The organism is Mesorhizobium sp. P2_C5_2, from assembly GCF_056404535.1.
The window spans coordinates 224,725-278,751 of the sequence record NZ_JBFUDV010000002.1 but is presented as its reverse complement, the minus strand read 5'-3'; the positions used below and the strand labels follow the sequence as shown (position 1 = coordinate 278,751).

Sequence of the window (54,027 nt, the reverse complement as noted above, 5' to 3'; positions counted from 1 at the left end):
GGTGCTTGCGGGGTTGGAGGTGATCGAGACGCTGAAGGAGTCGGGCTTTTCGCGGTCGCGCCCGGTCGCGGTCGCAGCTTTCACCAACGAGGAAGGCGTGCGCTACACGCCCGACATGATGGGGTCGCTTGTTCATGCCGGTGGCGCGGGCGCGGACGCGATGTTGACCGCCATCGGCACGGACGGCAGCGTGCTCGGCCAGGAGCTCGCCCGCATCGGCTATGCCGGTGACCGCGAACCCGGCTTCCTCAAGCCGCACGCCTATCTCGAACTGCATATCGAACAGGGGCCGGTGCTGGAGCGCGAAGGCGTGCCGGTCGGCGCGGTCGAGAATTTGCAAGGCATCTCCTGGCAGCGCATCGCCATCGACGGCGCCGCCAATCATGCCGGCACCACGCCGATGTCGATGCGCAGCGATGCCGGACATGCCGCCGCCCGAGTCATCACCTTCCTGCACGACCGGGCCACGGCTTCCAACGGGCCGACCGTGGTTACTGTCGGCACGATGCGCTTCGAGCCGAATGCCATCAACGTCATCCCTTCGCGCGCCGTCTTCACCATCGATTTGCGCGATCCCGACGAACAGCGGCTGCAGGCGCATGAGGCAGCCCTTGCCACCCATCTTGAAGACCTTGCCGTTTCGGAGAACGTATCGATCTCGGTCGAACGGCTGGCTCGCTTCGAGCCGGTGCTGTTCGACATCGGTATCGTCGAACGGATCGAGGCCGCCGCGAAGAACCGTGGTCTCCGCGTCAGGCGCATGACATCGGGCGCTGGCCATGATGCGCAGATGATGGCCCGCATCGCGCCGGCGGCGATGATCTTCGTGCCCAGCGCCGGCGGCATCAGCCACAGCCCGCTCGAACATACCAATGATGCCGAGCTTGTCGCCGGCGCCAACATTCTGCTTGATGTCGCCACCCAGCTTGCAAAATAGGTCAGGGGAGAAAATGGCTGAGTTCGATCGCGATGCGCTGAAGCGGGAGATGACCGGCTGGCGGCGCGACCTCCACGCGCATCCGGAATTCGGTTTCGAGGAAAAGCGCACGGCCGCCTTCGTCGCCGCCAAGCTGCGTGAATTCGGCCTGGACGATGTCACCGAAGGCGTCGGCGGCACCGGTGTCGTCGGCACGTTGAAGCGCGGCAGCGGCAATAGGGCGATTGCGCTGCGGGCCGACATGGATGCGCTGCGCATAACGGAACAGTCGACGGCCGCCTATCGCTCGCAGAACCCCGGCTTCATGCATGCCTGCGGCCATGACGGCCACACCACCATGCTGCTTGGCGCGGCAAAGCTGCTGGCCACCGAGGGTGGTTTCGACGGCACCGTGCGCTTCATCTTCCAGCCGGCCGAGGAATGGGGCAGGGGCGCACTGGCTATGCTCGATGACGGCCTGATGCAGCGCTTCCCCTTCGACGAGATCTTTGGCCTGCACAACATGCCGGGCCTGCCCATCGGGCATTTCGAGACCCGTTCCGGCCCGTTCATGTCGGCGGAGGACAATTTCGAGATCGTGCTCAAGGGGATCGGCGGCCACGCCGCTCGCCCGCATTCGGGCAACGAGACGCTGGTTGCCGCCTGCGCGCTGGTCACCAATCTGCAGACCATTGTTTCGCGCCGGCTGAGCCCCGCCGACATTTCGGTGGTTTCGGTGACCGAGTTGATCACCGACGGCACCCGCAACGCACTGCCTGGTCTCGCCCGCGTCCTCGGCGATGCCCGCAGTTTCCGCCCCGAAGTCAGCGCCGAGATCGAGCGCCAGATGCGCATCATCGCGCAAGGTACGGCAGTCGCCTACAATGTCACCGCCGAAGTCACCTACTCTAGGGAGTTCGTGCCGCTGCAAAATGACGCCGATCTGGTCGAGGAGGCCTTTGCCGCGGCAAGGCGCGTGCTGCCCGATGCGGGCGTGGCGGCGGAGCCGATGACCGCCTCGGAGGATTTCGCCCGCTTTCTCGATCATGTACCTGGCTGTTTCGTCTTCCTCGGCAATGGCGAGGCGTCAGTGCCGCTGCACAATTCCAGCTACGACTTCAACGATGACGGGCTGTTGCACGGCACGAATTTCCACGCCGCGATCGTCAGGCAAAGGCTTGGCGGTGCGGCCAGGAAATGACCCCGGCCTGACCGCGCTGCTGGCCCAAGCGGCTGCGCTATCGCCAGCCAGCTCCCGGGTTTAGGGAGATTGCCTGTTGCCGGAGATCGCACGCCAATGGCCAGGGTTTCGCTTCTGGGAATACCGCATGACGAGAACTCGTCCTATCTCAAGGGCGCGGCTGCAGCGCCGGCCCTGATCCGGCGCGAGCTCAAAAGCGACGCCCACAGTTCCTGGAGTGAGACAGGCTTCGATGTGGCGGACAGTTTTCTCGACCATGGCGACATCGATTTCACAAGCGGTGGCGACCCGTGGGAGCGGATCGAGGCCGAGGTCGGTCAAGCGCTGGATGCCGGCCATCCGCTGATCAGCCTCGGCGGTGATCACGCCATCGCCTGGCCGGTTCTGCGCGCGGTGCGCCGCCGCCACCCCAGCCTGACGATCGTCCAGATCGACGCCCATCCCGACATCTACGATGCCTATCAGGGTAACAAGCGCTCGCACACTTCGTCCTTTGCCCGCCTCCTGGAGGAGGGACTGGCCGACCGGCTGATCCAGATCGGTTTGCGCACGCTCAATGACGAACTGCGCGACCAGCTCGCACGCTTCGGCGTCGAGGTGATCGAGGCGCGCCATTTCAGCGAGGATCTGCGGCTCGACCTCAAGACACCGGTCTATCTCTCGGTCGATCTCGACGGCCTCGATCCCGCCTGTGCGCCCGGCGTGTCGCACCGCGAACCCGGTGGTCTTACAACCCGGCAAGTGATCGGCCTGATCCAGGGGATCGACCAACCGATCGTCGCGGCCGATGTCGTCGAATACAATGCAAACCAAGATATCTCCAACCTGACCGCGCTGGTCGCCGCCAAGCTGGTCAAGGAGATCGCCGGCATGATGCTGAAGACGCATGGCGCAGCTTGAATCAATCTGGCAAGGGGGCGTGCTAGACGATTGTTCGGACTCTGATTTCTGACGAAACCGCCATGCCGCATCCACTGAAGATAGCCATCGCCGGCGCGCTCGGCCGCATGGGCCAGCAGATGGCGCTGGCCGTCGAGGCCGATCCCAGGCTGGCGCTCGTCGCCCGCTTTCACAGGCCGGGCAGCGCCGGCGAGGGCCTGGTCGAGCGCGACGAGGCACTTGGCCTGGCCGATGTCGTCATCGACTTCACCACGCCGGCGGCCTCCGTTGATCTTGCACAAGCTTGCGCCGCGCGTGGCGGCCCGGCGCTGGTCATCGGCTCGACCGGCTTCGAGCCGGCCGAGCTTGCCGATATCGCCGAGGCAGCGAAGTCCGTCGCCATCGTGCGCTCGGGCAGCTACTCGCTCGGCCTCAACATGCTGGCCGGGCTGGTCGAACAGGCGGCGCGGGCACTTGGTCCCGACGCCGATATCGAAATCCTGGAAGCGCACCACCGCTTCAAGGTCGATGCGCCATCGGGCACCGCGCTGATGCTGAGCGAGGCGGCCGCTCGGGGGCGCGGCGTCATCTTGGACGACGTGGCGCGACGCACCCGCGACGGCGTAACAGGTCCGCGCCCTGCCGGTGAGATCGGCTTTGCCGTGCTGCGCGGCGGCAGCATCGTCGGCGAGCACAGTGCGAGCTTCCTCAGCGAAGGCGAGACACTCACGCTCTCCCATTCCGCCGGCGACCGTTCGATGTTCGCGCGCGGCGCCATTGCCGCGGCACTTTGGGTCGCGGGGAGGCCGCCCGGCGAATACGACATGCGCGAGGTGCTCGGGCTTGGCGCAAGGTAAGCGGCAGGCCAGGCCAGCTTACCAATCCGTAAGGTCTGCGGTGATTTTCCGGGTTGCTTTGAAAGGTGGATGAAAGCTTGGTGCCCTAACTGTTGACGAGCGCCCCCAATATTGTCGCGCAAAGCGATGGGAGAGAGCGGGGCGCGGGAAACGAATAAAGGGAAGAGGCCATGTCGCTCGCGCGAATTCTGCTTGATTCAGCCGCCACAACCGCACTTGTCGCCACCATGGCCTTGTCCGCGCCGTCCGCTCGCGCCGACGACAAGGTCTCCATCATGGTCGGCGGTTACGAGAAACAGATCTATCTGCCCGCCAAGCTTGCCGAGGCGCTCGGCTATTTCAAGGATGAGGGCCTCGACGTCGAATTGCTCAACGAGCCGGCCGGCGTCGATGCCGAAAACGAGATGCTGGCGGGCGCCGTGCAGGGCGTGGTCGGCTTTTACGATCACTGCATCGACCTCCAGGCCAAGGGCAAGTTCGTCGAATCCGTCGTCCAGTTCAGCCAGGCACCGGGCGAGGTCGAACTTGTTTCGACCAAGCATCCCGAGATCAAGTCGCCCGCCGATTTCAAGGGCATGAGCCTTGGGGTGACTGGCCTCGGCTCCTCGACGAACTTCCTGACCGAGTACCTCGCGGTGAAGAACGGCTTGAAGCTTGGCGAGTTCACCTCGGTGCCGGTCGGCGCCGGCAACACCTTCATCGCCGCCATGCAGCAGGACAAGATCCAGGCAGGCATGACGACAGAGCCGACGATCACCCGGTTGCTGAAGACCGGCGAGGCGTCCGTTCTCATCGACATGCGAACGATGGAAGGCACCAAGGCGGCGCTCGGCGGCACCTATCCGGCAGCCTCGCTCTATATGCAGACTGAATGGGTCGAGGCACACAAGGACACTGCGCAGAAACTCACCAACGCTTTCGTCAAGACGCTGAAGTTCATCAGCACGCACAGCGGCGCCGAAATCGCCGAAAAGATGCCGAAGGACTACTATGTCGGCGACAAGGAGGGCTATGTGAAGGCGCTCGACGCTGGCAAGGCGATGTTCACCCCCGATGGCGTGATGCCCCAGGGTGGACCGGAAACGGTTTTGACCGTGCTGTCGGCCTTCAAGAAGGAACTGCAAGGCAAGCAGATCGACCTTTCCAAGACCTACACCACGGAATTCGTCAAGAACGCCAAGTAGCCGACCCCGCCGGCGTGATGAAGGCATCGCGCCGGCGCTTGCAAGTTCTCGACGTCCGGCAGCCCTTGGCCGCCGGCGGGCATCCGCTCGAACCCGGAGTTCCACCATGAGCCAGGAAAACACCACCCCAGCGATCGAGCTGATCAATGTCAGCCGTCGCTTCCTCTCGCCCACCGGCAAATCGCTGACGGCGCTGCGCGATTTCACCATGACCGTCGAGCGCGGCGAATTCGTCGCCGTGGTTGGCCCGACCGGCTGCGGAAAATCCACCACCCTCAATTTGGTCACGGGGCTGGCAAGCCCAAGCGCCGGCGAGGTTCGCGTCATGGGCGCACCGGTCAAGGGCATCGATCCGCGCATCGGCTTTGTTTTCCAGAGCGATGCCTTGTTTCCCTGGAAAACCGTGATCGACAACGTGATGGCGGGTCCGCTGTTTCGCGGCAAGGCGAAGGCGGATGCCACGGTCGCGGCCCGCGACTGGCTGGCGCGCGTCGGGCTGTCGCGCTTCGAACACCATTATCCGCACCAGCTTTCAGGCGGCATGCGCAAGCGTGTGGCGCTCGCCCAGACCTTCATCAACGGACCGGAAATCCTGCTCATGGATGAGCCGTTTTCCGCCCTCGATGTCCAGACGCGCGTGTTGATGCATGAGGAATTGTTGCGCCTGTGGTCGCAGACCAAGGCCTCGGTGGTGTTCGTTACCCATGATCTGGAAGAGGCGATTGCGCTCGCCGACAAGGTCTATGTCCTGACCGCCGGGCCGGCGACGGTGAAGTCGGTCTACACCATCGATCTGCCGCGCCCGCGCGTCGTCGCCGACATCCGCTACGAACAGAGTTTCATCGACTATTCGCGCACCATCTGGGCCGATCTCAAGGAAGAGGTCGAGACCAGCTATGCGCGCGCGGCAGCCTGAGGAGCAACGCCATGACCGATGCGGCCATCGACATCAGAGCAGGGGCTTTCAAGCCTGGCACTTCCGACGCGGAAATCGAAGCGGCCGCGGCGAAGGCTTCTCAACATCGCCGCCGCGCCGTGATGTTTTGGCGGTTCGGCATCCTCATTGCCTTTCTCGGCCTTTGGGAGGTCGCCGCGCGCCTGGCCTGGATCGATCCGTTCTTCTACGCAATGCCGAGCGCGATCGCGCAGCGGCTTTACGAATGGACGACGGAAGGAACGTCCGAAGGGCCGCTCTGGTACCATCTCTACGTCACCATGGAGGAGTCCGTCATCGGCTTCGTCACGGGTTCCGTCGCCGGCATCATCATCGGCGTCGCGCTCGGCCGCAACCGCATGGCTGCCGATATCTTCTCGATCTACATCAAGGTGATCAATTCCATTCCGCGCGTGGTTCTGGCGCCGATCTTCATCATGATCCTCGGTCTAGGCCTCGCCTCGAAAGTGGCGCTTGCCTTCGTGATGGTTTTCTTCGTCGTCTTCCACAACGCCTTCCAGGGTGTGCGGGAAGCCGACAGGGCAATGATCGCCAACGCCCGCATCCTCGGCGCCTCCAACTGGCAGTTGACGCGTTCGGTGATAGTCCCCTCGGCCATGAGCTGGATCTTCGCCAGCCTGCATGTCAGCTTCGGCTTTGCCATCATCGGCGCGATCGTCGGTGAATTCGTCGGTTCGCGCTACGGCATCGGCCTGCTGATCAACATCGCCAAGGGATCCTTCGATGCCGCCGGCATGTATGCCGCGATCGTCATCGTCATGGTGGTTGCGCTCGGCGCCGAGTACCTGATGACCATGGTCGAGAACCGCCTGGCAAAATGGCGCCCCCAGCCTTTGCATGAGACGCAGTGAGCGGCGTCAGCCGCCAGCCAGCGGCAGCCGCACCTCGACGACCAGACCGCCGGCCGCGCCGTCCCCAAGGGTGACGCGGCCGCCGGCATTTTCGACGACCTCGCGCACGATGGCGAGCCCCAGTCCGCTGCCGCCCTCGATGGAGCCGGCAATGCGGTAGAAGCGCTCGAACACATGCTCGCGCTCGTCCACCGGGATGCCTGGTCCGCCGTCGGCAACCGTCAGCACGGCGTCTCCATCGGATGCCGCCAGCTTTACCGTGACGCAGCCACCAGCCGTCGAATAGCGCAGCGCGTTGTCGACCAGGTTGATGATCATCTCGCGCAACATCGTGCCGTCACCAATGACCGGCACGGGCCCGGTCTCCTCGAGGCCGAGATCAATGTTGCGATCGATCGCCGCCGGCGCCTGTGTCTCCAGCACCCGTCGCGCCGCTTCGGTCAGGTCGATACGGTCGGCGCGCGGCCGCCGGCTGCCCGGCTCGGCACGCGACAGCGTCAAGAGCTGTTCGGCCAACCGGGCCAGCTTTCCGGCGCTCGCCTGCAGCGCCACCAGCGCTTCCTGGCGCGCATCGACGGCGCTTTCGCGCAACGCATAGCTTGCCTGCGTCGAGAGCAGAGCCAGCGGCGTCCGCAGCTGATGCGCGGCATTGGCGATGAAGCGGCGCTGCGCCGCCATTTGTGCGCGCACGCGCTCCATATAGGCATTGAGCGCATCGATCAGCGGGCGGATCTCGCTTTGCGCGCCCGCCACGTCGACCGGGTCGAGGTCGCTGCGGCTCGGCGAACGCACCGCGTCGCGCAGACGGATCAGCGGCGCCAGGCCGCGATGCAGGCCGAGCAGCACGAACACGCCGGCGATGGCAACCAGCGCCAGCTGCTGGGCAAAAGCACTGAACCACAGGCGTTTCACCATTGCATCGTGCCCGCCAAGCGTGACGCCGACAGTGACTGTAATGGGTGAATCCGCGCCGGCGCCGATCACCGCGTGGCTGAAGGTAAGCAGGCGCAGCCGATGGTCGCGAAAATTTGCCTCGGTGCCGGGTGGCCTCGGTGGCTCAGGCAGATCGGGATAGCCGGTCAGCAGCCGGCCCCCGGCAGCCTTGACATGATAATAGACGCTGTCGCGATCGCCGGTATCGAACATCTCGATAGCCGCAGGCGGTATGGTGGCATCGAGCACGCCGTCCTTCATGGCCACCTGCTCGGCAATGGTCCGCGCCGAGCCCAACAGCATCCTGTCGGTAACAAGATCGGCGGTGGCAAGCGCGTTGCCGTGGCTGGTCCACAAATTGATGGTGGCAAGCCCGGCCAGCGGCAGCACCACCCAGGCTAGAAGCTGCAGGCGGAGGCTTCTAATCCTCATAGCGCTAATCTTCATGGCGCCTAATCTTCATGGCGCAAGAGATAGCCGAGGCCGCGCAGGGTGACGATGCGAACCCGCGACCCTTCCAGTTTCTTGCGCACTCGGTGCACATAAATCTCGATGGCGCTTGGGTCGGCATCGGTCTCGAAATCGTAGATCGCCGCCGACAGCGCCGCCTTGCTCACCGTGCGCCCGGCCTTGACCGTCAATTGTTCGAGCACCGCATGCTCGCGCGGCGTCAGCGCCAGCGTCTCGCCGGCAAGAGAAAACAGCCGCGTGTTGGTGTCGAAGCTCAGATCGCCACAGGCAACGACGGGCGCGGTACGGTCATTGGCGCGGCGTAGCTGCACGCGGATGCGCGCCTCGAGCTCCTCGATCTGGAAAGGCTTGGCCAGGTAATCGTCGGCGCCTTCATTGAGACCCTTGACGCGGCCGTCGAGGCTGGCGTTGGCCGTCAACACGATTACCGGCACACGATTGCCGCGCGCCCTGAGCTTGCGCAGCACCTCCATCCCGCCCATGCCCGGCAGCGCCAGGTCGAGGATGATGAGCGCGTGGTCGCCTGCCGCCAGCGCGTGCTCGACATCCTCGCCGTCATGGACGACATCGACGACATAGGTCGCTTGGCGCAAGGTCTTGCTCAGCCAATCGGCCAGTTCGCGATTGTCTTCGACAAGCAGCAGCCGCATTCTTTTATTGCTGTCTTTGGATGCGGGTCACCCGGAATTCCGTCCGTTTCTCCGACCGGCTGGTCGCGCCTGATTGGCGATCGTCCAAGTGATAGTCTCGAACCAATCGCAAGGCAAATAAGCGTGCCGAGTTCCCGTCCGGAGCCAGACTCCGGCAGATGTGGTCAGCCAAATTGGGACCGTACGGCTGGCTTCCCAAAATAACCGAACCGTTCGGTTCGATTTACATGGACGGACTGTATCACAGGCAGTGAACACTGAATCGATGGCAAGTCATCCATATAGCCGGCGCTAGAGTATAACAATCTGAATTTATTATATAAAAATAGACACCGATATCGGGTTTTTATCTTTCAAGATAGAACTGAACGGTTCGGTTCGCAAAACTTCGTGATTGGTAATGGCAGCATAGCAGACCCAAATCCAGCTGGTCCGAGCGACGCGAATTCCTCCCAAGGCACGCCACTTGACGGACAGAACTGAAAATCTGGATTACCTAAAATGACCAAGATCGCTCTTACCGCTGCTGCCATCCTCGTTGCCACCGGCACCGCTTTCGCAGGCAGCGACCACTATGGGTCCGACAACGCCAACCAGCCCGCCGTGACCGCTCCCGCAGGCAACATCGACCACAGCTATACAGCCTCGATCCGCAATCCGGCCAGCTTCGGCGGCTTCACGATCAAGCCGGACTCGAACCAGCCGCAATCCGGCCAGGGCATCTGGGGCCGTTGATTTCCTGAGAGATCGTCGACCACAAAGAGCGGTGGGCTTGGCCCGCCGCTCTTTGTGCGGCCGGCTTGGGTCCGCAAGGGTCTGAATCAGTTCGGCAGCAGCATGTTATATCTTCTTGTTTGCGCATCATATTTCTAAGGCGTGGCTGGCGATTTTCGCCCACACTCGGCCCGTTCTACCTCCCGAAATTCGCGAAAAAGAAGCGCGGCGTCCGGGAATAAAGCCTCGCCGCTGGAGGTTTGTGGCGGGAGCGGGGCCATCCTCCCAAGGCACCGTTTGACCGACAAACAAGGAACAATGAAATGAGCAAGATCACTCTAGCGACCGTTGCCGTCCTGATGGCGACAGGCGCAGCCTTTGCCGGCAGCGACCACCACGACGGCGGCCGCAGCAACCACTACGGCTCGGACGATTGGCAACAGCCGCTCGTTAAAACCACGACGACCACGGCTTCGATCAAGAAGCCGGTCCAACCGGTTCAGCCGGTTCAGGAACCGGTCAGGCCGGGCAGTGACCGGCACCGTTTCGGCAATCACTGAGCGCGTTCTCTAAACCAACGAGCGGCGGTCTTGGCCGCCGCCTTTCCTTTGCGCAGCCGTGACCGGCACTGACCGCGAGGAATCCGTTTCGCCCGGGAATAAAACCGGGCGGTCACGGGTCTTGTTGACAGCGGGACCATCCTCCCAAGACGCCCGCAAAATGAAACGACAGACAAGGAACACTGAAATGACCAGGATTGCATTCGTCGCGGCCGCGATCCTCGTCGCTGCCATGGGCGGCGCCTCTGCCGGCAGCGACCACTATGGCGCCGACAACGCCAACCAGCCGACCGCTGGCGTCGATCGCGGCTTCACCGCCTCGATCCGCAAGCACGGGATGACCAAGCCCGCGCCTAACGTCGACACGACGGCAACCGGTTCGGCAGGGTCAACGGCCTGGCCTGATCCCGGCCAGGGCATCTGGGGCAACTGATCGGTTGCACTGAAAGCGGCGGGCTGAGCCCGCCGCTTTTTTTCGGCAGCGTCACTGTCAACCCAAATCCTTCGGTCTGATGCAATGCGTCAGCCGGGCTGTGCCGAAGGCGAGGTCTGCCCAGTCACCATCGACGACAAAGCGGGCAAGGGCGCCGGTCGGGAATTTTTCTGCAAACCTCCTCAGAGTTCCGGCATCCGATCGCGGACCGGCGAGCCGGCGCGCAAAATCCTCCAGGCCAGGATTATGGCCAAGCACCAGGACACAGCCAGCCGATGCGATTGCCTGTTGCACCTCGGCCAGAATGTCGCCAGCCGTGGCTTCAAAGAGCGCCTCGGCGAACTCCACCGGCACTCTCGCCGGCAGTTCGGCCGCGACCAGCCGCCATGTCTCGCGTGTGCGCAGCGCCGGCGACACCAACGCCAGGTCCGGCAGCCAGTCGCGCCTGGTTAGTTCGCGCCCCATCAGCGGTGCTGCCTTCAGTCCGCGCGAGCCGAGCGGCCGGTCGAAATCGGCAAGCGCTGGATCATCCCAGCTCGACTTGGCGTGGCGCAGCAGGAGCAGCTGTTTCATCGGCTACGGGTCAAGCGATCTGCTTGTCGGCGGCCTCACGCAAGACCTCTTCTCCCCACTGGTTCAGGCTCTTGCCCGCGACTTCCGCAGCCCGTGCGACTTTCGAGTGGATCGACGGATCGACGCGCAGCATGAGGTTTCCGGAATAAGGTTTTTGCGCCGATTTGCCGATTTTTGCGCAGGTTTCGACATAGTCGTCCACCGCTTCATGGAAGGCTGCTTTCAGCCCGGCGACAGTTTCCGAATGGAACGATGCACCGTCGCGAATTCCGGCAATCCGGCCAAAGAAAATCTCGTCGTCATCGTCATAGTCGACACGGGCGGAATAGCCCTTGTAGGTCATCGCATTCATGGTTTCACTCCGATCCTCGACAGGAATTGGCCGATCGAAATCGGCGAGCCGATTTGCATGAAGCAGCCGGAGCAACTGCCTCATCAGTCTCAATTCACGACCACGGGATGTCAGGCTGGAAGTCTGTGCCGTATCGGTCACCATGCTTCGTACCAGTTGCCGTGTCGAAGGCTGCCCAGAGCATGCCGAAGATGAAAACGCCTGCACGCCGTCCGTCCCTATCCCATCTCACCGCTATGTCCTTCTCGGTGATAGCCCAGACGCCCGATCGAATGTGAATTGCATCAATCACCGAACCTGCAGTTCCGTCTTGGATTCGGTAAAGGTAGAAATACGCCGTGGCATTTTGCGGGTCACCCGCCTCGTCATACTCAAACACGCCGGCCAGATCGCCCTTTGTCCGGATTGCGCTATTGAAAACGTCCATGGCTATGTTTTCTACCACGCGCAGCGATGTATTGGCGACCCTGGAGCCGCCTCAAGGCGTGATCCGCGCCAGATGCTCGAGGTCGCGCTCTTCGCGCAGCGGGTCGGGGGCCATCACCACGGAAGTGGCATTGTCGGCGTCGTCGGCGAAATGTGCCAGCACCGTGCGGCCGCCTTCCATGCGCGCCTTGCCGTCGGCGACGAGGCCGAGCGCCAGCGCGTAGAGCCGGTGCTCGGCCTTCAGCACGCGCGCCGCAAGCGTGTCCTCATTGTCGCCGACCATCACCGGCACCGCGGCTTGGGCGATGATCGGGCCGTCATCCATCTCTGGCGTGACGAAATGCACCGTGCAGCCATGGATGCGCATGCCGGCGCGGAGCGCACGTGCATGCGTATCGAGCCCCTTGAAGGCCGGCAGCAGGGCAGGGTGGATGTTGAGCATGCGTCCTTGCCATTTCTCCACCAGCCCTCGGGAAAGGATACGCAGATAGCCGGCCAGCGCCACGATCTCGGCATTGAACGCAATCAGCGCGGCGTCGATCGCCGCATCATGCGCGTCCTTGCTGGCATGGTCGGCGCGCACGATGACTTTGGTTGGGATGCCGCGCGCGGCCGCGATGCCGAGGCCGGCGGCGTTGGCCCGGTCGGAAATGACGCCGACGATTTCGGCGGGATAGGCGGGGTCGCTGGCCGCCGCGATCAGCGCCGTCATGTTGGAGCCGCGTCCCGAGATCAAGACGACCGTGCGTTTCCTGCTCATAGGCCGATCGAGCCCCGATAAATGACGCCGGCGTCGCGGCGCGGCACGATGCGGCCGATCGGCGTCACCGTCTCGCCAGCCTCCTGCAGAACGGCGGCAACCTGCGCCGCCTGGCCGGAGGCGACGACGAGGATCATGCCGATGCCGCAGTTGAAGGTGCGCATCATCTCTTCCGGCGCCACGCCGCCGGTCTTCGCCAGCCAGGAAAAGACCGGCGGGACATCGATCGCCTCAAGGTCGAGTTCGGCGGAAAAGTCCTTCGGCAGGACGCGCGGGATGTTTTCGGGAAAGCCGCCGCCGGTGATGTGGGCCAGCGCCTTGATGCCATGCGTGTTGCGGATCGCCTTGAGGATCGACTTCACGTAGATGCGCGTCGGTTCCAGCAGCGCCTCTGCCAGCGTCGCCTCGTCGTTGAACGGCGCCGGATCGCTCCAGGCAAGGCCGCTGACGCCAACGATGCGGCGAACCAGCGAAAAACCGTTGGAATGCAAGCCCGACGAGGAGAGCCCCAGCAGCACGTCGCCCTCGACGATATCGTCGGTCGGCAAGAGCTGGCCGCGTTCGGCAGCACCCACGGCAAAACCCGCAAGGTCGTAATCGTTGCCGTGGTACATGCCGGGCATTTCGGCCGTCTCGCCGCCGATCAGCGCGCAGCCGGCCTGCCGGCAGCCCGTCGCGATGCCACCGACGATCGAAGCCCCCTGGTCGGGGTCGAGCTTGCCGGTAGCGAAATAGTCGAGGAAGAACAGCGGCTCGGCGCCCTGGACGACGATGTCGTTGACACACATGGCGACGAGGTCGATGCCAATCGTGTCATGCTTGCCGGCATCGATGGCGATCTTCAGCTTGGTGCCGACGCCGTCATTGGCGGCAACCAGCACCGGATCGGTGAAGCCGGCGGCCTTGAGATCGAACAGGCCGCCAAAGCCGCCGATCTCGCCATCGGCGCCCGGCCGGCGCGTCGCGCGCACCAGCGGCTTGATCTTCTCGACCATGAGGTTGCCGGCATCGATGTCGACACCCGCCTCGGCATAGGTGAGCCCGTTCTTGCGCTTGGCCCGGTCGCCCTTGCTCATCGTCGGCGCATCCCTGTTTCCCTTGGCGGCTCTTCGCATGAATGGTTTCGGGGGGCAAGGATCACGACGGGAGCCGCGCCGTTTGGCTCGACAAAAGCGTGGATATTCCTAGGTTGCACCCTCACGGCGCGCCTTGCAGTCCTCCGTCGCATTTTGGCCGGAGATCGTTCAGAATATAGGCGCTACCCGGCGGCGGCAGTCACGACGGTCTTTGGTTTCGACTGCGCGCTGCCGACGTCCGGCTCAAACAGACTGGGCGTCCTGTTTCTGCCCTCGTCGCCATGGATAGCCAAGCCCTTCACCGCTGGTCCTTGCGTCCACACCTCATCTCAATCATCTATCAACAGAACAAGCCACGACGGGACATGCGGTTGACCATTCCCAACATGATCACGATCATGCGGCTGCTGCTGGTGCCGGCCGTGGTGCTGGCGATGCTGAACATGCGCTGGGACTGGGCCTTTGCCGGCTTTCTCGTCGCAGGCATTTCCGATGGCGTCGACGGCTTCATCGCCCGCCGTTTCAACCAGCAGTCAAGGCTCGGCGCCTATCTCGACCCGATGGCAGACAAGGTGCTGCTGGTCTCGGTGTTCGTGGTCATGGGCTTCATCGGCGAGTTGCCGCTGTGGCTGGTGGTCACCATGGTATCGCGCGATGCGCTGATCATCTGCGCCGTGCTTTTGTCCACGGTCATGGCGCATCCGGTCGAGATGAAGCCGCTCTACGTGTCGAAGGCCAACACCGCCGCCCAGATCGTGCTGGCGGCCGTGGTGCTGGGCGAACTTGCCCTTGGCCTCCACCTCGACCCGCTCAGGCCCGCGCTCATATTGCTGTCCGGGGTCTTGACCGTGGCTTCGGCCGCGGCCTATCTCGTGGCTTGGCTGAGGCATATGAGCGGCTATGGCGAAGGCTCCACCCCGGGTAGTTGACAACAGTGCAGCGAGCGCAGCGGCAGCAGACGCGGCTGCGTCGGCGGCGTTTCGCCGCCAGATTTTCTTCTGGCTGGGCACGGCCGTCTTCCTGGCGCTGTTCCTCTACATCTTCTCCAGCATCCTGCTGCCGTTTGTCGCCGGCATGGTGCTTGCCTATTTCCTCGACCCGGTCGCCGACCGGTTGCAGCGCCTCGGCCTGTCCCGGCTGATGGCGACGGTGGTCATCCTCATTGCCTTCATCATCCTGCTGGTGCTGGCCTTCGTCATCCTGGTTCCGGTGCTGGCGACGCAGATGGCTGATTTCGCCGGCAAGCTGCCGGAATATTTGACCCGGCTGCAGTCGCTGATCACCAGCTTCGACCCTAAATGGCTGGAGCAGAAATTCGGCGTCAATGCCAACGGCCTGCGCGACGGGCTGAATTCGCTGCTCACGTCCGGCTTCGGCCTGCTGAGCACCGTTTTCACCTCGATCTGGAGTTCCGGCGTGGCGCTGGTCTCGGTGGTCAGCCTGTTCGTGGTCACCCCGGTCGTTGCCTTCTACATGCTGCTCGACTGGGACCGCATGGTGGCGGTCGTCGACAGCTGGGTACCGCGCGATTATGTCGGGACGGTCAGGGTGATCTCCAGGGACATCAACACCGCGACCGCCGGCTTCGTGCGTGGCCAGGGTACGCTGTGCCTGGTGCTCGGCGGCATGTATGCCACCGGCCTGACGCTGACCGGGTTGAATTTCGCCATCCTCATCGGCCTGTTCGCCGGGCTGATCTCCTTCATTCCCTATGTCGGTTCGCTGACCGGCCTGGTGCTGGCCGTCGGCGTTGCCTTCGTCCAGTTCTGGCCGGACTGGACCATGATCGTCGCCGTCGCCGTGGTGTTCTTCATCGGCCAGTTCATCGAAGGCAACATCCTGCAACCCAGGCTGGTCGGCAAAAGCGTCGGCCTGCATCCGGTCTGGCTGATGTTTGCGCTGTTTGCCTTCGGCGCCCTGTTCGGCTTCGTCGGCCTGCTGATCGCCGTTCCTGCTTCGGCGGCGGTTGCCGTGCTGGTGCGCTTTGCCATTGCCCGCTATCTCGAATCGCCGCTCTACAAGGGACACTCCACTGAGCCCGTCCCGCCGCTCCCCGCTGATCGCGGCGGCGGCCACCGCTCGCCGCGCGGCTGAACGTGGCGGATCAAAAGACCGAACCGCCACGCCAGCTGCCGCTCGACCTTGGCCACGGCACCGGCTATTCGCGCGACGAGCTGGTGGTGTCGGCCACCAATCGCGAGGCGGCGGTCCTTGTCGACCGCTGGCCGGACTGGCCATCGCCGGTGATCGTGCTCGCCGGCCCGGCCGGTTCCGGCAAGACGCATCTGGGTTCGATCTGGCAGGCGCGAGCCAACGCCGTGGCGGTCGATGCCCAGCGCATCGGCAATGTCATCACCGGGCTTGGCGGCAGGCCGGCGCTGATCGACGATGTTGACAAGACAGCCATCGACGAGGCGGGCCTGTTCCACCTCATCAATGAAGTGCGCGGCGCCGGGTCCACCTTGCTGTTGACGGCGCGGCGCTTTCCCGCCGCCTGGGGGGTGACGCTGCCCGATCTCGCCTCGCGGCTGAAAGCGGCGGCGACTGTCGAGATCCATGAGCCGGACGACCTGCTTCTGGCCGGCGTCATCACCAAATTGTTCGCCGACCGCCAGGTCGAGGTCGAGCCGCATGTCGTGCTATATCTGGTGCGCCGCATCGAGCGGTCGCTGGCCACCGCCATGCGTGTGGTCGAACGGCTCGACCGCACCGCGCTCGAGCGCAAGACGCCGATCACTCGCGCGCTCGCCGCCGAGATCGTCAGTGCCATGGACGAGGGGCAGGGCGAGTTCGAGATTTGAAGCGGTGGAAGGAGGAGACTCTGCTGCTGTCCCATTTCGGGAAACATTGTCTGGCATCTATCTTGCACGGCGAGCATGCCGGCTGACCCCGGTCCTGGTCGCGTTCTTGATCGGGTTGTAGGCTCGCCGGGAGTGATGATTGGGGTTCTCGCCCGGCGAGCTTACCTTCAGGCAGAATGCTCGCCAGAGTGTCCGGCAGAAGGGTGCGTCCCTGTCACGCCCACAACGGGGCAAGATACCGAACCAGCAGGTAGACCGCCGTATGCGCCGCCACGTAGCAGGCGGCAACGACGACAAAAAACGCCAGGCTGGCGGGCCACGAGCGGGAAGGGCCCTGCCTCTTGCTCGGCCTATTGTTCCAGATCCACAGGGCAGCACAAATAATGGCCCAGACGACGACGAACGGAATCGCGATACCGATGTAAGCGAAGTAGGCAGGGCCAATCAGCGACAGCCATGCTTCGAGACCAAGCATCCAGAATCTCCCCTCTCACCCAAAGTCTAGACTGTCGACACAGGTGCAGGTGAGGAGATATCCGAGCGGAGCGCTTTGCGTCAAACCTTCAGCACCACCCGGCCGAACGGGCGCTCCTCGATGAGATACCGCAGGCCTTCGGCGGCATCCTCCAGCGCAAAGACCTTCGCCACGACCGGCTTGACCTTGCCCGATACAAGCAGGTCCGAAATGATCGACCAGGCTGCTTGCCAGGCCGACGCGCTTTCGGTGAGCAGCAAAAACCCCTTGATGCTTGCAGCTTTCCAGATCAGGTCTGTGACATTGATCGTGACTTCGCGTCCGGCGGAGTAACCGTGCGTGATCACCGATGCGCCCGGCGCCAGGGCCGGCAGTGCGGCGCTCAGGATCTTGCCGCCGATGCCGTCGATGACGATGTCGGCGCCGTGGCCTTCGCTGAGGCGATTGACGCCGTCGGCCAGGTCTTCGCTGGTGAGATCGATGACTTCGGAAAAGCCGAGCGCCTTCGCCTCTTCGGCCTTGGCGTGGCTGGTGGTCGAGGAAATGGCATGTTTGGCGCCGAGCGCACGCGCCAGCTGCGTCACGGCGTTGCCGACGGAGCCGCCTATGGCCGGCGCCAGCACGACCTTGCCGGCCGCGAAGCCGGCATTCATCAGCGCGATATAGGCGGTGAGATAGGCGACCGGCAGGCTTGCGGCCGTGGTGTCGTCGATCGCATCGGGAACGCGCAGCAGCAATTCCCTGGGGACGGCGACATACTCCGAATAGGTGCCGTTCTCGAGCACGCCGAAGGGGCCGAGGAATGCCACCCGCGTGCCATCGGGAAAATCGGTGTCGCCGCCCTCGATGATGCCTGCGCCTTCATTGCCGAGCACCAGCGGCGCCGTCGAGCGTGGGAACTGCCCGCTCAGAATCGTATGATCGAGCGGCGTCACGCCGGCGGCCCGCATCCGCACCAGCAGCCGCCCTTCGGATGGGACCGGCTTGGGAATATCAACCAGCTTCAGATCCTGATAGCCGCTGAAGCCTTCTGCTCGCATTGTACGCATGACTGTATTCCTTTCGTGTTGGTCTTGGCATCGGCTTGGCCGCAAAGCGCAGCCGGCCCTCGCCAGCCTGGCAGGCCGGCGTTCTATTGATTGAGGTTGAGTAGTGTTGCCGCTCAGGCCTTCGGATCGGCTGTAGCCTTCTCTAGGGCCTCGGCCTGCGGTCCCGTCAGATAGAGATCGCCAAATTCGTCGCCGACCTGTTCCCACATCAGGCGCGAGAACAGCAAAGCGGCGTCGAGCGGGCGGTGATTGATGACGATCGAATCCGCTTCTCCGTCGGCATTCTTATGCACCAGCACCGAGCATTCGATCGGCGTGCCGCGAACCTCGGCCCGGTAGGATTCCATAAAGAAGTCGCTGCCGAAGCCGCCGCGATAGGTGAAGTCCCGGAAGTCGTAGAGCGGTGCGGCATGCTTCAGCAGCGCCAGTATGTTCTGCTTTCCTTCGATCGGCCGCCTCAGCACGGTGGCCTCGAGCGTGGCGTCCTCGGCAAGAATGGCCAGCCATGGCGGAGGACCACTGTGTTTGGGAAGAAGGGGACCTGTGTCGTTGAATTTCATGATCGGCTCCGGCAGGGAAGGGTGAAGTTGATAGCCAATATGACCAGTCATCTTGAGTTGAGTAAAAATAAAAGGCGGCTATGTCAGCAAGGTTCCGAACGCGACGGTCTCGAACGCTGTCAGCGCCGTTGCGTCCTTGTCGACCTTGGCGCGCATCATCGCGCCTTCCCAGGAGTTGAGGAGGAAGGCGGCAATCGTCCTGGCATCCATATCGCGCCGCAGCGCGCCATCGGCTTGCGCTTCCTTGACGCAGGATTCGATCGCGCGGCTCCACGCCGCCAGCAGCACGGCTAGGCGTTCGCGCACCGGGCGGCTCTGGTCCGGCATTTCCGCGCTCATATTGCCGATCATACAGCCGGTCCGGTAGTCCCCTTGGCGGGCGACCTCGTTGAGATATTGAAAGTACCGGCGCAGCCGGTCGACGGCAGGTGTCTTCTCATCGCCGAGCCCGCTCAGGCCGTTGAGCACCTTTTGCCAGTAGCGCTCCAGGGCTTCGACAGCGAGGAGTTCCTTGCTTTCAAAATGGTTGTAGAACGATCCCTTCGGCACCTGCGCCGCTTCGGTGATGTCTTGAACGCTGGTGCCGTTGAACCCCTTCCGATGCAGAGTGTCCACGGCGGCCGCGATGATCTGTTCTCTGGTGCTCGGTCTTGCCATGAGCTGAATATGACCGGTCGTCTTAAATGAGTCAATACTGATTTTCGATTGTCTCAGCCAGGGTCGTTCTTCGCCACGAGACTGGGCGATATAGGCGCCCCTTCGTTCTCAAGGCATGAGAAACCCTCTACCGGTACGGCTAAACGAAGGCTGGATCGCATTGCCTGGCAAAGGGCGGGCGGAAGGTCAAGGGCGCGCCACCAGCCTTGCGGTGCCTAAGTCAGCCTGGTGCTCCGGCCGCCGGTAACCCCGGCCGGAGCATGTCTGCAACGATCAGATCAACCGCAGACCCTGACCTCTTCGACGACCCTGTGGTGATGGCGCCAATGCTTGACCAGTTCGATATGGCAACGGTGATGGCGGTGGTGTCGGCGCCACTGGCCGTCATTGTCCTGGTTGTCGCTATATTCATCGTCGTCGTAGATTCTTTGGCGATCGTGATGACGGCGGATCTGTATGTCGCCATCGTCGGACGAATATTGGTCGCCGTCATCGGACTGGATGATCAGACTGGCGGCTTGTGTCGGCGCGATAAAGGCTGCCGTTCCGGCGAACGCGATCATGGAGGCGATGAGCAGCGTTTTCATATTGGCTCCCTGGGTTGAATAATACTCAACTCGCAGGACGGGTTCGCGTTCCAATACAAATACAGCGTTCAGCCGAAGCATTGCGATACGCCAGCGGCAAGGAAGGCGTGGCGACGTTGGGCAAGACGAATTTTGCAGGTGAAGAAAAATGGTCGGAGTGGAGAGATTCGAACTCCCGACCCTCTGGTCCCAAACCAGATGCGCTACCAGGCTGCGCTACACTCCGAGGCCCTGCGGCGTATAAGGTTCCGGGCCCTGCCGCGCAACCCCTAAAACGTCAAACCGGATTTGGCGGTCTGCGCTCGCGCGCAATCCTGGCAGCGATCGCCTTGGCCTGGATGCGAGCATTGGCAAAGCAGCCGCGGATGCTCGGCCGCATGCCGGTGAACCACAGGCCCGGCAGTTTCGGGTCGTGGTCGGCGCCGTTGAACAGCGGCACGCCCTTTTCGTCGAGCACGCCGAGCTTGCCCAACATGGCCTCGAGCCCGGTGCGGTAGCCGGTCGCAGCGATGACGATATCGGGCTGGATCGTCACGCCATTGTCGAAAATAACCGTGTCGCGGGTGAATTCCTGCACGGTCGGCAGCACGATGATGCGGCCGTCCTTGATGGCGTCGACGGCGCCGTCATCGGTGGCGATAGCGGTGTAATCCGACGCCAGCCGGCTTGCCCCGCCGGAAGGCGTCGGCGGCAGGCCGAAGGCGGCGAGGTCACCGAACACCAGCCGCTGCGTCGCTGCCATCACCGCATCGGCGAGCCTGAACGGCAGCCGCGCCAGCATCGGCGAAAACCGGTGGACGGCGATCTGGCCGATGCGTTTGGGCAGCAGTGCCGGGCCATGTCGCGCCGACAGCCAGATCTGTCCAGTGTCCGCGCCGGCTAGGTGATTGAGCGCGTCGAAACCGGAATTGCCGGCGCCCACGACCAGCACCTTTTTTCCGGCATAGGTGCTGGCGTCGCCGAACTCTGCCGAGTGGATGATCCGTCCTGCAAAGGTCTTCATGCCCTTCCAGACTGGAATGAAGGGCTGACGGTCGCGCCCCGTAGCGATGACGACATGGCGCGCCAGCTGCGGCCCGGCATTGGTCCGCACGACCCAATGGTCGCCGCCTTCAAAGGTGATGTCCTTGACCGCGACGCCGAACTCGACCGGCAGCCGGTGTCTGGCGCTGAATTCGTTCAGATGGCGAATGACGGCACTTCGGTGTGGAAAGGCAAGCGTGCCGGCGGGAAACGAAACACCCGGCAGCGCCGAGAGATCGCGATGCGTGTTGAGGTGCAGCTGTGGGTGGCGCCGGTGCCATGGTTCGGCCAGCCGGGCTTCCTTTTCCAGCACCATGACAGGTATGCCGGCCTTGATGAGCGCGTAGGCAGCGGTCAGACCGGCCCCGCCGGCGCCGATGACGATCACGCCGTCGAAAATCTCTTGTTGGCCGGCCTCAGCGTGCAAAATCCCTGCGTCCATGCCTCTCTGTGTCGCCATGATGACCATGACTTTTGATGCCACGCCAGTGTATCGGGCCTATGCCGCTCGCCAAGCGGCCCGGTTGCAGGCTGCTTCGGCCTTGCCGTCGGCAGTGTTGCACAGTATTGACTGAAATAAGGCGGCGCTGCCGCCAACGCAGCCACGAGGTGCCCATGTCCGCGCGTATTTTCAGCCCAGCCAAAACCGCGATGCAGTCCGGCAAGGCCAAGACCGGCTATTGGGTGCTGGAATTCGATCCCGCGCAGCGCAAGAAGATCGACCCGTTGATGGGCTACACCACATCGGGCGACATGCTGAGCCAGATCCGGCTCAGCTTCGACACCAGGGAAGAGGCGGTGGCCTATGCCGAAAAGCAGGGGCTGGCCTTCCGCGTCGAGGAGCCGAAGGAGACCAAGCGCCGGCAGATTTCCTATGCGGAAAATTTCCGCTATGACCGCAAGATACCCTGGACGCATTGACCGGCGGGCAGCCTCCGTCGAACAGACATCAGCCGGCCAAGATATCAAACGGCCAAGATATCAAACGGCTTGGCCGGCCAGCGGTCCCGTAGCTCAGCTGGATAGAGCACCGGCCTTCTAAGCCGATGGTCACAGGTTCGAATCCTGTCGGGATCGCCAATAATTCAACGGTTTAGCTCAGGCGCCGCTCCAAAAGTTCCAACATCTCACCCTGTTTGCGCGGAGCGCGAAGTGGACGTCAGCACCATCCCTGCGTGCTGCCTGAAAAGCAGGTCGCCGGCATATATCGTTATGGTCTTGTAGAATGAACGCAGCGCTGCTAGGCTTTGGTCTGACATTGGCTAAGACTTTAGTCCGACGATTCTGACTGGAGTTTTGGCTTATGCCAGCTGGAACTTGGCGCTGGTTTTCGCCGCTGGTGTCGCCTCGGTCGAGTGGGCGAGACCCGAGGAAAGTCATCGCAACGGTGCATCCACAGGTCTGCTGGCGCCATTGCCCCTGGCGCCGGATGAACGTGAAAGTATGTGGAATCGATGATTTCGAAAAAACTTGCCGTCAATGCCGAAACCGCCGCCGCCTTTCTCAACTTGATGGGAAATGAGAAGCGGCTTTTGATCATGAACTACCTTGCCGGCGGCGAACTTTCGGTCGGTGTTCTTGCCGAGAAAGTTCTGCTCAGCCAATCGGCCCTGTCGCAGCATCTTGCAAAGCTCCGCGCCTTCGGCCTTGTCGACACCCGTCGCGACGGCCAGATGGTCTACTATTTCTGCTCGTCCGGTGCGGCGCGCGAACTGCTTGCCATGCTGGATGGCTTCCTGGTGACCGAAAGACCGCTCACGGGGCCGGGGCCGCATTACGTCGCCGAAAGACTGCGCCGGGCGCGAGCAGCCTGAGAACAGGAACCGGCCTGGATTGGTTGACCCTTATGGCCGGGCTTCATTGCCGCTAACGCGCGAAGTCGATGGCGGCGCCATCCCGGTGCTGATCGCCAGTATTTTCGACGATTTTGCGCCCCTCCAGCGTTGGGTCGTCCATGCCGGCCAGACCGCACGTCGTTGGGCAACATGGGCGCAGCGCCTCCGTGCCAAACTTGCGCGACTTCTAATATAAGAGCACAGTTCGAAGCGTTGAGGGAGAACGGCTCACAAACAAAAAAATCGGGAGGAAACCATGAACAGCATGAGCCTCACCACGCTTGAACGCGGCAAGACGACCGTTAACGCTGCGGTCCTTGAAGCGCTTTCGGCACAATTGCGCGGCACACTGCTTCAGCCGGGCGACGCCGCCTACGACGAAGCACGCACCGTCTGGAATGCCACGGTCGACCGGCGCCCCGGTCTCATCGCGTGTTGCGTCGGCGCCTCCGACGTCATCAGCGCCGTGAATTTCGCCCGGGAAAACAGGCTTCTCGTCTCCGTGCGCGGCGGCGGCCACAACATTGCTGGCAGTGCCGTCTGCGATGGCGGCCTGATGATCGATCTGTCGGCGATGAAGTCGGTGCGGGTCGATGTCGTGGCGCGACGGGCATGGGTCGGGCCTGGTGCCACGCTCGTCGATGTCGACCGGGAAACGCAGGCTTTTGGCCTGGTGGTGCCGACGGGTATCAACTCTACCACCGGCATATCAGGCTTGACGCTGGGTGGCGGCTTCGGCTGGATCACCCGCAAATTCGGCCTGACCATCGACAATCTTGTTTCAGCCGATGTGGTCACCGCCGATGGCAAGTTGCTGCGCGCCAGCCAGAAGGACAATCCGGACCTGTTCTGGGCGCTGCGTGGCGGCGGCGGTAATTTCGGCGTCGTCACGGCGTTCGAGTTCCAACTCCACCAGATGGGTCCGCAGGTTCTGTCGGGGCTCGTCGTCCATCCCTTCGCCGATGCCGAAAAGGTGCTGCGGGACTATCGCACGGCGCTCGAAACCGCGCCCGACGAACTGACCTGCTGGGTGGTCATGCGGCAGGCACCGCCGCTACCCTTCCTGCCGACCGAATGGCATGGCAAGGAGGTGCTGGTTTTGGCCATGTGCTATTGCGGCGACATCCAGGCGGGCGAAAAGGCGACGCAGAAGCTTCGCGCCATCGGCACGCCGATTGCCGATGTCGTCGGCCCCAACCCGTTCACCGGCTGGCAGCAGGCCTTCGACCCGCTGCTGACGCCCGGCGCCCGCAACTATTGGAAGAGCCATGACCTGACCGGGCTTTCGGACGGCGCGATTGGTGCCACCACTGCGGCGATTACTAGGCTTCCGGGCCCCGAATGTGAGATTTTCTTCGGTCATGTCGGTGGCGTGGCGGGCCGTGTGGCGGCAGATGCAACGGCGTTTCCGCAGCGCAACTCGCATTTCGTCATGAATGTCCACGCCCGCTGGCGCGAACCGGCAATGGACAAGGCCTGCATCGATTGGGCTCGTGGTATCTACGAGGCGACCAAGCCCTATGCCGCCGGCACGGCCTACGTGAACTTCATGCCGGAGGATGAGGTCGACCGGGTCGAAGCGGCCTATGGCGGCAACTATCGCCGGCTTCTGGAAATCAAGCAGCGCTACGACCCGCTGAACCTGTTCCGCATGAACCAGAACCTGCGGCCGAAAGAAAGCCAGCGCGCCGCTTGAGGCGGCAGCGCGTGATCCCGAACCGAAGATCCGTGCGTGCGAATATCGGAATCGTTTTTGCCGCGTTGACCTTCGGTTCGGAACCGCCCCGTGGCCGGCATCGGAAGGACCCGCCGGCTTCGATCCTTGCGTCGGCACGACCGGCGTTCCGCAGCTGGTTTGACAGCGGCACAAGGCCTTCCGAGGCCGATGGTCGCAGGTTCGATCCTGTCTGGATCGCCATTAACCCCCGGACAGATTTTTGTCTTGAACGAGGCCTGTTTCATTGGCACCTTTGCCGATGCGAGCAAGGGGCGGGCTCCAATGCCAGATAAACAGTTCAACATCGACGCTTGGCTTTCTCGTATCGGGTACGATGGCTCGCGTGAACCGACGCTCAAAACGCTCAGGGCGGTGGTGACCGCACACGCGACGGCTATTTCTTATGAGAGTATCGACGTTCTTTTGGATATTCCGCCCTCTCTCGATCCCGCATTGCTGCAGGCCAAAATCATTTCTGGTGGACGAGGCGGTTACTGTTTTGAACAGAACATGCTGTTTCGCGCCGGCTTACTTTCGCTCGGATACGAGGTGACAAGCCTTCAGGCTCGTGTCGTGCGCGGATTGAAGATCGACGCACCTCGACCCATGCTGCACATGGTTTTGCGGGTGGAGTTACCGGAGGGCTCGTTCCTCGCAGACGTGGGATTTGGAAATCTTGCGCCTACAACCGCTCTGAAGCTCTTCACACAGGAAGAACAGGAGACTCCCCACGAGATCATGCGGTTTTTGGAGATGGGGGATGAGTTGGTGCTGCAGTCCAAGCTGGGGACCGGATGGGAGCATATCTACAGGGTCGTCTTCCTTCCTCGGGTCGATGCCGAGTACGAGATTTGCAACTGGTTCACCGCCAGTCATCCGCAGAGCCCATACCTCAGCAACCTGATCGCCGCGCGCCCTGGACCGAACAGGACGCGACTGACCCTGTTTAATTCGCGCTTCAATAGGCGATACCCATCAGGTGAGGTAGAACGTCTCACGATAACAGGCATCGAGGGATTTCGCGATGTGCTCGCGAATGAGTTTGGCCTCCACCTTTCCGAAACTGAATTGCAGACGGCTGTCGCTCATATGGAACAACGAGCGACTCGCGGCGCGCCTCATCCCTTCTTCGCCTAGCGTGGCGCCGATGCGTGCGGCGGAGCGGCGCCCATCTGCGGGACACCTCAATAACATCCTTCCCGCCACGGATTTCCGGAACTGACCATGCTCGATCCAGAAAAAGCCAAAGCCGCGTCGTGTTTGCTGGTTAGCCATTGGGACAACGGCACCCGTCTCGACGCCATACCCCACGAGTTGCGGCCGCAAACGCGGATCGACGGTTACGCCGTCCAGTCGCATGTGATGGATCGCTCAGGGGCTCCGCTTTTCGGCTGGAAGATTGCCGCAACCAGTCTGGCTGGACAAAAGCACATCAACGTCGATGGCCCGATGGCAGGGCGTCTGCTGGCCGAAAAAGCGGTTGAGGTGGGCGGCGTCGTTTCCCTGGCGACGAGCAAGATGCGCGTGGCCGAGATTGAATTCGCCTTCCGTTTCGGCCGCCAGTTGCCGCCTCGTCCGTCATCCTATGAAATCGCTGAGGTGATGGATGCCGTGGCGAGCCTGCACCCGGCGATCGAAATACCGGACTCGCGCTATGACGATTTTTGCGCCGTCGGCGCGCCGCAACTCATCGCCGACAACGCCTGCGCCAATCTGTTTGTCATCGGTCAGGCGCTAGACGACGATTGGCGCGACGTGGACCTTGCGAAGCACCCGGTGGTCGCTTTCGTTTCCGGAAAGTCGCAACACAATGGCACAGGGGCAGCGGTGTTGGGCGACCCGCGTATTGCGCTCACCTGGATCGTCAATGAACTGTCGGGGCTGGGCATAGCTCTGCAGCCGGGACAGGTGGTGATAACCGGCACTTGCGTGACGCCGATAAGCGTCGAGGCCGGTGACGAAGTTACCGGCGATCTGGGCAGGTTTGGCAGGGTCTCGGTCAGGTTTGTCTAATTTAGAATCTACGATCAGCTCAAAACATGCCGTTTGAATTGTTCGCGCTCTCGGGCACCGGCTGCAGCACATCCCAGTGTTCGAGAATCTTGCCGTCGGCATCGAAGCGGAAGATATCAACGCCCGCCGTTTCCTTGCCGCCCCAATCCAGGTACCGGACATGGATGAACGCCAAATCGCCGTCGATGGCGATACGCTTGACCTCGCAGGGGACTTTCTTGACCTGTTTGAGGAAGTTGACGATGAAATCGGTGCCGTCTGGGAACATCGGGTTGTGCTGGATGTACGGGCCTGTCACCAGACCGGGCAGCAAGTCACCTCGACCCTCGTTGAAGACTTTGCCATAGATGGTGTCGATTGCGGCTTTCATCTTGTCGCGTTGCATGAAGTGCGCTCCCTCGTGTGACGTATCGTTGGCCCGCCGAACGAGCCAACTCTTCGCGGCCACTGAACCGTGAATCGGCTCTACGATGAATGCCGATTGATCGCTATTTCATAGCTTTTCGTCTCACAGCGCGGGCGCCCTTGCCATCGGGTCAGCGGAATCGAGAAATCTGGCCGCAGATTGAGCGCCCCGCTCTGATCTGCCTGTCGGTAGCCCTTCAAGGAGCCAGTCGGACAATCTGGCCGCCCGTTTCCATTCAACCTGGATTTGATGTGTTACGGCGGTAGTGAATCGGCGAGACGCCGCGAACCGATTTGAAGGCGCGACTGAATGAAAACTCCGACTGATAGCCGACGCGCGAAGCGATCTCGGCCAGCCGCAGATTGGTTTCCTTGAGCAACTGTGCCGCAACACCCATGCGCCATCGTGTTAAGTAAGTGTGTGGAGGCTCGCCTATTAAGGTGCTGAAATGACGGGCAAAAGCAGCGCGTGACAAGCCGGCTTCGCGTGCGAGCCCTTCTAATGTCCAAGCGTAATTGGGCGATTCATGCATGCGCGTGAGGACGTGCGCAAGTGAGGGCGAACGCATGCCCGAGAACCAGTCGCCTGCTCTGGATGATGATGCCTCACTCCACTCGCGTACAAAGTAGACGAACAGGGACGAAATGAGGTTACGAACCACGATCTGATTGCCGAAATTGGGCGCCTCAACTTCGTCGCCAAGCATGCGCAGCGTGTTTCTCAATGGTGAATGTCCGGGCTCGATACCGGCATGGAGTGATATGGCTGGCGGCATCGCGCGCAGCGCCGGAAGTGCGAGGTGCTGATCCAGATTGTACTGACCACAGATCAGCGTGCTCGCTTTTGCATCGCTATCAACAACGCCGTCCCGACTGGCCAAAAAAATATCCAGCGGCATCGCCTTGCCGTCCGCGGAATGCGCCACCTCATGTGCGCTGCCGCGCGGAAACAAAACTAGCTCACCGGAACGCAATTCCATTGTCTCGGCGTCCGGCCTACGCACAAAGGCGTGTCCCTGCGCAACGAAATGAAACACCACGGCATTGCCTGGTGGAACTGAGAATCCCCATGGGTCCGCGACGCGCGTGCGCACCAACACCACGCCCTCGGCCCGAATTGCTCTTATCCAGTCGTTCAGTGGGTCCACGAGTTACCACTCAAGTGAGACGATCCGTTATGATATTGCCCCATATGCGCATGGTCAACCTTTCCCGGCGATGCTCTTGTTGGTTACCGCGAAGCCTGATGAGCAAGTCAGGCGAGAGGCGGCAACGAGCATTTTCACGCGAGAAACCGACATGCATCACGATCTTCCCGATATTGGGGCAGTGGAGTTCGCCGTGATCGACGGCCTGCGCATTCGATTTGCTCGGTCGGGGTTGAACCAGGGCATTCCGGTATTGCTCACCAGTCCATGGCCTGAAAGCATCTACGCCTTTCGCGACGTGCTTCCCGTGCTTGGGCGCGGCAATCCGTTGATCGCACTTGATCTCCCGGGTTTCGGGATCTCTGACAGTCGCCATGAGGTGATGTCCCCCGAAGGTATGGCTGATTTCATCCTCCGGACGGCCGCGCATTTCGGCATCAGCCGTATGCATGCGATTGGCCCCGATGTTGGCACATCTTCCTTGCTACTCGCGGCGGCGCGGAAGCCCGAACTGTTCGAGAGTCTCGTGATTGGCGGTGGCGCCGCCAACACAGACCTTGCCGCCGGACAGTTGAAGGATTTGATTGCTTCTGAGCCCGGAGCATTTGCCGAGGTAGACGGTGCCCCGATAGGCGCTGGATTTGTCACGCAATCGGCGCGGGTTGAACCCCCTCCGGCAGTCCTTGAGGATTACCGGCAGGCTTCCGCAGGACGGCGTTTCGAGGATGCCACCAATTTCGTCCGTGCCTATCCTCGCGATCTGCCGCGCCTCGAGCGGGTCCTGGGTGAAATCGAAACGCCGATTCTAATCCTGGTCGGCCGAGACGATCCAATCGTGCCGCCGGAGAACGGTCGGTTCCTCGCGGCTCGTCTCCCTCGCAACCGCTATCTTGAGTTGGATGGCGGCCACCTCATCTGGGAAGACATGCCCGAGGTCTATGCCGCAGAGATCGAACGCTGGCTTGCGCGTGATTATCGAGCCGTCTGATCGTGATTGTTCCCACCAATCGATGGGGCTTCCGTAAGTCTTTGCGGTCTGACGATCGCGACCTTTCTTAAAGACCCATGCTCAATGTCGTCACTAAGAGCGTCGACCTGCGTGACGCCGATAGGCGTCGAGGCCAGCGACGAAGTCATCGGCGATCTGGGCAGGTTCGGCTGCGTCTCGGTGCGGTTTGTCTAGCGCCCCTGCTGCCTGGCCACGACGCTGCGCACCGCCAGCACCAGCACCGTGATGATGATCAGGATCACCGACAGCGCGGCGATCGCCGGGTCGATATTGTCGCGCAGGCCCATCCACATCAGCCTCGGCAAGGTGATGGCGTTGACCGAGGTGATGAACAGCGTGACGCCGATTTCTTCCCAGGACAGCACGAAGGACAGCAGCGCAGCGGTGACGATGCCGAACTTGATGTTGGGCATCATGATGCGCGTCGCGCGCTCCCACACGCTGGCTCCTAAGCCGCGCGCGGCCAAATCGATGCGGCGGTCGAGTTGGCTGAGCGAGACCAGGATCAGCACCGTGGCGAAGGGCACGGTCATCACCGAATGCGCCATGGCGACGCCAAGCCAGGTGTCGTAGCCGAAGAACGAGCTCATGCCCGAGATCGAGGTGAGCAGGAAGTAGAGCGTGATTGCCGAGACCACCGGCGGCACCACCATCGGCAGCAGCACGAAGCCGACGAGGGCTGCGGTAAAGCGCGGCTGGAACATCCAGACACCAAGGCTGAAGCAGAGCGCCAGCACGGTGGAGATGACGCTGCTGACGATGCCGATGCGGATCGACAGCAGGATGGCGTCGAGCCAGCGTGGGTCCTCGATCAGCGAGCGGTAGTGGCGCAGCGACAGTTCGCCCGTCGGCATCGCCAGCATGCGGCTCGGCGTCAGCGACACCGGGATGACCGCCAGCAGCGGGAGCAGCAGGAACAGCGCCACCAGCACGGCGAGGATCAGCGAGACGGGACCGGGGCGATAGGTCGGCATCAGATCAGCTGCTTCGGTCTGACATAGCGGAACAGCAGCGCCATCAGCGCGCCGACGAACAGAACCAGCACGACGCTGATCGCCGCACCCAGGCCCCAGTCGGGACTCTGGAAGATGCGGAGATAGATCAGCTCGGCAATCATCACGCTGCGGCCGCCGCCGAGGATCGCCGGGGTGACGAAGAAGCCGAGCGAAAAGACGAAGACGATCATCGCCGAGCCGATGATGCCGGAGCGCGTCATCGGCACGAACACGGTCCAGAAGGTGCGCATGCGGCTGGAGCCGAGCCCGCGCGCCGCCAGCAGCACGCGCTCGTCGAGGCTGCGCATGGCCGAGGCCAGCGGAAACACCGCGAAGGGAATGAGGAAATGCGTCATTCCGACGATGACGCCGAATTCGTTGCGCACCAGCGCCAGCGGCTCGGAGATGAAGCCGATCGATTGCAGCCAGGTGTTGATCAGGCCGCGGTTGGACAACAGCGCCACCCAGCCGAAGGCGCGCGTCAGCACCGAGATCCAGAACGGCACGAGAATGCAGAACTCAGCGATTATCCGCTGCGCCGGGCTGCCGCGCACCCACACCATGGTGATTGCATACGCCGCCGCGACAGACACGACGGTGACAATCAGCGCAATGCGAAGCGTTCGGATGAACACCGACTGCACCAGCGCATCGGTGGCCAGCGCGCCATATTGGCCGAGCCCCGGTGTCGGCAGCGTGACGCTCCATTTGACGACGCCGAGGAACGGCCACGCATAGGCCAGCACAAGAAACAGGAGCAGCGGCGCCATCAACAGCGCCGCGCCCATCCTGTCGGAGAGGGTGCCTCTCATCGAAGCGTCGCACCCGGCCTGATCAGGCCGAGATGATCTTGGTGTATTCGTCGAGCGCTGCCCCGTAATTCTTGGCGTACCAGTCCATGTCGAGCGCGATCTGCTTCTTCATGTTTTCGGGATCGACCGGGTTGATGCGCTTCTTGTCGGCGGGGATCAACGCGTCGGTGGCCGGATTGGCCGGACCCTGTCCCAGCTTGTCGAACATCACCAGCTGCTTTTGCGGATCCTGGGCGCTGGCGATGAACTTCATCGCCGCGTCCTTGCCGCCGGGGTTGCCCTTGAGCACGGCCAGCGCGCCGGGCGAGATCAGGCCCTGGTCCCAGATGAACTTGATCTTGCCGCCGGAGTCCTGCTCGATCAGCGAGGCGCGCGTCGACCAGACGATGGCCATCGAGGCTTCACCATTGAGCAGCACGCTCTGGCTCTCGGCGCCGCCGCCCCAATAGGCCACGACGTTTTCCTTGAAGGCGGCGATCTTGTCATGCGCGCGCTTCAAATCGAGCGGATAGAGCGAAGCTGGCGCGATGCCGTCGGCAAGCAGGGCGGCTTCCCAGCTCGACACGCCCCATTTGTAGAGCGAGCGCTTGCCCGGAAACTTCTTCACGTCGAAGAAATCGGCCATTCCGGTCGGCGCGTCCTTGCCGTATTTCTCGGAGTCATAGGCGATGACATAGGAGAAGAAATAGGTCGACGCCGCGTATTCCCAGCCGAAGCCTTCGCGCATCTTCTTCTTGTCGACGATGGCGTAGTCGATCGGCTCGAGCGCGCCCTGGGCGCCGAGCGTGATGGCCGAGAACGGGTCGACGTCGACGAGATCCCAGGTCGGCGCGCCGCTCTTGAACTGCGCGGCAATCGCGCCTTCGGTCGGGCCCGAGCCGTCCATCTTGACGGCAATGCCGGTGTCCTTGGTGAAGGCCTGGCCGTAGGCGGCGTCATAAGCGGTGAGGGCATCGCCACCCCAGTTGACCAGCACCAGCTCCTTGGCCTGCGCAAAGGCCCCGGTCGAGCGCAGCAGCATCGGCGTGCCGGCCAGCAGAAGGGCGGCAAGTTGCGTGAATTGCCGGCGCGAAATCTCGCCGCGCGCTGCCCTGGCGGACAGGCCGTCCATGGCTTGTTTTTTGGTTTCGTGTGTCATGTCAGTTCCCCTTTTTTGTTGTTGATAATTCCGGTAGTTGGCGCGAATTCCAGATTCATTGCTGGAAGCCCGCTTTGGTCGTCATCCTCCGTCAGGAAGGAGGAAACCTTTTTCCGCCGGCCAGGTCAGCCAGACGGAATTGCCTTTGCTCAGCGCCGCGGCCGCAACCTCGTTCGGCACCGATACGGTAACCTTGGCGCCTTGGCGCGTTGTCAGGTCTAGCTTGGTCGCCGCACCCAGATAGGTCGAGCCGACGGCCGTGGCGGCAATGCCGTTCTCGCCGGCGGCTGCTTCGCGCGCGATCGACATATGCTCGGGCCGGATCGCCAATATGGCGTTGCCGTTCACTGCCTCGGCATTGCCGCGCAGCGTGATCGCGCGGTCTTCGCAGAGGGCGGTGGAGCCATTGTCGGCGCGCTTCACACCCTTTAGCGGCAGCATGTTGATCTCGCCCAAAAACTCGGCGACGAAACGGTTGGCGGGGCGGTCATAGACTTCGTCCGGCGCGCCCACCTGCAGCAATTTGCCATGGTTGAAGATGGCGACGCGCGACGACAGCGCCAGCGCCTCGCTCTGGTCGTGGGTGACGAAGACGAAAGTGGTGCCGGTTTCCTGGTGCAGCCGCTTCATCTCGGCCTGCATCTGGCCGCGCAGGCTCTTGTCCAGCGCCGAGAACGGCTCGTCGAGGAGTAGCACGCCCGGCTCGAATACCAAAGCGCGGGCCAGCGCGACACGCTGCTGCTGGCCACCGGAAAGCTGCGCCGGCAGCTTGGTCTCGTGGCCCTTCAGGCCGACGCGCTCGATCATCTCGGCAACGCGGCGCTTGATCTCGGCTGCGGACTTTTTGCGCACCTTGAGCGGGAAGGCGATGTTGGCTTCGACCGACATATGCGGAAACAGCGCATAGCCCTGGAACACCATGCCGGCGGCGCGCTGCTCGGCCGGGCGCTCGGTGATGTCGACGCCGTCGCTGAAAAGCTTGCCCTCGGTCGGCTGCACGAAGCCGGCCAGGATCATAAGGAAGGTGGTTTTGCCGGAACCAGAGGGGCCGAGCAGCGTCAAAAACTCGCCGCGGCCGATATTGAGCGTCAGATCGTCCAGTGCACGGAACGAGCCGAAGCTCTTGCCGATCCCGATTGCCTTGATCTCTGCGGCCCGGCCGGGTTGCTGCATCCTGCCTCTTCCTTGGTCGTGGTCTGAGCGTAGGGCAGGGCGCTGGTTCACCGCAACCGAATAGTTTTCGCCTGATCGGCAAATTTGATTCACGGATGGCGCCTAATCTCCCCTCAAGGGGGAGATTAGCTAACTTCCGACAGTTTCGCTCTTAACCACCCCGCAAACGCCTCCAGCACTGGATGGCTCGCCTTGGCATGCTCGGACACCAGGAAATACGAACGCGGCGAGGGGATCGCGATGTCGAAGGGGCGCACCAGACGGCCTTCGCTCAGTGCCCGGCGGCTGGTCAGTTCGTCGCCCAGAGCAATGCCCTGGCCGGCAATCGCCGCCGAGAAGACGAGGTTCATGTCCGAGAAGAAGATGCCGCCTTCGGTGTCGGGGTTTTCCACCTTGGACAGCGCCAGCCAGCGCGCCCAGTCCTCGGTATCGCCGAGGTGCAGAAGGTTGGCGCGCAGCACGTCGGCCGGTTTGGAAAAGCCGCCGACCTTGTTGAGCAAGGTCGGACTGCAGAGCGGCGTGAACGAGATTTCGCACAGCAAATCGACCGCCCGGTTCGGCCAGTTGCCGACGCCGAAGGCGATGAAGGCGTCGGCGTCCGGATTGCTGACATCGTCCAGCCGCCTCGGCCTCAGGATCGACAGCGCCACATCCGGATACATCTGCCGGAACTCGCCGATATGCGTGCATAAAAACAGCGAGGCGAAGCCCGGCGTGCAGGAAACGGCGAACGAGCCGCCAACGCCGGTGCCGGCCTGCCGCGTTACCGCGTCGCCAAGCACGGTCAGCGCCTTCCTCACATCGGCCGCATAGCGCTGGCCGCGCGGTGTGAGCGCCACGCCCTTGCCGATGCGCTCAAGCAGGTCGAAGCCGAGATCGCGTTCGAGCAGCCGCAATTGATGGCTGACCGCACTGCGGGTGAGGTGCAGTTCGTCGGCGGCGCGCCAGACGCTGCCGTGGCGGGCAAAGCTATCAAGGGCGCGCAGCGCCTGTGTGGAGGGTATTCGCAAGAAGCCTCAGGTGAACCGAATTTGCACGAACCGGGAAAACATATCACTTTTTGGAAAGCCGCTTCACTGCTTTCTTGGGCGGCATGGAGAAACCGGTGACGACCTCGGCCCAAGCCACCGCGCTTGCCTGTCTCGATGGCATCCAGCCGTCGCTGTCGGCTTGGACGCGCACCATTTTCGATTTCGGCGAGACCGCCTGGCGCGAATACCAGTCGGCCGCCTGGTATGTCGCGCGGCTGAAGCATGAGGGCTTTTCGGTCGAGGAAGGTTCGGCCGGCATGCCGACCGCCTTCTGCGCCCACTGGACGAACGGTCCGGGTCCGACCATCGGCATGTACGCCGAATACGACGCCGTGCCCGGCAACTGCCAGGATGCGGCAACGGTGAAGCGTCCGCGCCCGGGTCTTGGCAGCGAGGCCGGCGGCCATACCGATCCGCATTCCGGACTTGGCGTCGCCAGCCTCGGCGGGCTTCTGGCCACCAAGGCGGCGATGCAGCGCCACGGTATCGAGGGCACGTTGCGCTTCACGGGCGAGCCGGCCGAGAAGGTGCGGGGCTCGAAGCCGATCCATGCGGCCAAAGGCTATTATGACGGCCTTGCCGGCATGATTTCCTTCCATCCCTTCTACATGCTGCCGCTGTGCAACACGGCGCGTTGGGACACGCATTGCGGCGCGGCCTATGCGATGATCTATCGCTTTGTCTGCGACGAACCCGAAAACTGGGTGCGCGCCGGCGATGGCGCGCCGATCCCGCAGGCGCATTCGGCGGTGCGCGCGCCTGGCGCCAACGACGCGCTGATGACCATGTACATGGCCTCCAAGGCACTGCGCGATTCCATGCTGCCGCACCAGGGCGGCTGGTCGATCAGCGAGGCGATCCTCACGGCAGGGCAGGCGACCGCCGACAATCTGCCGGCGGGCCTGGCCGAGATTCAGTACATGATCCGCGTGCCGACCATTGCCATGGCCGAGCAGGTCACCGCCGTGCTCGACCGCAATGCGGCCGCCGCCGCCGCCATCAGCGGTTGCCGCTACGAGCGCCACTGGGTGTCGAAGTCACGGCCGGGTCTCGCCAACCACGCAATGGCAGGGATCGCCTATGAGGCGCTGTCCACGGTCGGCCCGCCGCACTGGGATGAGGCGGCGAAGACGATCGCCCGCGAGGTCCAGGTCAAGGCCGGCGGCACGGCGACCGAAAACCCGTTCATCGACGAGATGGAGCGGCTAATCGCGCCGCAAGAGGCCGAGGCGATCCTGCGCTGCGATTTGCCGCCGTCGCAGATCAACTCGACCTCCGACGACTATACCGACATGAGCTGGCATGCGCCGACGGCTCGCTTCTATGTCGCCCGGCCGGCGCTGCGTTCCGCGAACGGCCATGCCTACCCATCCTGGGCGATGAATGCGCTGGGTGGCATTTCCGCCACCATCGATCCGATGGTCATTTGTGCTGCGAAGACGGTTGCACTTGCGGCGCTTCGCCTGCTCGAGGACAAGGCCGCGCGCGATGCGGCGATGGACGAATTCGTCACCCGCACCGGCGGCGGCGTCGGGGGGTCGAACTGGATCGCGCCGCTTTGCGACTATGACCCACCGATCAATTTTCGCTGGCCGGAATATGTCACCACCGCGCGCGGGCGCGACTGGTGGATTCCGGCCGCCGGTACCGCATGACCATCACCGATGTCACCACGAGGAGAACCCCATGACCGTCCATGACCGCATCGTCGCCGAGCCGTTTTCACTGCAGCGCCGCAATCCAGCCGGCGGCACCAAGCCGCTGACATCATGGGGTTTTGCCAACGAGACCGACGTGCTGACTGACGTTCTGCTCGGCTCGCCAAACTTCCTGCGCCACCTTTCGACCAGCTCGCTGTCGCGCAAGCACCTGCGCGAGGCGCCCTGCAACGTCCAGATTGCGCAGGCGCAGCACAAGGACCTTGTCGCCGCCTACGAGCATTTCGGCGTCAACATCCACTGGCACGAGCCGACGCCGGAACTGCCGATGCAGGTCTATTCCCGCGATTCCAGCGTCATGACGCCCTACGGCGCCTTCATCACCGCCATGGCCAACTGGTGGCGGCGCGGCGAGAACTATGCCGCCATCCGCACCTATGAAAAACTCGGCATCCCGATCTACGACATGGTCACTGCGGGCACTTTCGAAGGCGGCGACTTCAACGTCATCGAGGAGGGCGTGGTGCTGATCGGCTGCGGCGGCGCCCGCACGCAGGAAGAGGGCGCCCGCCAGGTGCAGGCCTGGTTCGACAAGGAGGGCTGGGAGACGCGCATCGCCTTCATCGACGAATATTATGTCCATATCGATCTTATGGTGGTGCCGATCGCCGAAAAGCTCACCGCCGTCTGCCTTGCCTGCACCGAGCCCGGCATTGTCGACTGGCTGAAGGGCAAGGGCCACGAGATCATCGACGTACCCTTCCAGGACACGATGGCGCTCGGCTGCAACTTCATGTCGCTCGGCAAGGACAGGGTCATCGCGCCGACGTCGAGCCAGGCGCTGATCGGCCAGCTCAAGGCGCGCGGTTTTGAGGTTGCGGCCGTCGACATGAGCGAGATCTCCAAGACCGGCGGCGGCATCCACTGCATGGCGCAAGCGCTCAAGCGCGAGCCGGCGTAAGGGCACGCGTTGCTGCCGGGGCCTGTGATGTCCTGCTGTCGCATTTGACAAGACAGGCCCGGCAGGGGAACTATATGTCGTCATCAGAGGGGGATTCTGTGAAGAAATCTTATGAAAAGCCGAGCCTGGCCAAGGCAGGCAAGCTCGGATCGGTGGTCGCTTCAATCTCGTCGAAGCCCGCTCCCTGAGCGTCTGCGGCCGTTGCAGGCCGAAATTAGGCTGTCCTGGCTAGCGACAACCGGATCGAATTGCATGATTTGATGTCAGCCCGCCGGCTTTTGAGCGGCGGGTTTTTTAGCGTTGGACCAGAGCGCTGTAGCGTGAGCCACTCGCCGTGTATCAACTGGCTAGTCCGGTCTGTCCGAACCTGAATTGAATTTGCGCCTGGCGTTTTCCAGATGCGCGCGCATCGCTTGCCCGGCGGCTTCCGGGTCATGGCGCTCGATCGCCTCGAACACCGCCTGGTGGCCGGCGAAACTCTTGCGGTTTTCGATCTCCGTATTGGCCACGTGGATGCGCTGATTGATCAGCCATTCGACCAGCGCCTCGTGCGCGGCGAGGAAGATCGGATTGCCGGGGATGACGGTCAGCACGCGGTGAAACGCGACGTCGGTGACGGCGAAGGCTCGCGCCCGGGCAATTGCGCGTTCGTTCTCGGCCAGTGCGGCGGCCAGCGCGTCGATCTGTTCGCGGGTCGCCACCTCAGCGGCATGGCGCGCGATCGAGACCTCGAGAAACAGCCGCAATTGCTCGAAATGGCCGATGCCGTCGGGCTGATCCATCAAAAGATGCGCTGTTCCGGTCAGTTGTTCCAGCATGTTCTTCGGCGTCGGCCGCGTCACCTTTGGCCGCTCGCCGCTGTTGATGCGCACCAGCCCCATCTTCTCCAGCGCAAACAGCGCCTCGCGCACCGACGGGCGGCCGACATCGAACATCGACATCAGGTCGCGCTCGGACGGCAGTGAGGCGCCGACCGGATAGACCTCGTCGCGGATCATCACCTCCAGGCGGAGGCGAACTTCATCCGACAATTTTTTTCGAACCGGCATATTGTGCATGGTCTACCTTTTAAGCTATTAGACCAGTCGCTGCAAGCGAGGATCTTGCGCAACCGAAGGGATGGAGGTCGCCGTTTTGCCGATGGGCGCGGCGGTCGCGCGACAGACGAAGATCTGGCGCGAAATCGGCCTGGAGCAGAGGCATGGCCTCGATTTCGGCCGGCGAAAGCAACGGGAGGAAAATTCCATGAGAAGACTGTTGATGAGCTTTCTGTCGGCGCTGGCGCTGACGTTTGCTGCCGGCGCCGCGAAGGCCGCGGATGGCGGCACGTTCCGCTCGGCCATGCGCACCGGCTGCATCGAGATGGGCACGCTGCACACCACGTGCGGCCACAGGCTCGACGAGACGGTTCTGCAGGGTCTCGTCCACATCAAATGGACGGGCGACGGCGTGCAGCCGATGCTGGCCGAGGCCTGGAAGACGCCCGACGGCGGCAAGACTTACATCTTCAACCTGCGCCACGGCGTCAAATGGCATGACGGCACGCCCTTCACCGCCAAGGACGTGGTGTTCAGCCTCAACCTCTACGCCAACCCCAAGGTCGGCTCGCCCTGGTCGCAGAAGCTTGGCGCGGTCGCCGGATACAAGGCTTTCCAGGATGGCTCGGCCTCCTCGCTTGCCGGGGTCAAGGCGATTGACGACATGACCGTCCAGATCGAGCTCGACAGCGCCAAGCCGCTCTGGGTCGAGCTGCAGCTTATCGCCATCAGCATCTTTCCCGAACACATTCTCGGCAAGGTCGCACCTGCCGACATCAAGGGCAACGCCTTCTGGGTCAACCGCGTCGGCACCGGCCCGTTCATCTGGAAGAAATACGAGAGCGACCAGTATGTCGAGGTCGACCGCAACCCCGATTATTTCCTCGGCGCGCCGAAGCTCGACCGCATCATCTACCAGATCTACAAGGACGTGCCGCCGATCATCGCAGCACTGGAGACGCAGGAGGTCGACGCCATGTCCTATGAGGGCGGCGGCGTGCCGATCTCCGAACTGCCGCGCCTGCAGAAGCTCGACTATCTGACGGTGCTGCCGAAATTCTCCGCCGGCCTGCCGACCTACCTGCAATTCAACCTGGAGAACAAGCGCTTCGCCGATGTGCGCGTGCGCCAGGCGATGCTCTATGCCATCGACCGCAAGGCCATCATCGAGACGGTCAAGCAGGGCGCCGGCGAACTGTTGAACACGCTGTTCCCGCAGGACTGGGCGCGCGCCAAGGACCTCGAGCCCTACGACTACAATCCAGACAAGGCCAAGCAGTTGCTGACCGACGCTGGTTGGGACGCCAGCCAGCCGGTCGATTTCATCTACTATTATTCCGACCAGATGAACGTCGACACCGTCACCGCCATCCAGAGCTATCTGGCCGCCGTCGGCGTCAACATCCAGCCGCGCCTGCTCGATCCGGCGGCGATCAACCAGGTCTATGCCGATGGCAGCTTCCAGATGGGTTTCTTCGCCAACGGCATGGGGCTCGATCCCTCGCTCGGCTCGCCGCTCGTCGTCTGCGGCGCCAAGCCGCTCGGCTTCGGCTATTGCAATCCCAAGGTCGACGAACTCTTCAACAAGGGGCTGGAATCGAACGACCGCGCGGTGCGCGCCGTGAGCTACCAGGAGGCCTCGCGCATCCTCAACCAGGAGCTGCCAAAAGCCTGGCTGTGGAACGAGGTGCGACCGCTCGCCTTCAACAACCGCATCGTCGGCCTGGCCCAGCACTTCAAGGAACAGCCGCTCGTGATCTTCAATCACCCGGTCTACAACGAAGTCGAGAAGTGGGAAGTGGCGAAATAGCCACTGCCGATACCCTCGCCGGTCGTGGGGCTCCGCTGGAGCCTCACGATCCGATGTCTCAGAGCCGCCTTCAGCTATAGGAGAGGCCGGTGCTCAGCTATCTCCTGCGAAAACTGCTGTTCAGCATTCCGGTGCTGTTCGGCGTTACCGTGATCGTCTTTTCCATCGCCCATGCCATGCCGGGCGACGCCGTGCTGGCGATGATCACGGCGGAGGCGCCGTCGAGCGAAGAGCTGATCGCCATGCGGCGCGGCGAGCTCGGCCTCGACCAGCCGGTCTACATCCAGTATCTCAACTGGATCGGCCAGATCCTGCACGGCAATCTCGGCCGCTCCTTCGTCAATGGCCGCAGTGTCGGCGACATCATTGCCGAGCGGCTGCCGATGACGCTGGAGCTGATGGGCGTGGCGCTGCTTGCTGCCTTCATCATCGGCACCACGCTCGGCGTGATCTCGGCACTGCGGCAATACAAGTTCACCGACTATTCGCTGACACTCTCCGGTTTTGTCGGCGTCTCGATCCCGGATTTCTTCATGGGCCTGCTGCTGGTCTATGTCTTTGCGCTGGAGCTGCGCTGGCTGCCGTCGTCGGGCATCTCGACCGCCGGCGACAGTTTTTCGCTGCTCGACAATCTCAAGCATCTGATCCTGCCGGCGGCGGCGCTCGCGTTGTTCCGCGCCGCCATCTTCATGCGCTATGCCCGCGCCGGCATGCTCGAAGTGCTGAACCAGAGCTATATGCGCACCGCCAAGGCCAAGGGCCTGCGCCCGAGCACGATCACGCTGCGCCATGGCCTGCGTAATGCGCTGATCCCGTTGGTCACCGTCTTCGGCCTCGCACTGCCGACCCTGTTCGGCGGCTCGGTGGTGATCGAGACCATCTTCCAATGGCCGGGCATCGGCCTGATGTTCATCGATTCCGTGGTGAATCGGGATAGCCCCGTCATTATGGGCTACGTGCTGATCACCGCCATCATCGTCATGCTGGCCAATCTTGCGACCGACCTTGCCTACAGCGTGCTCGACCCCAGGGTGAGCTATGACTGACGCCACCGCCGCCGACATGACGATTGCCGCCGGCGCCTCGCGCGGCCTGTGGGGTGAGGCGGCGCGCCGCTTCTTGCAGCACCGGCTGGCGACGCTCGGCCTGATCATGCTCGCCATCATCGTGCTCGCCTGCGTGCTGGCGCCGCTGATTGCGCAGTACGGCCCGAATGACATCGACCTCAGGGGCCGCAACCAGCCGCCTGGCGGCGTGCATTGGCTCGGCACCGACGGCACCGGCCGCGATATCTTTGCCCGCATCCTCTATGGCGGTCGCATCTCGCTGACCGTCGGCTTCGTGGCGGTGGCGATCTCGGCGGCGATCGGCATCTTCATCGGCTGCGTTGCCGGCTATTTCGGCGGCAAGGTCGACCTCCTGTTGATGGGCCTGATCGACATGGTGCTGACCTTTCCGCGCCTGGTCATCATCATCGCTTTCGTCGCCGTGGTCGGCCCCAGCATCTTCAACACCATGGTGGTGATCGGGCTGCTCAGCTGGCCGTCCATCGCGCGGCTGACGCGTGGCGAAATCCTTGCCTTACGCAACCAGGAATTCATCCTTGCCGCGCGTTCGCTCGGCACCTCGCCATCGGTCATCATCCTTGAACACATCCTGCCCAATGTGCTGAGCCCTATCCTGGTGGCGATCACGCTCGACGTGGCGACCGTCATTCTGCTCGAGGCGTCTCTGTCCTTCCTCGGCCTCGGCGCGCAGGCGCCGGCGGCAAGCTGGGGCAACATGCTGCGCGACGCGCGCACGCTGTCGATCCTGGAGAGCCAGCCCTGGATGTGGATTCCGCCCGGCGCCATGATCGCCATGGCCGTGCTCAGCATCAACTTCGTCGGCGACGGCTTGCGTGATGCGCTCGACCCGCAGCACATTATGGGCGGCAAATGATGCGGCCGGACACGCTCGCTCATGGTCAACCTGCCGAACTGCCGGGGCAGACCCCGGTGCTTTCCGTGCAAGGGCTGAGCGTTCAGTTCGGTCCGCAAGGCAGCGCCGTCTATGCCGTCAACGATGTCTCCTTCGATCTCGCCGAAGGCGAGTCGCTGGCCATTGTCGGTGAGAGCGGTTCAGGAAAATCGGTCACCGTGCAGACGCTGATGGGACTGATCCGCAAGCCGCCGGGCCGGGTGACGTCGGGCCGTGCACTGTTTCGTGGCCGCGATCTCCTCGCCATGCCCGACAGTGAACTGCGCCAGATCCGCGGCCGCGACATCGCCATGATCTTCCAGGACCCGATGTCGTCGCTGAACCCGGTACTGACCATCGGCCTGCAACTGACCGAGGCGCTGCGAGAGCACCAGGGCTTGAGCGAAGCCGAGGCCGAACGCCAGGCGCTCGACATGCTGGAATTGGTCGGCATCGCCAACGGGCCGCAGCGCATGCGCGCCTTTCCGCACCAATTCTCGGGCGGCCAGTTGCAGCGCATCGGCATCGCCATGGCGCTGGTCTGCAAGCCGTCGATCCTGATCGCCGACGAGCCGACGACGGCGCTCGACGTTACTATCCAGGCGCAGATCGTCGAATTGGTCGGCCGCCTGCAGAAGCAGCTTGGCATGGCGATCATCTGGATCAGCCATGACCTCAGCCTGGTTGCCGGCTTCGTTGATCGTGTCGCGGTGATGTATGCCGGCTCGATCGTCGAAAGCGCGCCGGTCGATGCGCTGTTTTCGGCAACGACGCATCCCTACACGATCGGCCTGTTGAACTCGATCCCGTCGCTGACGGCCGACAACACCAGGCTGGTGCCGATCAAGGGCGCGCCGCCCAATGTGACGCTGCCGCCGACCTTCTGCGCCTTCGCGCCGCGCTGCGATTATGCCGAGGCGCGCTGCCGTGAGGCGAAGCCGCTGCTGGAAGCGGTTGGCGGCGGCCACACCACCGCTTGCTGGCGCTGGCGGGAGGTCGACCATCTGCCACGCTCGCCGGCCGCGGCATCGGCAACGAAGCCGCCTGGTGCGACCGGGCAGGAGGCGCTGCTCACCGTCACCGATCTCAAAGTGCATTTCCCGATCCGGCGCGGCGTGCTGCGGCGGCAGGTCGGTGCGGTGCATGCCGTCGACGGCGTCAGCTTCGAGGTGTTGCGCGGTGAGACGCTGGCGCTGGTCGGCGAAAGCGGCTGCGGCAAGTCGACGACCGGCCGTGCCGTGCTCGGTCTCGAGCGCCCGAGCGCCGGCCGCATCGTCTTCGAGGGCAAGGACTATGCGGGTGCGACGGACGAAGAGCTGAAGCAGCGCCGCCGCGACATGCAGATGGTGTTCCAGAACCCGTTCGGCTCGCTCAATCCGCGCATGACCGTCGGCCGCATTATCGGCGAAGGCCTGCGCGCGCAGAAGATCGGCACCCGCGCCACGCGCGATATCAGGGTCAGCGAGTTGCTGGCGCTGGTCGGTTTGAGGGAAGCGCTGCGCAACCGCTACCCGTTCGAGCTTTCCGGTGGCCAGCGCCAGCGCGTGGGCATTGCCCGCGCGATTGCCACCAATCCGAAATTCATCATTGCCGACGAGCCGATCTCGGCGCTCGACGTCTCCATCCAGGCGCAGATCGTCAACCTGCTTGATGACCTCAAGGCACGGCTTGGGCTGACCTATCTGTTTGTCGGCCACGATCTGTCGATGATCCGCTATCTCAGCGACCGCGTCGCGGTGATGTATCTCGGCCGCATCGTCGAGATCGGCACCACGGCCGCCGTCTTCGGCAGCCCGCTGCATCCCTATACGCGCGCGCTGCTGTCGGCCATTCCCGTGCCCGACCCGAAGGCCGGCGGTACGCGCCGACGCATCGTGCTTGGCGGCAGCGTGCCCGACCCGTCGAAGCCGCCGTCCGGCTGCCATTTCCATCCGCGCTGCCCGAAGGCAACCGACATTTGCAGCAAGGTGGATCCGCAACCGGGCGATTTCGGGTCGATCGCTTCGGGCCGGCACCTCGTTGCCTGTCACCACGCCGGTGAGGCCTAGCCAATGGTTTTAGAACCAAGCCGGCTTCCACAAAAGATCATGCCGAAACAATGCCATAGCGCCGGAACCGGAATCAGTGGTTCAGGCGCCGATTTCCCCGAGACACTCCTGACAGCACCGAGGACTTAAGCAATGACCAGAGAATTGGCGGGCATGTACGCCGCCTTGATGACCGGCCTCAACGATGCCGGCGAGTTCGACCCCGAGCGTCAGCGCAACATCAACGATTACGTGCTGCGCCAGGGCCTGACCGGCCTCTATGTCGGCGGCAGCAGCGGCGAATCCGGCCTGCTGACGGTGGACGAATTGCTGGCCCAGCAGGAGGTGGTCGTCACCGGCGCCGCAAGAGCAGGCGTCAATCTGATCGCCCATGTCGGTATGCCGAACTTGCGCGATTCCATCCGCCTCGCGCGGCACGCGAAAAAGCTTGGCTATCACGCACTGTCGGCGCTGCCGCCGCATTCCTATCCGTTCTCCGACGAGGAGGTTTTCGGATACTATCAGGCGCTGGCGGCGGCGACCGACCTGCCGCTAATCGTCTACGAAATTCCGTTGCGCACCGGCCGTCCCTTGCCGCTTCCTTTGCTCATCAGGCTGCTCGATCTCGGCAATGTCGTCGGCATCAAATACACCTCCACCGACCTGTTCAAATACTCGCTGCTGCGCAAGCGGCGGCCGCAAAAACTGTTCTTCTACGGCTTCGATGAGATCTACGCCGCCGCCGGCATGCTCGGCACCGAAGGCGGCATCGGCACAACCTACAATCTGCTCGGCCGGCTCTATGTCGCGATCGACCAGGCGGTCCGTGCCGGCGACCTGGCTCGGGCGAAAGAATTGCAGATGGTGTCGCAGGACTTTGTCGAAGCGCTGCTGGAAACCGGCGTGCTGCCGGGCATGAAAGCGGCCTTCCGGGTTATCGGTGTCGATTGCGGCCCGACCCGCGCGCCGATGGCGCCTGGTGTTACCGACGCTGAAGATCGCATGCGCGCCGTTCTCGCTCGCCCGGCGATCAAGGCGTGGCTGGCGTGACAGGCAGCCTCACTCGGTCCTCTGCCGGAACTTCGAATGACAGCTCGAGCAATCCTGCAAGATGAGATGCAGGATATGCTCCGCCGGCAGTTTGGCCGGATCGGCTTCCGCCGGGACCAGGCGCTTGCCGAGCAGGCTGCCGCCGCCCATTGCCAGACCGGCACCCATGCGCATGTCGTCGGTAATGCCTGCAGGCGCGCGCTCGGCCTTGGCGGCCAGCGCGCCGGCCAACGTCCCGATGTGATTAGCCAGCGCCTCGAATTCCGCCCGCGCCGGATCGATCTCCAGCCGCGCCTGCGAAGGCGGCCCCAGCGAGGCGCTCGGAAATTCGGCAATCAGGGCAGGGCCGGTGCGTGCGCGAAGGGTGTTCGCCGCCGCCTTGAATGTCGCGGCGTCATAGGCTTGTCTGCCGTCGAACATGCCGGCGATGGTTTTAGCCGCCGCCGCCATCTCCTTCATCGATGCCTGCCGCGCAGCCACGATCGGTCCGTCGCCGGCAGAGGCGGCCACCGCGAAGGCACAGACCAGCAACAGCAGCGCCGCTCCCGCCATCCATCTCACAGCGCTACGTCCATGCCGGCCAATCCGTCGATGAGCGGGCAGCGGGATGTCGCAGGCAGGTCGGATTCTTCGGTCGCGACGCCGGTGCTCATGGGCCGATGTCCATCATTGAAGCTGCTTACTTTGCAACGCATAGACCTTCCAGCCACTGGAAGGTCAACAGTTTGAACTAGCCGATCAACGGGCAATCGGCTTGGGCTTGCAGCAAGCTGACGCTGGGTAGTGTCTCGGTTTGAAATCGGGCGGCCTTTACGCGCCACTCGCTCTCGCCCTTCCGATGCGGTATGATTTGGTTTTGGAAAACCAAATTTGATGGGCATTGGAATGTTGGCCTCCGACCTAACGAAAGTCATCGAACAGGATCATCGGGCTGTGGGTGCTTTTGTTAAGGGCGATCCTGAGCCCCTGAAAAGCCTCTATTCGCGACGCGATGACGTGATAATCGCGAACCCGTTCGGTCCACCGGCCAAGGGATGGACAAAAGCTGCTGAGACCATGGATCGAGCTGCCACCAACTACCGGGATGGCGAGGTCATCGGGTTTGAGCGAATTGCCGAGTACGCGACGGCAGACTTGGGCTATATCATGGAGATCGAGCGGGTCCAATCCAAGGTTGGCGGCGCCGATAAACTGGTGCCGATTGCGCTTCGGACCACCACTATCTTCCGGCGGGAGGATGGCGTGTGGAGGATCGTTCTACGTCACGCCGATCCTATCACGTCGGCGCGGCCAGCGGCGTCCGTAGTTGGGCAGTAGAAGGTTTTGCTGGTTTAGGGAATTACCAATGCCCACCGGACCTAAAGGACAAAAGCGCCCCGACTGAGACACTACCTGACGCAGCGTTTCCTTGACTTGGATCGCAAAAACGGGCAGCAAGGCGGGGGTGAGGGAGAGCATTTCTACCGTGGCGAAGACCATGGAGGGCTCTTTTTTCGTATCGGGCACCGTATAATCGGTGGCTGATGGAGGGATTGGTTAACCAACTTTGTCCATCTTTTGATTCAATCGGCAACAGACGCGAAAGGTGCAGGGGGCACCAGCGAACTGTGGATGTCACGGATGCGAGGGTCGCAAGCCTGCATGCCGATTGAGAGTGGTTGTATGGCGTTTTTGCGTTTGAAAGACCGGGGCGACAATCCTGAACGGGATTTGACTTCGAAGAGATCCGGCCAGCGCTGGGTGGTGGTGCCGGCTGTCGGCGTGGCCCTTGCGTTGTGGTCGGTGGCGACCATGGCCGGCCTTTATTCGCTGGGAACGTCGCTCACCGCCGCTTCCAACACCTTGCCGCAAAGCCTGCTTCTGCCGCACACCATCACGCTTGCCGATTCCCGCCGCAACCTTGCCAATTCATGGGCACCGCGGCTTTCGGCGCAAAAATTACAGGCCTCGCTGCTCAGCCAATGCGACGCCGGCTGCAGGCGCGCCGCCGCGAGCTTCGCGCATGACGGCAAGACGGCGAGGCTGAAGCCGGCCGCGCATCCCATCGCGCCGAACGCGGTCGCCGCAAGCACTAACGCCCAGCCCAACACCAGCATTGCACTTGTCACGCCGCGCGATGCGCGCTTCGACGGCGTGGTGGCCAAGGCAAAGCTGTCGCCGCAAAAGCTGGCTGCCGCCTTCGCCAAGGCCTCGAATGCGCCCTTCATGCTTGCCAGCCTTCCGGCCGCTGCCCGTTTCGCTGAAGTCCGCATGCCCGACCAGCATGGCCCAGCCTCGGAGCGCTTTGGGCCGGAAGTGGCTGAGATTGAACGCTCGTCCCGCCTGGCGCTGGCGCTGGCCAACACAGTGCCGGATCAGGGCGCTGACATGCTGGCGCCGCCGCCGGCCGTCGCGGCAATTGTCGGAGCGCAAAATCCTGAGCAGGCCGAGGTTCAGGTCGCCTCGCTGCCGCCGCAGGATGATCTGCCCGACAACATTGCACTGCCGGGTCGGCGTCCGCGCGCCGAAACCGCTCAGCCTGCCGAGGCGCCCAGCAAGCCCAGGGCGCAAGCGGCCAAGCCTCAGGCGGACAGGGCGGCCGAGACCGTCGCACCCCAGTCTCCGGGCATTGTGTCGCCGCGCTCGCCGCGCAGCACTTCGGATGTCGCCGCACTGCCGGGCGTGCCAGGCAGCCAGACCATCCGCACCAAGCCGGGCAGACGGACCAAGGCGCAAGCCGGCGAGATGATGGCCTACGCCAAGCCGGATGTCCCTGCCGGCGGTGTCGGCCGGGCCTTCAAGGATCTGTTCGCCACGCCCGGAATGGGCGGCGGTGTTGCCGTCTACGATATCTCGGCCAAGACCGTCTACATGCCGGATGGTTCGCGGCTCGAGGCCCATTCGGGGCTGGGCTCGATGGTCGATCAGCCGCGTTTCGTCCACAAGAAGAACGTCGGCCCGACGCCGCCGGACACCTATGATCTGAGGCTGCGCGAATCCCGCTTCCATGGCGTCGAGGCGATCCGTCTCACTCCCGTCAGCGGCAGCAACAAATACGGTCGCGACGGCCTGCTCGCGCATACCTACATGCTGCGCGGCGGCCGTGCGGAATCCAACGGCTGCGTCGTCTTCAAGGACTATGCCCGCTTCCTCTCCGCCTACAAGAAGGGCAAGATCAAGCGCCTCGTCGTCGTGCCGCGACTCTCGAAGCCGCTGACGCAGGTCGCCCAGGATGGGCGGGGAGCGTAGGCAGTAGGCAGTAGGCAGTAGGCAGTAGGCAGTAGGCAGTAGGCAGTAGGCAGTAGGCAGTAGGGGCTAGAGGCCTCCTTTGCCCGTTTCTCCCTTTCTGCCCTATTGCCTATTCCCTACTGCCTATTCCCTTCTCACCCCCGGTCAGACTATGACTGTTCGCGGCGGATCGGCTGGAATTCCACGAGGACATCATGACAATACGCGCTGTCGTTTGGGGCGAGAACATCCATGAGCGGACCAATGAGGTGGTCGCCGCCCTCTATCCCGAGGGCATGCACACGACCATCGCCAAGGCGTTGAACACCGACAAGGCGATCTCCGCCTCGACCGCCACGCTTGAGCAGCCCGAGCATGGCCTGCCGGCCGATCGTCTGGCCGAGACCGACGTGCTGGTCTGGTGGGGCCATAAGGATCATGGCGCCGTTGCCGACGAAGTCGTCGAGCGCGTCGCCCGCCGGGTCTTTGAAGGCATGGGGCTGATCGTTCTGCATTCCGGCCATTTCTCGAAAATCTTCAAGCGGCTGATGGGCACGCCGTGCACGCTGAAATGGCGCGAGGCCGGCGAGCGCGAGCGGCTTTGGGTGACCAGCCCCAGCCATCCGATCGCCGAAGGTGTCGGCGAATTTTTCGAGCTCGAGAACGAAGAAATGTATGGCGAGCAGTTTGCAGTGCCGGAGCCGCTGGAGACAGTCTTCATCTCCTGGTTCCAGGGCGGCGAGGTGTTTCGTTCGGGGCTGACCTATCGGCGCGGCGCCGGCAACGTCTTCTACTTCCGCCCGGGCCATGAGACCTATCCGACCTATCACGACGCCACCGTGCACAAGGTGCTGCGCAACGCGGTGAAATGGGCGCACAACCCGCAAGGTACGAAGTCGGCGATCCTCGATGCGCCGAATGTGCCGGTCGACAAGGCGCTGGAGCCGATCGTCGAGCGCGGCGGCAAGCTGCACGCCTCGGGCGAGGCGGGTTTCCGCTAAAACAAAATCCAAGAAAAAGGCGTGGAGGCTTCCCCACGGAGTCGCCTAGACCGCATTCGTCCCATATGATTGAATCGAACCAATTTCGCTTGGAGTGTAGAAAATGCGGCTTTTAATATTGGGTACCGGCTGGATGGCGCAGGAGCATGCCCGCCGCTTTGGTGCCATCGACGGCGTCGAGATCGTCGGCGCTGTCGATGTCGATGAAAAGCGGGTCGGTGAATTCGCCGACGGCTTCAAGATCCCGAAGCGCTTCACCTCGCTGGAGGCAGCGCTCGACTGGGGCGGTTTCGATGCGGTCGCCAACGTCACGCCGGACCGCATCCACCATCCGACGACCATGGCGCTGATTGCGGCCGGCAAGCCGGTGCTGTGCGAAAAGCCGCTGGCCGAAAATTTCGGCAAGGCCAGCGAGATGGCAGATGCGGCGCAAGCCGCTGGCATCGTCAACATGGTCAACCTCACCTATCGCAATGTCGCTCCCTTGCAGAAGGCGCGGCAGATGGTGCTGGCCGGCGAAATCGGCACCGTGCGCCATGTCGAGGCCTCCTATCTGCAGAGCTGGCTGGTGTCGAAATTCTGGGGCGACTGGCGCACCGATCCGAAATGGCTGTGGCGGCTGTCGCGCGGCCACGGCTCCAACGGCGTGCTCGGCGATGTCGGCATCCACATCCTCGATTTCGCCAGCTATGGCGCGGCACTCGACATCGACCACGTGTTCTGCCGGCTGCGCGCCTTCGACAAGGCGCCGGGCAACCGCATCGGTGAGTATGACCTCGACGCCAATGACAGTTTTGCCATGACGATGGATTTTTCCAACGGTGCCTTCGGCGTCGTCCATGCCAGCCGCTGGGCGACCGGCCATATGAACGAATTGCGCCTGCGCATCTATGGCGACAAGGGCGGCATGGAGGTCGTGCACAATCTCGAAGGCTCGGAGCTGAAGGCGTGCCTGGGCGAGAACATCGAAACTGCCAAATGGCAGACGATCGACGCTGGCACGGTACCGACCAACTACCAGCGCTTCGTCGATGCGGTCGCAAGCGGCGTGCAGGCCGAACCGTCTTTCCACCACGCCGCCGAACTGCAAAAGGTACTGGATCTGGCGGTCGTGTCGGACGAGAAGCGTACCGAGTTGAGGGCCAGCGCCGACACGCAGTAACGTTCTTCGAGGGGAGGAGCCCGCCATGGTCACGCGCCGCGCGCAATGTCTTTGCGGCCAGCTGTCAGCCGTCTGTACGGGTGAGCCGGTGCGCATCTCGGTCTGCCATTGCCTGGACTGCAAGCGCCGCACCGGCAGTGCCTTCAGCTACAATGTCCGGTTTGCCGAAGGCGATGTATCGACCGAAGGACGGTCGAAGCAGTTCACCCGCACCGGCGACCAGGGTGGCCGCGTCATCTACAGCTTCTGCCCGGATTGCGGCACCAGCGTCCACTACCGGATAGACACGCAGCTCGGTGTGATTGCCATTCCCGTCGGCGCCTTCGCCGACCCGTCCTTCCCGCCGCCCTTCCAATCCTTCTACCACGACAGCCGGCGCTGCGACTGGGTCGAGATCAACGCAGAGCCGCTGACGAAATTCGGCTGAAGACGCGCTTGTTCGATGAAACGGAACCGTCTGCGCGCTCGGTCGCGCGGGAGGAGGTCGTTGTCACGCCAAATCGGCTAGATGATCTTGCGAACATCCTGTTCGAAGCTGAGGACGTGATGCAGCGCGATGCGCTCGGCCGTTTCGCCATCTCCCCGGCAAACCGCCTCGAGCATAAGAGTTTGCTCCTGCAGGACCTTGTCGAGCCCCGACATGAGTTCCGGAAACCGCCGCGTCGCCACATGCAAGATCCGGAGTGACAGGTTGTGGTAGTGGTCGAGCGTGTCGAACAAATAGGGGTTCTTGGCGGCGCGGTAGATGAAGCGGTGGATGCGCCGGTCGAGCGCAAGCAGGGGCTCGAGTTCCGGAGGGTTCGCAAAGGCGGCCAGTTCGCTGATCAGGGCGCGCGCTTCTCGACGCTCAGGCTCTCGCAGACGTTCGGCGGCCAATCGCGTCGCCCAGGATTCTATTCTCGCCCTGGCCTCATAGATCGCAGATAGATCGCTGATGTCGATCGTACTGACAGAGGTCCCGCGGCGGCCGTTGACGTCGACGAAGCCATCGCGCTGCAGTCGCAGCAGCGCCTCGCGCACCGGCGTGCGGCCGACGTCCAGCCGCCGCATGAGATCGGTTTCACGAAGCAGGGTGCCGGGCGCCAGCTTAACCGTGATGATGTCCTCCCGCAGCTGCAGATAGGTGCGCTCGGCCAATGTCGAGCCAGCCTCGACATTGTCGGCATCGTCTTCCGGCATCCGCGCGTCCATCCAACTCACCTCACAGGGATCGAATCCTATCGCCAAGGAATCACTTGACAACGGATTCATATAATATACTATTCGATATATCACAAATATATTGATCCGGTCACAGGGAGGTATCGGGGATGGAAAAGGGTGTTTTGTCGCGCTCGCGTTTCAAGGTTGGCATTGCCGCTTTGGTAGGGGTTGGATTGCTGGCCACGGTGGCGCATGCGGACGGGCTTGAGACGCTGAAGCCGGGCGTCCTACAGGTCACGATCGAGCCCTACATGCCCTACACGGCGATGAAGGACGAGAAACTCGTCGGGCTGGACAGCGATATCCTAGCCGCGGTCGCCGACAAATTGGGCCTCAAGATGGAAGTGAGCGTCACCGATTTTCCCGGTATGCTGGCATCGGTCCAGTCGCGGCGTGCCGACATCACGATCGGCGGCATTGCCTGGTCGGATACGCGCCAGAAGGTCGGCCTCTTCACCGACCCGCCCTACTATTCGCCACCGGCGATGGCCGTGCAGGGCACGACAGACTATCCGGACGTCAAGAGCCTGGAAGGCAAGGATCTCGGAACCGTCACCGGCTATGTCTGGGCGAAATCCATCGCGCAGGTGCCCGATGCCACCCCGCACACCTATCCCTCGGCCGACAGTGTCTTTCAGGACCTGTCATCAGGCAGGCTGGATGTCGGCTTTCTCGACCCACTGCTGATCATCTATCAGCAGAAGGAACGGCCGGACATGAAGTTCCGTGTCGCATATCTGGCGCCGCCAACGGCCGACGAGATCAAAGCCCATCCCGACTATCAGTATTTTCAGCCCTACATGACCGGCTTTTACCTGCCGAAAGAGGCGCCGAAGCTCGCGACGGCCGTCTCGGACCAGATCGACGCAATGTACAAGGACGGCTCGCTTGCCGCGCTCGTCACCAAATGGGGCGGCGATCCGAAGCAGTTCCTGGTTCCTTCGCCGGAGATGGCGGCTCAGCGCCGGGGCGTGGACCGCGCCGCGGATTGGTCGCCGCCCTCAATCGCGCCTTGAGCGTCGGGGCAGGCACATGTCCCTTTTCCACGCTCTCACCGGGTTTTTCCAGGTTCCCTGGAGCGACTACGCAAGCAATCTCGGCTGGGGTCTGCTCAGGACCCTGGCCTACACGATCGTCAGCTTTGTCGGTGCCGCTGTCCTCGGTCTCGTGCTGGCGTTGATGCGCCTCAATCGCTTGCGTCTGGTGCGTCTGCCGGCCGCCATCTACACGGAGATATTCAAGAACGTCCCGCTGCTCGCGATTATCTTCGTTACCTATTTCGGCCTGCCGTCGGTCGGGATCAAGCTCAGCGTCTTCGTCGCTGGCGTGCTGAGCCTCATGTTGTTCTATGCCGCCTATCTGTCCGAGATATTCCGCGCAGCCATCGCCGGCATCCATTCCGGTCAGAACGAGGCAGCCCAGGCGCTGGGCCTTGGCCGCGGCACCACCTTTAGCCACGTCATTCTACCTCAGGCGTTGAGGCTGGCATTGCCCGGCACCAACACCATGTTCGTCGACCTTCTGAAATCGACGTCGCTTCTGGTGACGATCTCTGCCGTTGAACTGATGACCCAGGCGCAGCTGATCGCCTCCGAAACGTTTCGGGCACTCGAAGTCTATCTGGTGATTGCGTCTATCTATTTCGCCGTCTGCTATCCGATTTCGCAATGCCTGCTCTGGCTGGAGCGGACCATTCAGGCTGGCGTACCGCTGTCGCTGGGGCGCCGGCGGCGGCTGAAGCTGGCGAAGACGCTGCTCGCGGGCGGAGCCTAGACCGATGGCACACAAGACACTCAATAGGGAGCTTGGCACGACGGCTTCCGGCCCGGCAGTCACCATCCGTGGCCTACGGAAATCCTTCGACGGCAGGCAGGTGCTCGGTGGCATCGATCTTGACGTGCCGGCTGGCCGCATCGTCAGCATCATCGGCCAAAGCGGCGGCGGCAAGACGACGCTGATGCGCTGCGTCAACCTGCTCGAGCAGCCCGACGATGGCGTCATCGAGGTCAATGGCGAGACGATCTGCAACAAGGGTGCGGTGACGTGCAGGAACCTCGCCAAGCTGCGCCAGCGCGTCGGCATGGTGTTTCAGCGCTTCAACCTGTTCCCGCATCTGACAGCGGTGGAAAATGTCGTTCTCGCCCAAATGCATGCCGCCGCAATCGGGGAGCGCGAAGCGGTCGAGCGCGCGGTGCGCCTGCTCACGCGCGTCGGTCTCGCGCATCGGGCAACAGCCTATCCGGAACGCATGTCTGGCGGCGAGCAGCAGCGTGTCGCGATCGCGCGCGCCCTGGCTCTCGGACCGACTGTGCTTCTGTTCGACGAGCCGACCTCCGCGCTCGATCCGGAATCGACCGGTGAGGTGCTGCGTGTGATGCGAGAACTGGCAAAGGACGGCATGACGATGATCCTCGTCACCCACGAACTGCCTTTCGCCCGCGAAGTCTCGGACTGGGTCGTCTTCATTGATGGCGGCCGGATCATCGAACAGGGAACGGCGGCGGACGTGCTCGACAACCCGCGTGAAGGGCGAACGGCTGCCTATGTCGCGCGCTACGCCGCGCCTGCCTGAACTCCAGCCAGCAAGTAGTCCTAACAGAACCCCATTGGCGCAGTGCGATCCGGCACGGCACTGCCAACGCCGTTTCGCAAAGTCCCGGGCGCCAGCCACCGTCTTTGCCTCAACACATGTGGACCAGATGAGCAGGATTTCGACCGACATCGCCGTGATCG

58 protein-coding genes and 2 tRNA genes (2 of these 60 cut by a window edge) are annotated in these 54,027 nt (G+C 63.0%); 36 read left to right on the top strand and 24 right to left on the bottom strand.

What is annotated here, in order from left to right:
- The 7 genes from AC1D1B_RS08230 to AC1D1B_RS08200 all read left to right on the top strand — a co-directional run.
- A protein-coding gene (locus AC1D1B_RS08230; protein WP_477331036.1) for an allantoate amidohydrolase crosses the window boundary here: on the top strand, nt 1-937 show its 3' portion. The gene continues 290 nt to the left of window position 1, outside the view; the window shows 937 of its 1,227 coding nt (coding positions 291-1,227); the start codon falls outside the window, past its left edge; it ends in the stop codon at nt 935-937.
- A gap of 13 nt (nt 938-950) precedes the next feature.
- A complete protein-coding gene (locus AC1D1B_RS08225; protein WP_477331034.1) occupies nt 951-2,117 on the top strand; it encodes a M20 aminoacylase family protein in 1,167 nt (388 codons plus the stop codon).
- 96 nt (nt 2,118-2,213) lie between these two features.
- Entirely contained in the window at nt 2,214-3,017 is an 804-nt protein-coding gene (locus AC1D1B_RS08220) for an agmatinase family protein (protein ID WP_477331032.1), read from the top strand.
- Between the two features lie 62 nt (nt 3,018-3,079).
- Nucleotides 3,080-3,853, top strand: coding sequence for a 4-hydroxy-tetrahydrodipicolinate reductase (gene dapB / locus AC1D1B_RS08215; protein WP_477331030.1), 774 nt, complete (start codon nt 3,080-3,082; stop codon nt 3,851-3,853).
- Between the two features lie 227 nt (nt 3,854-4,080).
- Nucleotides 4,081-5,037: an ABC transporter substrate-binding protein gene (locus AC1D1B_RS08210; protein ID WP_477332101.1), complete on the top strand. Its 957-nt coding sequence runs from the start codon at nt 4,081-4,083 to the stop codon at nt 5,035-5,037.
- Nucleotides 5,038-5,143: 106 nt separating this feature from the next.
- The gene (locus AC1D1B_RS08205; RefSeq protein ID WP_477331028.1) at nt 5,144-5,953 is read left to right on the top strand and encodes an ABC transporter ATP-binding protein; all 810 of its coding nucleotides are present in this window, start codon (nt 5,144-5,146) and stop codon (nt 5,951-5,953) included.
- A gap of 11 nt (nt 5,954-5,964) precedes the next feature.
- Complete coding sequence (locus AC1D1B_RS08200; RefSeq protein ID WP_477264471.1) at nt 5,965-6,843, top strand: ABC transporter permease; 879 nt, start codon at nt 5,965-5,967, stop codon at nt 6,841-6,843.
- A 6-nt stretch (nt 6,844-6,849) separates the two neighbouring features.
- Here AC1D1B_RS08200 and AC1D1B_RS08195 read toward each other — a convergent pair whose 3' ends face one another.
- Both AC1D1B_RS08195 and AC1D1B_RS08190 read right to left on the bottom strand, forming a co-directional pair.
- Entirely contained in the window at nt 6,850-8,208 is a 1,359-nt protein-coding gene (locus AC1D1B_RS08195; RefSeq protein ID WP_477331026.1) for a sensor histidine kinase, read from the bottom strand.
- A gap of 20 nt (nt 8,209-8,228) precedes the next feature.
- Nucleotides 8,229-8,897 (bottom strand): response regulator, encoded by a 669-nt coding sequence (locus tag AC1D1B_RS08190; protein WP_477331024.1) that lies wholly within the window; start codon nt 8,895-8,897, stop codon nt 8,229-8,231.
- A 501-nt stretch (nt 8,898-9,398) separates the two neighbouring features.
- Between AC1D1B_RS08190 and AC1D1B_RS08185 the strand changes: the two genes are divergently transcribed.
- The 3 genes from AC1D1B_RS08185 (at nt 9,399) to AC1D1B_RS08175 (ending at nt 10,604) form a co-directional block, all read left to right on the top strand.
- Nucleotides 9,399-9,632 (top strand): DUF680 domain-containing protein, encoded by a 234-nt coding sequence (locus AC1D1B_RS08185; protein WP_477331022.1) that lies wholly within the window; start codon nt 9,399-9,401, stop codon nt 9,630-9,632.
- A gap of 302 nt (nt 9,633-9,934) precedes the next feature.
- The gene (locus tag AC1D1B_RS08180; protein ID WP_477331020.1) at nt 9,935-10,171 is read left to right on the top strand and encodes a DUF680 domain-containing protein; all 237 of its coding nucleotides are present in this window, start codon (nt 9,935-9,937) and stop codon (nt 10,169-10,171) included.
- Nucleotides 10,172-10,358: 187 nt separating this feature from the next.
- Nucleotides 10,359-10,604 carry a DUF680 domain-containing protein gene (locus AC1D1B_RS08175; protein ID WP_477331018.1) on the top strand — a complete coding sequence of 82 codons (246 nt, stop codon included), beginning with the start codon at nt 10,359-10,361 and terminating at the stop codon, nt 10,602-10,604.
- 57 nt (nt 10,605-10,661) lie between these two features.
- Here the strand turns inward: AC1D1B_RS08175 and AC1D1B_RS08170 are convergent, their stop codons facing one another.
- From AC1D1B_RS08170 to purM, 5 genes are all read right to left on the bottom strand, one after another.
- On the bottom strand, nt 10,662-11,177 hold the full coding sequence (locus tag AC1D1B_RS08170) for a SixA phosphatase family protein (RefSeq protein WP_477331016.1): 516 nt from the start codon (nt 11,175-11,177) through the stop codon (nt 10,662-10,664).
- Nucleotides 11,178-11,187: 10 nt separating this feature from the next.
- Nucleotides 11,188-11,529, bottom strand: a complete 342-nt coding sequence (locus AC1D1B_RS08165; protein ID WP_477332099.1) for a type II toxin-antitoxin system HicB family antitoxin — start codon at nt 11,527-11,529, stop codon at nt 11,188-11,190.
- 94 nt (nt 11,530-11,623) lie between these two features.
- Nucleotides 11,624-11,956: a hypothetical protein gene (locus AC1D1B_RS08160; protein WP_477331015.1), complete on the bottom strand. Its 333-nt coding sequence runs from the start codon at nt 11,954-11,956 to the stop codon at nt 11,624-11,626.
- A 51-nt stretch (nt 11,957-12,007) separates the two neighbouring features.
- Nucleotides 12,008-12,715 carry a phosphoribosylglycinamide formyltransferase gene (gene purN, locus AC1D1B_RS08155; protein WP_477331013.1) on the bottom strand — a complete coding sequence of 236 codons (708 nt, stop codon included), beginning with the start codon at nt 12,713-12,715 and terminating at the stop codon, nt 12,008-12,010.
- The gene (gene purM, locus AC1D1B_RS08150) at nt 12,712-13,791 is read right to left on the bottom strand and encodes a phosphoribosylformylglycinamidine cyclo-ligase (RefSeq protein WP_477331011.1); all 1,080 of its coding nucleotides are present in this window, start codon (nt 13,789-13,791) and stop codon (nt 12,712-12,714) included. Before purM ends, purN begins: the two co-directional genes overlap by 4 nt.
- Nucleotides 13,792-14,162: 371 nt before the next feature.
- On the opposite strand from purM, the gene AC1D1B_RS08145 reads away from it, so the two are divergent.
- The 3 genes from AC1D1B_RS08145 to hdaA are packed head-to-tail and all read left to right on the top strand — an operon-like array spanning nt 14,163 to nt 16,592.
- Nucleotides 14,163-14,720 (top strand): CDP-alcohol phosphatidyltransferase family protein, encoded by a 558-nt coding sequence (locus tag AC1D1B_RS08145; protein WP_477331009.1) that lies wholly within the window; start codon nt 14,163-14,165, stop codon nt 14,718-14,720.
- The gene (locus AC1D1B_RS08140) at nt 14,692-15,885 is read left to right on the top strand and encodes an AI-2E family transporter (RefSeq protein ID WP_477331007.1); all 1,194 of its coding nucleotides are present in this window, start codon (nt 14,692-14,694) and stop codon (nt 15,883-15,885) included. Before AC1D1B_RS08145 ends, AC1D1B_RS08140 begins: the two co-directional genes overlap by 29 nt.
- Before the next feature lie 2 nt (nt 15,886-15,887).
- Nucleotides 15,888-16,592 (top strand): DnaA regulatory inactivator HdaA, encoded by a 705-nt coding sequence (hdaA, locus tag AC1D1B_RS08135; protein WP_477331005.1) that lies wholly within the window; start codon nt 15,888-15,890, stop codon nt 16,590-16,592.
- 214 nt (nt 16,593-16,806) lie between these two features.
- Here hdaA and AC1D1B_RS08130 read toward each other — a convergent pair whose 3' ends face one another.
- The 7 genes from AC1D1B_RS08130 to AC1D1B_RS08100 form a co-directional block, all read right to left on the bottom strand.
- Nucleotides 16,807-17,067, bottom strand: a complete 261-nt coding sequence (locus AC1D1B_RS08130) for a hypothetical protein (protein WP_477331003.1) — start codon at nt 17,065-17,067, stop codon at nt 16,807-16,809.
- Between the two features lie 80 nt (nt 17,068-17,147).
- Nucleotides 17,148-18,116, bottom strand: a complete 969-nt coding sequence (locus AC1D1B_RS08125; RefSeq protein ID WP_477331001.1) for a quinone oxidoreductase family protein — start codon at nt 18,114-18,116, stop codon at nt 17,148-17,150.
- A 113-nt stretch (nt 18,117-18,229) separates the two neighbouring features.
- A complete protein-coding gene (locus tag AC1D1B_RS08120; protein ID WP_477330999.1) occupies nt 18,230-18,676 on the bottom strand; it encodes a hypothetical protein in 447 nt (148 codons plus the stop codon).
- 78 nt (nt 18,677-18,754) lie between these two features.
- Nucleotides 18,755-19,333 (bottom strand): TetR/AcrR family transcriptional regulator, encoded by a 579-nt coding sequence (locus tag AC1D1B_RS08115; RefSeq protein WP_477330997.1) that lies wholly within the window; start codon nt 19,331-19,333, stop codon nt 18,755-18,757.
- A 278-nt stretch (nt 19,334-19,611) separates the two neighbouring features.
- A complete protein-coding gene (locus AC1D1B_RS08110) occupies nt 19,612-20,001 on the bottom strand; it encodes a hypothetical protein (protein WP_477330995.1) in 390 nt (129 codons plus the stop codon).
- Nucleotides 20,002-20,069: 68 nt separating this feature from the next.
- A tRNA-Pro gene (locus AC1D1B_RS08105) sits at nt 20,070-20,146 on the bottom strand.
- Between the two features lie 51 nt (nt 20,147-20,197).
- Nucleotides 20,198-21,385: a flavin-containing monooxygenase gene (locus tag AC1D1B_RS08100; RefSeq protein WP_477332097.1), complete on the bottom strand. Its 1,188-nt coding sequence runs from the start codon at nt 21,383-21,385 to the stop codon at nt 20,198-20,200.
- A 173-nt stretch (nt 21,386-21,558) separates the two neighbouring features.
- Here AC1D1B_RS08100 and AC1D1B_RS08095 point away from each other — a divergent pair, with 173 nt between their 5' ends.
- From AC1D1B_RS08095 to AC1D1B_RS08070, 6 genes are all read left to right on the top strand, one after another.
- Nucleotides 21,559-21,864, top strand: a complete 306-nt coding sequence (locus AC1D1B_RS08095; RefSeq protein ID WP_477330993.1) for an ETC complex I subunit — start codon at nt 21,559-21,561, stop codon at nt 21,862-21,864.
- Between the two features lie 82 nt (nt 21,865-21,946).
- Nucleotides 21,947-22,023, top strand: a tRNA-Arg gene (locus tag AC1D1B_RS08090).
- Nucleotides 22,024-22,397: 374 nt separating this feature from the next.
- Nucleotides 22,398-22,757, top strand: a complete 360-nt coding sequence (locus tag AC1D1B_RS08085) for an ArsR/SmtB family transcription factor (RefSeq protein ID WP_477330991.1) — start codon at nt 22,398-22,400, stop codon at nt 22,755-22,757.
- A 277-nt stretch (nt 22,758-23,034) separates the two neighbouring features.
- Nucleotides 23,035-24,474 carry an FAD-binding oxidoreductase gene (locus tag AC1D1B_RS08080; RefSeq protein WP_477330989.1) on the top strand — a complete coding sequence of 480 codons (1,440 nt, stop codon included), beginning with the start codon at nt 23,035-23,037 and terminating at the stop codon, nt 24,472-24,474.
- A 189-nt stretch (nt 24,475-24,663) separates the two neighbouring features.
- The gene (locus AC1D1B_RS08075; protein WP_477330987.1) at nt 24,664-25,632 is read left to right on the top strand and encodes an arylamine N-acetyltransferase family protein; all 969 of its coding nucleotides are present in this window, start codon (nt 24,664-24,666) and stop codon (nt 25,630-25,632) included.
- A gap of 87 nt (nt 25,633-25,719) precedes the next feature.
- Entirely contained in the window at nt 25,720-26,508 is a 789-nt protein-coding gene (locus AC1D1B_RS08070) for a 2-keto-4-pentenoate hydratase (protein WP_477330985.1), read from the top strand.
- A 19-nt stretch (nt 26,509-26,527) separates the two neighbouring features.
- Here the strand turns inward: AC1D1B_RS08070 and AC1D1B_RS08065 are convergent, their stop codons facing one another.
- Nucleotides 26,528-26,893, bottom strand: coding sequence for a nuclear transport factor 2 family protein (locus tag AC1D1B_RS08065; RefSeq protein ID WP_477330983.1), 366 nt, complete (start codon nt 26,891-26,893; stop codon nt 26,528-26,530).
- 256 nt (nt 26,894-27,149) lie between these two features.
- Nucleotides 27,150-28,061 (bottom strand): AraC family transcriptional regulator, encoded by a 912-nt coding sequence (locus tag AC1D1B_RS08060; protein WP_477330981.1) that lies wholly within the window; start codon nt 28,059-28,061, stop codon nt 27,150-27,152.
- A gap of 151 nt (nt 28,062-28,212) precedes the next feature.
- Between AC1D1B_RS08060 and AC1D1B_RS08055 the strand changes: the two genes are divergently transcribed.
- Entirely contained in the window at nt 28,213-29,049 is an 837-nt protein-coding gene (locus AC1D1B_RS08055) for an alpha/beta fold hydrolase (protein ID WP_477330979.1), read from the top strand.
- Nucleotides 29,050-29,240: 191 nt separating this feature from the next.
- On the opposite strand, the gene AC1D1B_RS08050 is transcribed toward AC1D1B_RS08055, so the two are convergent.
- The 5 genes from AC1D1B_RS08050 to AC1D1B_RS08030 all read right to left on the bottom strand — a co-directional run bounded on the left by AC1D1B_RS08050 (nt 29,241) and on the right by AC1D1B_RS08030 (nt 34,198).
- Nucleotides 29,241-30,044 (bottom strand): ABC transporter permease, encoded by an 804-nt coding sequence (locus AC1D1B_RS08050; RefSeq protein WP_477330977.1) that lies wholly within the window; start codon nt 30,042-30,044, stop codon nt 29,241-29,243.
- Nucleotides 30,044-30,877: an ABC transporter permease gene (locus AC1D1B_RS08045; RefSeq protein WP_477330975.1), complete on the bottom strand. Its 834-nt coding sequence runs from the start codon at nt 30,875-30,877 to the stop codon at nt 30,044-30,046. The genes AC1D1B_RS08050 and AC1D1B_RS08045 overlap by 1 nt, the downstream gene beginning before the upstream one ends.
- Before the next feature lie 22 nt (nt 30,878-30,899).
- A complete protein-coding gene (locus AC1D1B_RS08040; RefSeq protein WP_477330973.1) occupies nt 30,900-32,015 on the bottom strand; it encodes an ABC transporter substrate-binding protein in 1,116 nt (371 codons plus the stop codon).
- Nucleotides 32,016-32,096: 81 nt separating this feature from the next.
- A complete protein-coding gene (locus tag AC1D1B_RS08035) occupies nt 32,097-33,188 on the bottom strand; it encodes an ABC transporter ATP-binding protein (RefSeq protein WP_477330971.1) in 1,092 nt (363 codons plus the stop codon).
- 125 nt (nt 33,189-33,313) lie between these two features.
- Nucleotides 33,314-34,198, bottom strand: coding sequence for a LysR substrate-binding domain-containing protein (locus AC1D1B_RS08030; protein WP_477330969.1), 885 nt, complete (start codon nt 34,196-34,198; stop codon nt 33,314-33,316).
- Nucleotides 34,199-34,281: 83 nt separating this feature from the next.
- Here AC1D1B_RS08030 and AC1D1B_RS08025 point away from each other — a divergent pair, with 83 nt between their 5' ends.
- Both AC1D1B_RS08025 and AC1D1B_RS08020 read left to right on the top strand, forming a co-directional pair.
- Nucleotides 34,282-35,874: a zinc-binding metallopeptidase family protein gene (locus tag AC1D1B_RS08025; protein ID WP_477330967.1), complete on the top strand. Its 1,593-nt coding sequence runs from the start codon at nt 34,282-34,284 to the stop codon at nt 35,872-35,874.
- Between the two features lie 31 nt (nt 35,875-35,905).
- The gene (locus AC1D1B_RS08020) at nt 35,906-36,838 is read left to right on the top strand and encodes a dimethylarginine dimethylaminohydrolase family protein (RefSeq protein ID WP_477330965.1); all 933 of its coding nucleotides are present in this window, start codon (nt 35,906-35,908) and stop codon (nt 36,836-36,838) included.
- 347 nt (nt 36,839-37,185) lie between these two features.
- Here the strand turns inward: AC1D1B_RS08020 and nanR are convergent, their stop codons facing one another.
- Nucleotides 37,186-37,887, bottom strand: coding sequence for a transcriptional regulator NanR (nanR, locus tag AC1D1B_RS08015; protein WP_477330963.1), 702 nt, complete (start codon nt 37,885-37,887; stop codon nt 37,186-37,188).
- 196 nt (nt 37,888-38,083) lie between these two features.
- Here nanR and AC1D1B_RS08010 point away from each other — a divergent pair, with 196 nt between their 5' ends.
- From AC1D1B_RS08010 to AC1D1B_RS07990, 5 genes are all read left to right on the top strand, one after another.
- Nucleotides 38,084-39,685 carry an ABC transporter substrate-binding protein gene (locus AC1D1B_RS08010; RefSeq protein ID WP_477330961.1) on the top strand — a complete coding sequence of 534 codons (1,602 nt, stop codon included), beginning with the start codon at nt 38,084-38,086 and terminating at the stop codon, nt 39,683-39,685.
- Between the two features lie 89 nt (nt 39,686-39,774).
- A complete protein-coding gene (locus AC1D1B_RS08005) occupies nt 39,775-40,731 on the top strand; it encodes an ABC transporter permease (protein ID WP_477330959.1) in 957 nt (318 codons plus the stop codon).
- Nucleotides 40,724-41,626, top strand: a complete 903-nt coding sequence (gene opp4C, locus AC1D1B_RS08000; protein WP_477330957.1) for an oligopeptide ABC transporter permease — start codon at nt 40,724-40,726, stop codon at nt 41,624-41,626. The genes AC1D1B_RS08005 and opp4C overlap by 8 nt, the downstream gene beginning before the upstream one ends.
- Nucleotides 41,623-43,692, top strand: a complete 2,070-nt coding sequence (locus AC1D1B_RS07995; RefSeq protein ID WP_477330955.1) for an ABC transporter ATP-binding protein — start codon at nt 41,623-41,625, stop codon at nt 43,690-43,692. Before opp4C ends, AC1D1B_RS07995 begins: the two co-directional genes overlap by 4 nt.
- 132 nt (nt 43,693-43,824) lie before the next feature.
- Nucleotides 43,825-44,721, top strand: coding sequence for a dihydrodipicolinate synthase family protein (locus tag AC1D1B_RS07990; protein ID WP_477330953.1), 897 nt, complete (start codon nt 43,825-43,827; stop codon nt 44,719-44,721).
- A 9-nt stretch (nt 44,722-44,730) separates the two neighbouring features.
- On the opposite strand, the gene AC1D1B_RS07985 is transcribed toward AC1D1B_RS07990, so the two are convergent.
- Nucleotides 44,731-45,273 carry a cytochrome c gene (locus AC1D1B_RS07985; RefSeq protein WP_477330951.1) on the bottom strand — a complete coding sequence of 181 codons (543 nt, stop codon included), beginning with the start codon at nt 45,271-45,273 and terminating at the stop codon, nt 44,731-44,733.
- 321 nt (nt 45,274-45,594) lie between these two features.
- On the opposite strand from AC1D1B_RS07985, the gene AC1D1B_RS07980 reads away from it, so the two are divergent.
- From AC1D1B_RS07980 to AC1D1B_RS07960, 5 genes are all read left to right on the top strand, one after another.
- Entirely contained in the window at nt 45,595-46,038 is a 444-nt protein-coding gene (locus AC1D1B_RS07980; protein ID WP_477330949.1) for a YybH family protein, read from the top strand.
- 345 nt (nt 46,039-46,383) lie between these two features.
- Nucleotides 46,384-47,949, top strand: a complete 1,566-nt coding sequence (locus AC1D1B_RS07975; protein WP_477330947.1) for a DUF2778 domain-containing protein — start codon at nt 46,384-46,386, stop codon at nt 47,947-47,949.
- A gap of 194 nt (nt 47,950-48,143) precedes the next feature.
- Nucleotides 48,144-48,929 carry a ThuA domain-containing protein gene (locus AC1D1B_RS07970; protein ID WP_477330945.1) on the top strand — a complete coding sequence of 262 codons (786 nt, stop codon included), beginning with the start codon at nt 48,144-48,146 and terminating at the stop codon, nt 48,927-48,929.
- A 103-nt stretch (nt 48,930-49,032) separates the two neighbouring features.
- Nucleotides 49,033-50,091: a Gfo/Idh/MocA family protein gene (locus AC1D1B_RS07965; protein WP_477330943.1), complete on the top strand. Its 1,059-nt coding sequence runs from the start codon at nt 49,033-49,035 to the stop codon at nt 50,089-50,091.
- 25 nt (nt 50,092-50,116) lie between these two features.
- On the top strand, nt 50,117-50,518 hold the full coding sequence (locus AC1D1B_RS07960) for a GFA family protein (protein WP_477330941.1): 402 nt from the start codon (nt 50,117-50,119) through the stop codon (nt 50,516-50,518).
- 77 nt (nt 50,519-50,595) lie between these two features.
- On the opposite strand, the gene AC1D1B_RS07955 is transcribed toward AC1D1B_RS07960, so the two are convergent.
- The gene (locus AC1D1B_RS07955; protein WP_477330939.1) at nt 50,596-51,282 is read right to left on the bottom strand and encodes a GntR family transcriptional regulator; all 687 of its coding nucleotides are present in this window, start codon (nt 51,280-51,282) and stop codon (nt 50,596-50,598) included.
- A gap of 119 nt (nt 51,283-51,401) precedes the next feature.
- Here AC1D1B_RS07955 and AC1D1B_RS07950 point away from each other — a divergent pair, with 119 nt between their 5' ends.
- The 4 genes from AC1D1B_RS07950 to AC1D1B_RS07935 all read left to right on the top strand — a co-directional run.
- A complete protein-coding gene (locus AC1D1B_RS07950) occupies nt 51,402-52,310 on the top strand; it encodes a substrate-binding periplasmic protein (protein WP_477330937.1) in 909 nt (302 codons plus the stop codon).
- Nucleotides 52,311-52,326: 16 nt separating this feature from the next.
- Complete coding sequence (locus AC1D1B_RS07945; RefSeq protein WP_477330935.1) at nt 52,327-53,067, top strand: amino acid ABC transporter permease; 741 nt, start codon at nt 52,327-52,329, stop codon at nt 53,065-53,067.
- Nucleotides 53,068-53,071: 4 nt separating this feature from the next.
- On the top strand, nt 53,072-53,866 hold the full coding sequence (locus tag AC1D1B_RS07940; protein ID WP_477330933.1) for an amino acid ABC transporter ATP-binding protein: 795 nt from the start codon (nt 53,072-53,074) through the stop codon (nt 53,864-53,866).
- 127 nt (nt 53,867-53,993) lie between these two features.
- A protein-coding gene (locus AC1D1B_RS07935; RefSeq protein WP_477330931.1) for an NAD(P)/FAD-dependent oxidoreductase crosses the window boundary here: on the top strand, nt 53,994-54,027 show its 5' portion. It continues 1,163 nt past the right edge of the window; 34 of the gene's 1,197 nt are visible here — the first part of the coding sequence; it begins with the start codon at nt 53,994-53,996; its stop codon lies beyond the right edge, outside the window.

What these genes read in the sequence shown, in the direction of transcription:
- AC1D1B_RS08225 (WP_477331034.1), top strand. Translation starts at nt 951, where the DNA reads ATGGCTGAGTTCGATCGCGATGCGCTGAAGCGGGAGATGACCGGCTGG.
- AC1D1B_RS08220 (WP_477331032.1), top strand. Translation starts at nt 2,214, where the DNA reads ATGGCCAGGGTTTCGCTTCTGGGAATACCGCATGACGAGAACTCGTCC.
- dapB (WP_477331030.1), top strand. Translation starts at nt 3,080, where the DNA reads ATGCCGCATCCACTGAAGATAGCCATCGCCGGCGCGCTCGGCCGCATG.
- AC1D1B_RS08210 (WP_477332101.1), top strand. Translation starts at nt 4,081, where the DNA reads ATGGCCTTGTCCGCGCCGTCCGCTCGCGCCGACGACAAGGTCTCCATC.
- AC1D1B_RS08205 (WP_477331028.1), top strand. Translation starts at nt 5,144, where the DNA reads ATGAGCCAGGAAAACACCACCCCAGCGATCGAGCTGATCAATGTCAGC.
- AC1D1B_RS08200 (WP_477264471.1), top strand. Translation starts at nt 5,965, where the DNA reads ATGACCGATGCGGCCATCGACATCAGAGCAGGGGCTTTCAAGCCTGGC.
- AC1D1B_RS08195 (WP_477331026.1), bottom strand. Translation starts at nt 8,208, where the DNA reads ATGAGGATTAGAAGCCTCCGCCTGCAGCTTCTAGCCTGGGTGGTGCTG.
- AC1D1B_RS08190 (WP_477331024.1), bottom strand. Translation starts at nt 8,897, where the DNA reads ATGCGGCTGCTGCTTGTCGAAGACAATCGCGAACTGGCCGATTGGCTG.
- AC1D1B_RS08185 (WP_477331022.1), top strand. Translation starts at nt 9,399, where the DNA reads ATGACCAAGATCGCTCTTACCGCTGCTGCCATCCTCGTTGCCACCGGC.
- AC1D1B_RS08180 (WP_477331020.1), top strand. Translation starts at nt 9,935, where the DNA reads ATGAGCAAGATCACTCTAGCGACCGTTGCCGTCCTGATGGCGACAGGC.
- AC1D1B_RS08175 (WP_477331018.1), top strand. Translation starts at nt 10,359, where the DNA reads ATGACCAGGATTGCATTCGTCGCGGCCGCGATCCTCGTCGCTGCCATG.
- AC1D1B_RS08170 (WP_477331016.1), bottom strand. Translation starts at nt 11,177, where the DNA reads ATGAAACAGCTGCTCCTGCTGCGCCACGCCAAGTCGAGCTGGGATGAT.
- AC1D1B_RS08165 (WP_477332099.1), bottom strand. Translation starts at nt 11,529, where the DNA reads ATGAATGCGATGACCTACAAGGGCTATTCCGCCCGTGTCGACTATGAC.
- AC1D1B_RS08160 (WP_477331015.1), bottom strand. Translation starts at nt 11,956, where the DNA reads ATGGACGTTTTCAATAGCGCAATCCGGACAAAGGGCGATCTGGCCGGC.
- purN (WP_477331013.1), bottom strand. Translation starts at nt 12,715, where the DNA reads ATGAGCAGGAAACGCACGGTCGTCTTGATCTCGGGACGCGGCTCCAAC.
- purM (WP_477331011.1), bottom strand. Translation starts at nt 13,791, where the DNA reads ATGAGCAAGGGCGACCGGGCCAAGCGCAAGAACGGGCTCACCTATGCC.
- AC1D1B_RS08140 (WP_477331007.1), top strand. Translation starts at nt 14,692, where the DNA reads ATGGCGAAGGCTCCACCCCGGGTAGTTGACAACAGTGCAGCGAGCGCA.
- AC1D1B_RS08130 (WP_477331003.1), bottom strand. Translation starts at nt 17,067, where the DNA reads ATGCTTGGTCTCGAAGCATGGCTGTCGCTGATTGGCCCTGCCTACTTC.
- AC1D1B_RS08125 (WP_477331001.1), bottom strand. Translation starts at nt 18,116, where the DNA reads ATGCGTACAATGCGAGCAGAAGGCTTCAGCGGCTATCAGGATCTGAAG.
- AC1D1B_RS08120 (WP_477330999.1), bottom strand. Translation starts at nt 18,676, where the DNA reads ATGAAATTCAACGACACAGGTCCCCTTCTTCCCAAACACAGTGGTCCT.
- AC1D1B_RS08115 (WP_477330997.1), bottom strand. Translation starts at nt 19,333, where the DNA reads ATGGCAAGACCGAGCACCAGAGAACAGATCATCGCGGCCGCCGTGGAC.
- AC1D1B_RS08110 (WP_477330995.1), bottom strand. Translation starts at nt 20,001, where the DNA reads ATGCTTCGGCTGAACGCTGTATTTGTATTGGAACGCGAACCCGTCCTG.
- AC1D1B_RS08100 (WP_477332097.1), bottom strand. Translation starts at nt 21,385, where the DNA reads ATGGACGCAGGGATTTTGCACGCTGAGGCCGGCCAACAAGAGATTTTC.
- AC1D1B_RS08095 (WP_477330993.1), top strand. Translation starts at nt 21,559, where the DNA reads ATGTCCGCGCGTATTTTCAGCCCAGCCAAAACCGCGATGCAGTCCGGC.
- AC1D1B_RS08085 (WP_477330991.1), top strand. Translation starts at nt 22,398, where the DNA reads ATGATTTCGAAAAAACTTGCCGTCAATGCCGAAACCGCCGCCGCCTTT.
- AC1D1B_RS08080 (WP_477330989.1), top strand. Translation starts at nt 23,035, where the DNA reads ATGAACAGCATGAGCCTCACCACGCTTGAACGCGGCAAGACGACCGTT.
- AC1D1B_RS08075 (WP_477330987.1), top strand. Translation starts at nt 24,664, where the DNA reads ATGGTCGCAGGTTCGATCCTGTCTGGATCGCCATTAACCCCCGGACAG.
- AC1D1B_RS08070 (WP_477330985.1), top strand. Translation starts at nt 25,720, where the DNA reads ATGCTCGATCCAGAAAAAGCCAAAGCCGCGTCGTGTTTGCTGGTTAGC.
- AC1D1B_RS08065 (WP_477330983.1), bottom strand. Translation starts at nt 26,893, where the DNA reads ATGCAACGCGACAAGATGAAAGCCGCAATCGACACCATCTATGGCAAA.
- AC1D1B_RS08055 (WP_477330979.1), top strand. Translation starts at nt 28,213, where the DNA reads ATGCATCACGATCTTCCCGATATTGGGGCAGTGGAGTTCGCCGTGATC.
- AC1D1B_RS08050 (WP_477330977.1), bottom strand. Translation starts at nt 30,044, where the DNA reads ATGCCGACCTATCGCCCCGGTCCCGTCTCGCTGATCCTCGCCGTGCTG.
- AC1D1B_RS08045 (WP_477330975.1), bottom strand. Translation starts at nt 30,877, where the DNA reads ATGAGAGGCACCCTCTCCGACAGGATGGGCGCGGCGCTGTTGATGGCG.
- AC1D1B_RS08040 (WP_477330973.1), bottom strand. Translation starts at nt 32,015, where the DNA reads ATGACACACGAAACCAAAAAACAAGCCATGGACGGCCTGTCCGCCAGG.
- AC1D1B_RS08035 (WP_477330971.1), bottom strand. Translation starts at nt 33,188, where the DNA reads ATGCAGCAACCCGGCCGGGCCGCAGAGATCAAGGCAATCGGGATCGGC.
- AC1D1B_RS08025 (WP_477330967.1), top strand. Translation starts at nt 34,282, where the DNA reads ATGGAGAAACCGGTGACGACCTCGGCCCAAGCCACCGCGCTTGCCTGT.
- AC1D1B_RS08020 (WP_477330965.1), top strand. Translation starts at nt 35,906, where the DNA reads ATGACCGTCCATGACCGCATCGTCGCCGAGCCGTTTTCACTGCAGCGC.
- nanR (WP_477330963.1), bottom strand. Translation starts at nt 37,887, where the DNA reads ATGCCGGTTCGAAAAAAATTGTCGGATGAAGTTCGCCTCCGCCTGGAG.
- AC1D1B_RS08010 (WP_477330961.1), top strand. Translation starts at nt 38,084, where the DNA reads ATGAGAAGACTGTTGATGAGCTTTCTGTCGGCGCTGGCGCTGACGTTT.
- opp4C (WP_477330957.1), top strand. Translation starts at nt 40,724, where the DNA reads ATGACTGACGCCACCGCCGCCGACATGACGATTGCCGCCGGCGCCTCG.
- AC1D1B_RS07995 (WP_477330955.1), top strand. Translation starts at nt 41,623, where the DNA reads ATGATGCGGCCGGACACGCTCGCTCATGGTCAACCTGCCGAACTGCCG.
- AC1D1B_RS07990 (WP_477330953.1), top strand. Translation starts at nt 43,825, where the DNA reads ATGACCAGAGAATTGGCGGGCATGTACGCCGCCTTGATGACCGGCCTC.
- AC1D1B_RS07985 (WP_477330951.1), bottom strand. Translation starts at nt 45,273, where the DNA reads ATGGCGGGAGCGGCGCTGCTGTTGCTGGTCTGTGCCTTCGCGGTGGCC.
- AC1D1B_RS07980 (WP_477330949.1), top strand. Translation starts at nt 45,595, where the DNA reads ATGGGCATTGGAATGTTGGCCTCCGACCTAACGAAAGTCATCGAACAG.
- AC1D1B_RS07975 (WP_477330947.1), top strand. Translation starts at nt 46,384, where the DNA reads ATGGCGTTTTTGCGTTTGAAAGACCGGGGCGACAATCCTGAACGGGAT.
- AC1D1B_RS07970 (WP_477330945.1), top strand. Translation starts at nt 48,144, where the DNA reads ATGACAATACGCGCTGTCGTTTGGGGCGAGAACATCCATGAGCGGACC.
- AC1D1B_RS07965 (WP_477330943.1), top strand. Translation starts at nt 49,033, where the DNA reads ATGCGGCTTTTAATATTGGGTACCGGCTGGATGGCGCAGGAGCATGCC.
- AC1D1B_RS07960 (WP_477330941.1), top strand. Translation starts at nt 50,117, where the DNA reads ATGGTCACGCGCCGCGCGCAATGTCTTTGCGGCCAGCTGTCAGCCGTC.
- AC1D1B_RS07955 (WP_477330939.1), bottom strand. Translation starts at nt 51,282, where the DNA reads ATGGACGCGCGGATGCCGGAAGACGATGCCGACAATGTCGAGGCTGGC.
- AC1D1B_RS07950 (WP_477330937.1), top strand. Translation starts at nt 51,402, where the DNA reads ATGGAAAAGGGTGTTTTGTCGCGCTCGCGTTTCAAGGTTGGCATTGCC.
- AC1D1B_RS07945 (WP_477330935.1), top strand. Translation starts at nt 52,327, where the DNA reads ATGTCCCTTTTCCACGCTCTCACCGGGTTTTTCCAGGTTCCCTGGAGC.
- AC1D1B_RS07940 (WP_477330933.1), top strand. Translation starts at nt 53,072, where the DNA reads ATGGCACACAAGACACTCAATAGGGAGCTTGGCACGACGGCTTCCGGC.